This is a genomic window from Devosia sp. Z11_6, from assembly GCF_058133665.1.
Genome location: NZ_JBYUNQ010000001.1, coordinates 899543 through 956722 on the forward strand (window position 1 = coordinate 899543; position 57180 = coordinate 956722).

The 57180-nt window shown below is 62.9% G+C and carries 50 protein-coding genes (2 of these 50 only partly in view); 29 read left to right on the forward strand and 21 right to left on the reverse strand.

Translation table 11 applies throughout. From position 1 onward, the window contains the following. Positions 1 to 547, forward strand: partial view of a lipopolysaccharide biosynthesis protein gene (locus tag AC3YMN_RS04265; RefSeq protein ID WP_489889036.1) — the end only. Its footprint begins 779 nt before the window's first position; 547 of the gene's 1326 nt are visible here — the last part of the coding sequence; the start codon falls outside the window, past its left edge; its stop codon occupies positions 545 to 547. 11 nt (positions 548 to 558) lie between these two features. Here the strand turns inward: AC3YMN_RS04265 and AC3YMN_RS04270 are convergent, their stop codons facing one another. Further along, the gene (locus AC3YMN_RS04270; protein WP_489889037.1) at positions 559 to 1173 is read right to left on the reverse strand and encodes a GNAT family N-acetyltransferase; all 615 of its coding nucleotides are present in this window, start codon (positions 1171 to 1173) and stop codon (positions 559 to 561) included. A 147-nt stretch (positions 1174 to 1320) separates the two neighbouring features. On the opposite strand from AC3YMN_RS04270, the gene acs reads away from it, so the two are divergent. The 4 genes from acs (at position 1321) to AC3YMN_RS04290 (ending at position 6734) form a co-directional block, all read left to right on the forward strand. Beyond that, entirely contained in the window at positions 1321 to 3276 is a 1956-nt protein-coding gene (gene acs, locus AC3YMN_RS04275; protein WP_489889038.1) for an acetate--CoA ligase, read from the forward strand. Positions 3277 to 3461: 185 nt separating this feature from the next. Beyond that, positions 3462 to 4559: a glycoside hydrolase family 3 N-terminal domain-containing protein gene (locus tag AC3YMN_RS04280; RefSeq protein WP_489889039.1), complete on the forward strand. Its 1098-nt coding sequence runs from the start codon at positions 3462 to 3464 to the stop codon at positions 4557 to 4559. Between the two features lie 76 nt (positions 4560 to 4635). Next, entirely contained in the window at positions 4636 to 5430 is a 795-nt protein-coding gene (locus AC3YMN_RS04285; protein ID WP_127753496.1) for a UDP-2,3-diacylglucosamine diphosphatase, read from the forward strand. 113 nt (positions 5431 to 5543) lie between these two features. Next, on the forward strand, positions 5544 to 6734 hold the full coding sequence (locus AC3YMN_RS04290) for an MFS transporter (protein ID WP_172123608.1): 1191 nt from the start codon (positions 5544 to 5546) through the stop codon (positions 6732 to 6734). 232 nt (positions 6735 to 6966) lie between these two features. Here AC3YMN_RS04290 and AC3YMN_RS04295 read toward each other — a convergent pair whose 3' ends face one another. Next, entirely contained in the window at positions 6967 to 13737 is a 6771-nt protein-coding gene (locus AC3YMN_RS04295; RefSeq protein ID WP_489889040.1) for an apolipoprotein A-IV repeat region-like domain-containing protein, read from the reverse strand. A gap of 344 nt (positions 13738 to 14081) precedes the next feature. Here AC3YMN_RS04295 and AC3YMN_RS04300 point away from each other — a divergent pair, with 344 nt between their 5' ends. From AC3YMN_RS04300 to AC3YMN_RS04350, 11 genes are all read left to right on the forward strand, one after another. Beyond that, positions 14082 to 14474, forward strand: a complete 393-nt coding sequence (locus tag AC3YMN_RS04300) for an Hpt domain-containing protein (RefSeq protein WP_127753493.1) — start codon at positions 14082 to 14084, stop codon at positions 14472 to 14474. A gap of 188 nt (positions 14475 to 14662) precedes the next feature. After that, positions 14663 to 16264: a peptide chain release factor 3 gene (locus AC3YMN_RS04305; protein ID WP_489889198.1), complete on the forward strand. Its 1602-nt coding sequence runs from the start codon at positions 14663 to 14665 to the stop codon at positions 16262 to 16264. Beyond that, the gene (locus AC3YMN_RS04310) at positions 16261 to 17466 is read left to right on the forward strand and encodes a class I SAM-dependent methyltransferase (RefSeq protein ID WP_489889041.1); all 1206 of its coding nucleotides are present in this window, start codon (positions 16261 to 16263) and stop codon (positions 17464 to 17466) included. The genes AC3YMN_RS04305 and AC3YMN_RS04310 overlap by 4 nt, the downstream gene beginning before the upstream one ends. After that, positions 17463 to 17783 (forward strand): 2Fe-2S iron-sulfur cluster-binding protein, encoded by a 321-nt coding sequence (locus tag AC3YMN_RS04315; protein ID WP_127753490.1) that lies wholly within the window; start codon positions 17463 to 17465, stop codon positions 17781 to 17783. The genes AC3YMN_RS04310 and AC3YMN_RS04315 overlap by 4 nt, the downstream gene beginning before the upstream one ends. A 187-nt stretch (positions 17784 to 17970) precedes the next feature. Continuing rightward, positions 17971 to 19365 (forward strand): siroheme synthase CysG, encoded by a 1395-nt coding sequence (cysG, locus tag AC3YMN_RS04320; protein WP_489889042.1) that lies wholly within the window; start codon positions 17971 to 17973, stop codon positions 19363 to 19365. A gap of 2 nt (positions 19366 to 19367) precedes the next feature. Next, positions 19368 to 19691 carry a DUF2849 domain-containing protein gene (locus AC3YMN_RS04325; protein ID WP_489889043.1) on the forward strand — a complete coding sequence of 108 codons (324 nt, stop codon included), beginning with the start codon at positions 19368 to 19370 and terminating at the stop codon, positions 19689 to 19691. Further along, on the forward strand, positions 19678 to 21336 hold the full coding sequence (locus AC3YMN_RS04330; protein WP_489889044.1) for a nitrite/sulfite reductase: 1659 nt from the start codon (positions 19678 to 19680) through the stop codon (positions 21334 to 21336). Before AC3YMN_RS04325 ends, AC3YMN_RS04330 begins: the two co-directional genes overlap by 14 nt. Further along, the gene (locus AC3YMN_RS04335; protein WP_489889045.1) at positions 21323 to 22597 is read left to right on the forward strand and encodes a phosphoadenylyl-sulfate reductase; all 1275 of its coding nucleotides are present in this window, start codon (positions 21323 to 21325) and stop codon (positions 22595 to 22597) included. The genes AC3YMN_RS04330 and AC3YMN_RS04335 overlap by 14 nt, the downstream gene beginning before the upstream one ends. A 143-nt stretch (positions 22598 to 22740) precedes the next feature. After that, positions 22741 to 23769 (forward strand): NAD(P)/FAD-dependent oxidoreductase, encoded by a 1029-nt coding sequence (locus AC3YMN_RS04340; protein ID WP_489889046.1) that lies wholly within the window; start codon positions 22741 to 22743, stop codon positions 23767 to 23769. Then, positions 23769 to 24089: a 2Fe-2S iron-sulfur cluster-binding protein gene (locus AC3YMN_RS04345; protein WP_489889047.1), complete on the forward strand. Its 321-nt coding sequence runs from the start codon at positions 23769 to 23771 to the stop codon at positions 24087 to 24089. The genes AC3YMN_RS04340 and AC3YMN_RS04345 overlap by 1 nt, the downstream gene beginning before the upstream one ends. 84 nt (positions 24090 to 24173) lie before the next feature. Next, positions 24174 to 24938, forward strand: a complete 765-nt coding sequence (locus AC3YMN_RS04350) for an EAL domain-containing protein (protein WP_489889048.1) — start codon at positions 24174 to 24176, stop codon at positions 24936 to 24938. A gap of 1 nt (position 24939) precedes the next feature. Here the strand turns inward: AC3YMN_RS04350 and AC3YMN_RS04355 are convergent, their stop codons facing one another. Together AC3YMN_RS04355 and AC3YMN_RS04360 are read right to left on the reverse strand one after the other, a co-directional pair. Next, positions 24940 to 25950, reverse strand: a complete 1011-nt coding sequence (locus tag AC3YMN_RS04355) for a YcjF family protein (protein WP_489889049.1) — start codon at positions 25948 to 25950, stop codon at positions 24940 to 24942. Then, positions 25947 to 27395, reverse strand: coding sequence for a YcjX family GTP-binding protein (locus AC3YMN_RS04360; protein ID WP_489889050.1), 1449 nt, complete (start codon positions 27393 to 27395; stop codon positions 25947 to 25949). Before AC3YMN_RS04360 ends, AC3YMN_RS04355 begins: the two co-directional genes overlap by 4 nt. A 191-nt stretch (positions 27396 to 27586) precedes the next feature. Between AC3YMN_RS04360 and AC3YMN_RS04365 the strand changes: the two genes are divergently transcribed. Next, positions 27587 to 29566 carry a PhoX family protein gene (locus AC3YMN_RS04365; protein WP_489889051.1) on the forward strand — a complete coding sequence of 660 codons (1980 nt, stop codon included), beginning with the start codon at positions 27587 to 27589 and terminating at the stop codon, positions 29564 to 29566. Positions 29567 to 29607: 41 nt separating this feature from the next. Here the strand turns inward: AC3YMN_RS04365 and AC3YMN_RS04370 are convergent, their stop codons facing one another. Together AC3YMN_RS04370 and AC3YMN_RS04375 are read right to left on the reverse strand one after the other, a co-directional pair. Continuing rightward, complete coding sequence (locus AC3YMN_RS04370) at positions 29608 to 30528, reverse strand: homoserine O-succinyltransferase (protein ID WP_489889052.1); 921 nt, start codon at positions 30526 to 30528, stop codon at positions 29608 to 29610. Between the two features lie 66 nt (positions 30529 to 30594). Further along, on the reverse strand, positions 30595 to 31461 hold the full coding sequence (locus tag AC3YMN_RS04375; RefSeq protein WP_489889053.1) for an ATPase: 867 nt from the start codon (positions 31459 to 31461) through the stop codon (positions 30595 to 30597). A gap of 242 nt (positions 31462 to 31703) precedes the next feature. Here AC3YMN_RS04375 and AC3YMN_RS04380 point away from each other — a divergent pair, with 242 nt between their 5' ends. The 3 genes from AC3YMN_RS04380 (at position 31704) to AC3YMN_RS04390 (ending at position 36560) form a co-directional block, all read left to right on the forward strand. Continuing rightward, a complete protein-coding gene (locus AC3YMN_RS04380) occupies positions 31704 to 33041 on the forward strand; it encodes a flagellar hook protein FlgE (protein WP_489889054.1) in 1338 nt (445 codons plus the stop codon). A 63-nt stretch (positions 33042 to 33104) separates the two neighbouring features. After that, positions 33105 to 34937, forward strand: a complete 1833-nt coding sequence (gene flgK, locus AC3YMN_RS04385; RefSeq protein ID WP_489889055.1) for a flagellar hook-associated protein FlgK — start codon at positions 33105 to 33107, stop codon at positions 34935 to 34937. Between the two features lie 12 nt (positions 34938 to 34949). Further along, positions 34950 to 36560, forward strand: a complete 1611-nt coding sequence (locus AC3YMN_RS04390) for a flagellin (RefSeq protein ID WP_489889056.1) — start codon at positions 34950 to 34952, stop codon at positions 36558 to 36560. 68 nt (positions 36561 to 36628) lie between these two features. Here the strand turns inward: AC3YMN_RS04390 and flaF are convergent, their stop codons facing one another. The 7 genes from flaF to AC3YMN_RS04425 form a co-directional block, all read right to left on the reverse strand. Then, positions 36629 to 36994, reverse strand: a complete 366-nt coding sequence (flaF, locus tag AC3YMN_RS04395) for a flagellar biosynthesis regulator FlaF (protein ID WP_489889057.1) — start codon at positions 36992 to 36994, stop codon at positions 36629 to 36631. Next, positions 36945 to 37370 (reverse strand): flagellar biosynthesis repressor FlbT, encoded by a 426-nt coding sequence (gene flbT, locus AC3YMN_RS04400; protein WP_127753473.1) that lies wholly within the window; start codon positions 37368 to 37370, stop codon positions 36945 to 36947. Before flbT ends, flaF begins: the two co-directional genes overlap by 50 nt. 113 nt (positions 37371 to 37483) lie before the next feature. Continuing rightward, entirely contained in the window at positions 37484 to 38659 is a 1176-nt protein-coding gene (locus AC3YMN_RS04405; RefSeq protein WP_489889058.1) for a flagellin N-terminal helical domain-containing protein, read from the reverse strand. A 726-nt stretch (positions 38660 to 39385) separates the two neighbouring features. Next, on the reverse strand, positions 39386 to 40540 hold the full coding sequence (locus AC3YMN_RS04410; RefSeq protein ID WP_489889059.1) for a flagellin N-terminal helical domain-containing protein: 1155 nt from the start codon (positions 40538 to 40540) through the stop codon (positions 39386 to 39388). A gap of 246 nt (positions 40541 to 40786) precedes the next feature. Then, complete coding sequence (locus tag AC3YMN_RS04415) at positions 40787 to 41254, reverse strand: flagellar protein FlgN (protein WP_489889060.1); 468 nt, start codon at positions 41252 to 41254, stop codon at positions 40787 to 40789. Continuing rightward, entirely contained in the window at positions 41251 to 41571 is a 321-nt protein-coding gene (locus AC3YMN_RS04420) for a rod-binding protein (RefSeq protein ID WP_127753469.1), read from the reverse strand. The genes AC3YMN_RS04415 and AC3YMN_RS04420 overlap by 4 nt, the downstream gene beginning before the upstream one ends. Continuing rightward, complete coding sequence (locus tag AC3YMN_RS04425) at positions 41571 to 42647, reverse strand: flagellar basal body P-ring protein FlgI (protein ID WP_127755253.1); 1077 nt, start codon at positions 42645 to 42647, stop codon at positions 41571 to 41573. Before AC3YMN_RS04425 ends, AC3YMN_RS04420 begins: the two co-directional genes overlap by 1 nt. A gap of 268 nt (positions 42648 to 42915) precedes the next feature. Here AC3YMN_RS04425 and AC3YMN_RS04430 point away from each other — a divergent pair, with 268 nt between their 5' ends. Together AC3YMN_RS04430 and dksA are read left to right on the forward strand one after the other, a co-directional pair. Beyond that, positions 42916 to 43329: a flagellar assembly protein FliX gene (locus tag AC3YMN_RS04430; protein WP_127753468.1), complete on the forward strand. Its 414-nt coding sequence runs from the start codon at positions 42916 to 42918 to the stop codon at positions 43327 to 43329. A 159-nt stretch (positions 43330 to 43488) separates the two neighbouring features. Continuing rightward, on the forward strand, positions 43489 to 43908 hold the full coding sequence (gene dksA / locus AC3YMN_RS04435) for an RNA polymerase-binding protein DksA (protein ID WP_127753467.1): 420 nt from the start codon (positions 43489 to 43491) through the stop codon (positions 43906 to 43908). A gap of 72 nt (positions 43909 to 43980) precedes the next feature. On the opposite strand, the gene AC3YMN_RS04440 is transcribed toward dksA, so the two are convergent. Further along, positions 43981 to 45471 carry a carboxypeptidase M32 gene (locus tag AC3YMN_RS04440; RefSeq protein ID WP_489889061.1) on the reverse strand — a complete coding sequence of 497 codons (1491 nt, stop codon included), beginning with the start codon at positions 45469 to 45471 and terminating at the stop codon, positions 43981 to 43983. A gap of 196 nt (positions 45472 to 45667) precedes the next feature. Here AC3YMN_RS04440 and AC3YMN_RS04445 point away from each other — a divergent pair, with 196 nt between their 5' ends. Further along, a complete protein-coding gene (locus AC3YMN_RS04445; protein WP_127753465.1) occupies positions 45668 to 45970 on the forward strand; it encodes a hypothetical protein in 303 nt (100 codons plus the stop codon). A 143-nt stretch (positions 45971 to 46113) separates the two neighbouring features. Here AC3YMN_RS04445 and AC3YMN_RS04450 read toward each other — a convergent pair whose 3' ends face one another. Further along, complete coding sequence (locus AC3YMN_RS04450; RefSeq protein WP_172123586.1) at positions 46114 to 46593, reverse strand: VOC family protein; 480 nt, start codon at positions 46591 to 46593, stop codon at positions 46114 to 46116. Positions 46594 to 46885: 292 nt separating this feature from the next. Between AC3YMN_RS04450 and AC3YMN_RS04455 the strand changes: the two genes are divergently transcribed. Next, positions 46886 to 47506 (forward strand): class I SAM-dependent methyltransferase, encoded by a 621-nt coding sequence (locus AC3YMN_RS04455; protein WP_489889062.1) that lies wholly within the window; start codon positions 46886 to 46888, stop codon positions 47504 to 47506. A 100-nt stretch (positions 47507 to 47606) separates the two neighbouring features. On the opposite strand, the gene AC3YMN_RS04460 is transcribed toward AC3YMN_RS04455, so the two are convergent. The 6 genes from AC3YMN_RS04460 to flgF all read right to left on the reverse strand — a co-directional run bounded on the left by AC3YMN_RS04460 (position 47607) and on the right by flgF (position 53282). Next, the gene (locus AC3YMN_RS04460) at positions 47607 to 49091 is read right to left on the reverse strand and encodes a cation:proton antiporter (RefSeq protein ID WP_489889063.1); all 1485 of its coding nucleotides are present in this window, start codon (positions 49089 to 49091) and stop codon (positions 47607 to 47609) included. 32 nt (positions 49092 to 49123) lie between these two features. Then, positions 49124 to 49807, reverse strand: coding sequence for an HAD family hydrolase (locus AC3YMN_RS04465; protein WP_489889064.1), 684 nt, complete (start codon positions 49805 to 49807; stop codon positions 49124 to 49126). Positions 49808 to 50028: 221 nt separating this feature from the next. Further along, complete coding sequence (gene flgH, locus AC3YMN_RS04470; protein ID WP_489889065.1) at positions 50029 to 50766, reverse strand: flagellar basal body L-ring protein FlgH; 738 nt, start codon at positions 50764 to 50766, stop codon at positions 50029 to 50031. A gap of 23 nt (positions 50767 to 50789) precedes the next feature. Next, on the reverse strand, positions 50790 to 51731 hold the full coding sequence (gene flgA / locus AC3YMN_RS04475) for a flagellar basal body P-ring formation chaperone FlgA (RefSeq protein ID WP_489889066.1): 942 nt from the start codon (positions 51729 to 51731) through the stop codon (positions 50790 to 50792). A gap of 11 nt (positions 51732 to 51742) precedes the next feature. Further along, the gene (flgG, locus tag AC3YMN_RS04480; RefSeq protein WP_172123580.1) at positions 51743 to 52528 is read right to left on the reverse strand and encodes a flagellar basal-body rod protein FlgG; all 786 of its coding nucleotides are present in this window, start codon (positions 52526 to 52528) and stop codon (positions 51743 to 51745) included. Between the two features lie 16 nt (positions 52529 to 52544). Further along, positions 52545 to 53282, reverse strand: coding sequence for a flagellar basal-body rod protein FlgF (gene flgF, locus AC3YMN_RS04485; RefSeq protein WP_489889199.1), 738 nt, complete (start codon positions 53280 to 53282; stop codon positions 52545 to 52547). Between the two features lie 281 nt (positions 53283 to 53563). Between flgF and AC3YMN_RS04490 the strand changes: the two genes are divergently transcribed. The 5 genes from AC3YMN_RS04490 to AC3YMN_RS04510 all read left to right on the forward strand — a co-directional run. Continuing rightward, positions 53564 to 54058 carry a flagellar basal body-associated FliL family protein gene (locus tag AC3YMN_RS04490; protein WP_489889067.1) on the forward strand — a complete coding sequence of 165 codons (495 nt, stop codon included), beginning with the start codon at positions 53564 to 53566 and terminating at the stop codon, positions 54056 to 54058. After that, a complete protein-coding gene (gene fliM / locus AC3YMN_RS04495; RefSeq protein ID WP_489889068.1) occupies positions 54058 to 55146 on the forward strand; it encodes a flagellar motor switch protein FliM in 1089 nt (362 codons plus the stop codon). The genes AC3YMN_RS04490 and fliM overlap by 1 nt, the downstream gene beginning before the upstream one ends. Next, positions 55146 to 55592 (forward strand): DUF6468 domain-containing protein, encoded by a 447-nt coding sequence (locus tag AC3YMN_RS04500; RefSeq protein ID WP_489889069.1) that lies wholly within the window; start codon positions 55146 to 55148, stop codon positions 55590 to 55592. The genes fliM and AC3YMN_RS04500 overlap by 1 nt, the downstream gene beginning before the upstream one ends. Beyond that, positions 55589 to 56626 (forward strand): MotE family protein, encoded by a 1038-nt coding sequence (locus AC3YMN_RS04505; protein ID WP_489889070.1) that lies wholly within the window; start codon positions 55589 to 55591, stop codon positions 56624 to 56626. Before AC3YMN_RS04500 ends, AC3YMN_RS04505 begins: the two co-directional genes overlap by 4 nt. A gap of 139 nt (positions 56627 to 56765) precedes the next feature. Beyond that, positions 56766 to 57180, forward strand: the 5' portion of a protein-coding gene (locus tag AC3YMN_RS04510; RefSeq protein WP_489889071.1) for a hypothetical protein. 2918 nt of this gene lie beyond the right edge of the window; 415 of the gene's 3333 nt are visible here — the first part of the coding sequence; the start codon lies at positions 56766 to 56768; the stop codon falls past the right edge of the window.

The window sequence follows — 57180 nt, forward strand, 5'->3', positions numbered from 1 at the left end:
TGGCGTGTGCACGCGCATCTTTGCGCTGGCGGCCTTCGGGGTCGGCGCGGTGTATGCCGTGACCCTCCCCGAGATCTTTGAAAGCCAGGCCAATTCTGACCGCAGCGCCTTTTTGCGCAAGGTGGGCGAGGCCAATGTGGTCGCCAGTGGCTTATCGGTCCTGCTCTTCGTGGTGATGGCCGTAGGCGCGCCGTTCGGCCTGCTGCTGTTCGGGCCGGCCTTTACCGCCGGAGCATTGCCGCTTGCCGTGTTGTGCCTGTCCCTCGTGGTGCGCTCGGTTGCCGGACCGGCATCGCTGGTACTCTCGATCCATGATCGCCCCTATGCCAGCCTGCCTGCGGTAGGGCTGGGCATTGTCATGCTGGTGGCTGGCAATGCCCTGCTGGTGCCCCCATTCGGGCTGATGGGCGCGTCGCTGTCGGCGCTGATCGCCATTACCGTTTGGTCAGCGGGTTTGTGGCTGACGGCTTATAAGCTGGCCGGGCTCGATGTTTCCATTCTGCAATGGTTTCGCGCCCGGCGGGCCGCTATCCTGGCGGCTGGCTAGCCGCAGTCGCCTCACCGGGTCAGCGCCAGTCGGGCGGAACGGCGCAGCCGATTGACCATGCCGCCGCTGACCCCACGGTCATAGCCGGGGATCACCTTGGTCAGCGGGCGCTCATAAAGCAGGTAGTCTTCGCCAAAGATATGGTTCTCGAGCACCGCGATCTGCTTGAAGCCCATGCGGGTCATGATCGCCGCCGCGGGATCATTGCCGGTCTTGGTATAGGTGGCGATCTTGTGGAAGCGTCCATTGTCCCAGTGGTTGATAAAGGCGCGCATGCCCTGGACCCCAAGCGTGCTGCGCCGCTTGTCGGGGAACACATAGGACCAATAGAGCCAGAGCGTGCCCAGTTCAGGACCGGAGATCATGAAACCAGCGGGTTCGCCCTTGAGGATGAACATCATAACGTGGTGCGGATCGGCATCGATCAGCGAGGCGAGATAGGGCTTGGTCAGCCGGGCCGATTCGTAGGCCTTGAACTCGCTCGAGTAAAAGGGCGAGGTCACGATAGCTTCCTGCAGTCGGGCATGGACCAGCCCGATATCGGCGTAACTGGCGGCGCGGAACAGCGGTGCCTTGGGGGCGGCTGTGCTCACGGCACTCGCTGGCGTCGGTGCAATGTCGCTCATATGGTTCACCCGGCTTGACCCCTGCACAGTACCACCAGTTCATCCTGGGCCTAAGTGCGCTCGTTTGCTGGGGTTAATGGAGCACAGCCTTGCCCATGCGCAGCCCCGGCGGTACAACAGCGCAAGGCAATAAAGGGGAGAACCAGTGTGAGCCAAGAGCTCGTATTCCAGCCAGATGCAGCCGCAACCGCTCATACCCATGCGACCAAGGAGCAGTATGAGCAGATGTATGCCCGCTCGGTCAGCGACCCCGATGGGTTCTGGGCTGACGAGGCCGGGCGCATCTCCTGGATCAAGGCCCCCACCAAGATCAAGAACACGAGCTTTGCTTACCCCGATGTCTCGATCAAATGGTTCGAAGACGGGGTGCTGAACCTTGCCGCCAACTGCATCGACCGGCATCTGGAAGAACGTGGCGACCAGGTCGCGATCATCTGGGAGCCCGATGATCCCAACACCGAAGCCGAGCACATCACCTATCGCAAGCTGCACGAAAAGGTTTGCCGCTGCGCCAATGTGCTGCTTTCGCTCGGGGTCAAGAGGGGCGACCGCGTCACCATCTACCTGCCCATGATTCCCCAGGCCGCCTATGCCATGCTGGCTTGCGCGCGCATCGGGGCGGTCCATTCGGTCGTGTTCGGCGGCTTTTCGCCCGACGCCCTGGCCGGCCGCATTAACGATTGCGACAGCCGCATCGTCATCACCGCCGACGAAGGCCGCCGCGGGGGCAAGACCGTGCCGCTCAAGGCCAATGTCGACAAGGCCTTGGCTGACGCACCGGGCGTCGACAAGGTGCTGGTGGTGCACAATACCGGCGCACCGGTGAGCATGAAGGGCAGCCGCGATATCTGGTGGCACGAGGCTGCTGCCGGCGTTGAGCCCTTCCACGATCCCGTGCCGATGGGCGCCGAGGATCCGCTGTTCATCCTTTACACATCCGGCTCGACCGGCAAGCCCAAGGGCGTGCTGCACACCACGGGTGGCTATGCCGTCTGGGCTTCGATCACCCACCAATATGCCTTCGACTACCAGCCGGGCGAGGTGTACTGGTGCACCGCCGATATCGGTTGGGTCACCGGCCACAGCTATCTCGTCTATGGCCCGCTCGCCAATGGCGCGACCACGGTGATGTTCGAGGGTATTCCGAGCTATCCCAATCCCGCCCGCTTCTGGGAGGTGATCGACAAGCACAAGGTCAACATCTTCTATACCGCTCCCACCGCCATCCGCGCGCTGATGGGCGCGGGCGCGGAATGGGTTGATAAGGCCGATCTCTCCTCGCTGCGCCTCATCGGTTCGGTGGGCGAGCCCATCAATCCCGAAGCCTGGCTCTGGTACCACAAGCATGTGGGCCGCGAGCGTTGCGCCGTGATCGACACCTGGTGGCAGACCGAAACCGGGGGCATCATGATTACCCCGCTACCCGGCGCCGTTGCGGCCAAGCCCGGCTCGGCCACCTTGCCGTTCTTTGGGGTCCAGCCGGTGGTGCTCTCGCCCGAAGGGCGCGTGCAGGAAGAGACCAAGGCACAGGGCGTGCTCGCCATCAAGGACAGCTGGCCGGGGCAGGCGCGCACCATCCACGGCGATCACAGCCGGTTCGTTTCGACCTATTTCGAGACCTATAAGGGCTACTACTTCACCGGCGACGGCTGTCGGCGCGACGAGGACGGCTATTACTGGATCACTGGCCGGGTCGACGATGTGCTCAACATATCCGGCCATCGCCTCGGGACGGCCGAGATCGAAAGCGCGCTGGTTGCCCATCCCAAGGTTTCCGAAGCCGCTGTCGTGGGGTATCCGCATGATCTCAAGGGGCAGGGCATTTATTGCTATGTCACCCTTATGGAGGGCGAAACCAGCGACGACGCGCTGCGCACCGAACTTCGCAGCTGGGTGCGCAAGGAAATCGGCCCCATTGCCACGCCTGACCTCATCCAGTGGGCCCCCGGCCTGCCCAAGACACGTTCGGGCAAGATCATGCGGCGCATCCTGCGCAAGGTCGCCGAAAACGACTTCGCCTCGCTGGGCGACACCTCGACCCTGGCCGATCCCGCCGTGGTCGATGACCTCATCGCCAACCGGCAAAACCGGCCCGCGAGCTAGTCCGTAGGGGCGGAGGGCCAGCTCTCCGCCCGCTCCCACCTTAATCTGCACCGGACCCTTTGACGCAGTTTCCGCCGGCGGCGCCGCTATTTGGGCGCCGCGGCCTGTCGTTGTGCCCTTGGCCATCGTTTGGGCGGCTTTGGGCCGTCTAGGTCCGCTCGCTTCCTCAACTTCCGGACTATTCCTTGATCAAAGCTCTTCCTCGTTTCGCCGCCAGTGCGGTGTTTGCTCTAGCACTGAGCCTTCCTGCGGCCGCGGCAACGCTGGAAACCATGGCCGGACAGATGATCGTCGTCGGCTTTCAGGGCAATGATGCCGACGATGCTTCCGTCGTTGCCTTGCGCGAGGAGGTGGCCGCGGGCCACCTCGGTGGCGTCATGTTCCTCAAAAGCAATGTGAAGAGCCTTGCCGCCGTTACCGAAATGAACCGGCAGTTCCGGGCCGCTGCTCCCGATCTGCCCCCGCTGATCACGCTGGACCAGGAAGGCGGCTCCGTCGAGCGCCTCACCAAACAGGTCGGCTTTCGTGAGGTGCCTTCGGCGCGCTCGGTCGCGGCCCGCAACAGCCCGGCCGAAGCCAAGTCAATCTACGCCCGCATGGCCGCCTCCATTGCCGAGCTGGGTTTTACGCTCAATTTCGGCCCCGTGGCCGATATGGAGGTCAATCCCAAGAACCCGATCATCGCCAAGTTCGGCCGCGCCTATGGCGCTGATGCCGAGGACGTGGCCGCCTATGACGAGGCTTTCATCGCCGCCCATCGCGCCGCGGGCGTGTTGACCGCGATCAAGCACTTCCCGGGCCACGGCTCGTCCACCCGCGACAGCCATGCGGGCTTTGTCGATATCACCAAGACCTGGGACGCGAGCGAACTGGAGCCCTATCGCACCCTGATCGAGGCTGACGATGCCGACATGATCATGGTGGGCCATCTCTATCATGCCGCTTATTCTGGCGGCGACACGCGCTTGCCAGCTTCCCTTTCGCCCGACTGGATCGAAGGCGTGTTGCGGGGCGATTTGGGTTTTGATGGCGTCGTGATCAGCGACGATCTGGAGATGGGAGCGATTCGCGCTCATTTCGGGCTCGCCGACACCGTCACCCGCGCGGTGCGGGCCGGAATGGACGTGCTGTTGCTTTCCAACACGGCCAAATATCGGCCGGGCCTAGGGCGCGAAGTTCTCGAAATTCTCGTGTCAGAAGCCGAGAAAGACCCCGCTTTTGCTCGGCGCATCGAGCAAAGCTACAATCGTATTGCTCGCCTCAAGGCTCGCATTGCTCCGTGACGGCGCTTGCGCTTTCCTCCGGGCACGCTGGAGGTTAAAGTGCGCCTCCCCCATGGGGCAGAGGAGTCGTTAGCGCATGGCGGAAAGCCGCGAAACCAGACAGGTCCGGGCGATCTTTATCTCGGATGTCCACCTGGGCATGAAGCCCATCCGGGTGGGACAGCTGATCGAGTTCCTGCGCGCCCATGACGCCGAGACGATCTACCTCGTCGGCGACATCATCGATGGCTGGCGGCTCGCCAAGGGCTGGCACTGGCCCAGCGAATATAATGTCTTGGTGCAGGTGCTGCTGGACAAGGCTACGGCCGGTACACGCGTGGTTTATCTGCCCGGCAACCACGACGAATTCCTGCGCGAATATCTTGGCACCTATTTCGGCGAAATCGAATTTGTCGATCGTACGGTTCACACCAGTGCGCTGGGGAAAACCTATCTCGTCATCCATGGCGATCAGTTCGACGTCGTGGTGATGAATGCCAAGTGGCTCGCCCATGTGGGCGACTGGGCCTATAATGCTGCCCTGCGCGTCAACATCGCCATCAATTGGGTGCGCCGGCGCCTCGGGCTGCAATATTGGTCGCTGTCGGCCTGGGCCAAGCAAAAGGTCAAGAACGCCGTTTCCGTAATCGGGCGCTTCGAGGAGGCCCTCGTCTACGAAGCCAAGCAGTCGGGCGTCGATGGGGTGATCTGCGGTCACATCCACTTCGCCGATATGCATGACCGCCTCGGCATTCATTACATCAATACCGGCGACTGGGTGGAAAGCTGCACCGCCATCGTCGAAACGCCAGAGGGCGGCTTCGAGCTGATCAAGTGGACTGATATGTCAGCCACAGAGCCGCGCAAGTTCCGCTTGCGGCGCGCATCCTGAGGAACGTGCTGCATTCAGCACAATTTAGCCCGGCTCCAGCGAATCTGCTCTTGAACTCCACGGCATAGCCAGCAAAACTTGCTTCCGGGCGATTTGCCCGGAGTTTTTCTTTCATGCCGTCGGTATCTGCGCGCTGGGACAGTCCCAGCCTGCGCGCTTCCTTGTTTCACTTGACCGTCTTCGCCCCCATGGCGGTCAGTTCCGTGTATCTGGCCATTTGGCTCAGTGAAAAAGGCATTCAAGCCGACCAGATTGGCATTGTGGGTGCCGTGCCCGTGGCGGGCCTGCTGATCCTCAATCTCTTTATCGGGCGATTGGCCGATAAGGCCAAGGACTGGCGCACGGTGATCGTGATCCTGGCGCTGCTGGGCGGTGCCTTTCCGCTGGGGCTGTTTTTCGTCAGTGAGTTCTGGAGCATCGTCCTTGTCTGGGCCTTCTGCGCCATGTCCTCGGGTTCCATCGCCCCGGTAATCGACGCGGCCACGATGCGGCTGGTGCAACGCACGGGGGGCGATTTCGGCACCATCCGGGCCTGGGGCACGGTGGGCTATGTCGTTGCCGCTTCCGGAGTCGGTTTTGCCGTCACCGCCTTTGGCACGGCGGCCTTTGTGCCGCTGTTTTTCGCCGTCTCCCTGTTGCGCGCACTGGTGTCGCTGCAACTGCCGCGCTTCCGTGCCCCCGAGCCGGTGCCGACCCTGGCTGCGCTCAGCCCGGAACCCGCCAAGCTGAGCGCTGCCCTCAAGCCCTGGTTCGTGCTACCACTCGTCGCCTTTGCCCTCGTCAATGCCGGGCATGGCGTGCTGGGCAGCTTTGCGGCCCTGCTTTGGCATCAGCACGGCGTCCCCGATTATTACATCGGGCCGCTGATCGCCACTTCGGCGTTGGCCGAGGCGGTGATGATGTTCTTGTGGCAGCGCTTTGGCGGCCGGGTCACGGCGCGCAGCATGATCCTTGCTGCCTGTATTGCGGCGCTGATCCGGTTCACTGCCATGGCCTTCGATCCGCCGGTCGCGGTGTTGTTCGGCCTGCAGACGCTTCATGCCGTAACCTATGGCGTCGGCTATTTCGGCGTCGTGCATTTCATCGCCAATTGGACTGGCGAGGACATTGCCGCCGAAGCCCAAGGCTTTGCGACCATGCTGCAGCAGGCCACCTTGGTGATTACCCTAGCGGGGTTCGGCTGGCTTGTCGCCCATGTGGGCGTCGCCTCATATTTCGCCATTTCAGTGCTGTCGCTGCTCGGCATCGGCTGCGTGCTGCTGTCGTTGCGCCTGCGGCCACCCAAGGATGCGGTGCTGCCCTGAGCCTCGGCGCGCGTCGGCGGAGGGGCTGGTTTTCTCGAGATAGGTTGCCGTCAGCTTGCCTGGTCGCCTCAGCCGCATCCTCGTGAGCAGAGGGGAATGCCAGCGAGCACCGACCCGGGGCTGCTTGAGCCCCGCGTCTGGGCTCAGCCGTTGACGGGAATTCACAGTGGTCACGCCCAACAAAAAGGCCCCGGTTTTCACCGGGGCCTTTGTTCGTTTGTTGCAGTTCCGACTAGTTCAGGCGCCCGCTGGCATGGGCCAGCATGGTGTAGACCTTGCCGCGATCGGACAGCAGATATTCGCGCGTTTCGGCAGCGGCACGGGGACCGGCAGCCGCACGCTTCAGCAGCTGCTCGAACTCACCCATGTAAGCTTGGGCCGTACGGGCGAAATCGGCGTCGCGCTGCACGCGCTTGCGGACATCGTCATAGGTGCCCTGGCCGGTCAGCGTATAGATCCGGCGCGAGAACACGTTGGATTCCCCGGCTTGGTAGCGAGCCCAGGCTTCGCCCAGAGCGGCATCGTCGATGGCGCGGGCGATATCCTCGGTCAGCCCCGAAAGACCCTGCTGCGGCGCTTGCTGCTGGGTGCTGGCCTGCTTGGCCGATGCATTGCGCAGCACATCACGCAGCCAGCCACCGGTATCCTGCGCGGCCGGGCTTGCTTCAGCTTCCGCAGGTGCTGCGGGCTGAACCGGTGCAGCTGGCTGGACTGGCGCAGCTGGCTGGACTGGTGCGGCCGGCTGGACTGCCGCCGGACGAGCCGGCTCAGGGGCGCGGATCGGATCGACCAGCGGCTGACGAGCGGGCTCGGGCGCACGGATCGGATCCACCAGGGTTTGGCGGACCGGCTCGGGTGCCGGCTGGCGCTGTGGCTCTGGCTGGGTCGGACGGGGGGGCTCCACCCGGGCCTGACGCACAGGCTCGGGCGCAGCTTCGCGCGGCTGCGGATAGCTGGCTTCGGGGCGCGGTGCATCATAGCGGTTGGCGCGCTGGGCCGGACGGCGGTCGTGCAGGTCATGGGTGGCCGGCTGCGCGCGCACAATGGCGTTGAGCTCGCTCAGGGCCTCGATCTGCTCGGCAACCACGCGTCGCATGGCGGCTGCACTGGCCCGGGTTTCCTCGGGCAGTTCGGCTACGCCGCGGGCCAGCTCGGAACGGGTCGCTTCGAGCTCGGAGCCCACTTCGCGGGCAGTGTCGCGCATGGAGCGGGCGGTGTCGTTGAACCGGCGCGTTGCTTCTTCCAGAGCCCGCTGCATTTCGCCGATCATCTGCTGCTGGGCTTCCTGGAGCGCGGCGCTGGCGCGCCCGCTTTCGGTTTCTGCGGTGCTGCGGAAATCACCCAGGCGCGATGCCACATCGCCGCTGGTTTGCTCCAGAGCCTCACGGAACGTGCCCGTGCTCTGGTCGATTGCCTGGCGCAGCACTCCGGTATTGCTCGCAACCGCATTGCGCACCGAAACGGCGCTATCACTGATGGTTTCTGCCAGCGTGCTGGTGGTGGCGCTGAGCACATCGGTGACGCTGCCGGCGGCCGACGTCAGGATGTCGGCCACGCGGTTGGCATTTTCTTCCAGTGCCGAATTGACCTGCGCGGTTTGTTCGGAAAGGGCCGAGCGGATGGTGCTTGTGGTTTCGTTGAGCGCACCGGTGGCCGCGTCGCTGGCGCGGGAAAGGGCGCCATCGACCTGGGCGGCACTTGAATTCAGCGTCGCCGCGAAGCGTTCGGTGCTGGCATTGAGCGTCGAGTTCAGGCGCTCATTGGTCGCGTAGATCGCATCATTGACGCTGCTGGTATTGGCCTGGATCACCTCGGCAACCTGGGCCGAAGTCTGGCTGAGTGCTTCGGTCACCGCCGAAGTGGTGCTGGCCAGCGTATCGGCGACGGTATGGGTGGTTTCACCCAGGGCCTCATCCATGGCACGACGCGCACCGATCAGGCGGCGTTCGGTGTCGTTGACCGTTTCGGCAATCGACTGCGCGAACATGCGCATGCGGTTGTCGATGTCGTCGGCACGCGAGGTGAAGCTGGCCGCCAGAGCGTCCATGGCGTTGCGGCGTTCTTCCAGCGTTTCCACCGCGAAGTCGCCCGTAGTTGCGAGGGCTGAGGAGGCACGGTCCATATTGGCCGCTTCCGCGTCCAGCTTGCCGAGCATGGATGAGAACTCGTCCACCATGGTGCGGATGGTGTTCTGCAGCGCACCGACATGCTGGCTGACCATCTGGCCGGCTTCTTCGGTCTGGCCGATCGCTTCGCGAACGGTGGCCGAATAGGTCGCAGTCTGCTGGGCAACGCTGCTCTCGAGGCTGGCCAGATTGGCGGTCGAGGCATCGAGCACCCGCTGCAGCAGCAGGTTGGAGTCGTTGAGCTTGCCCAGTGCCGCGGTGACATCGGACAGGATGCGCGAGGTCGAGGCCGACATGATGGTTTCGGCTTCGCGGGCATTCTCGGCCAAGGCGTCGCGCAGCACATTGCCATGGCTGAGCAGGGCGCCCTGCAACTGGTCGGAGCGCTCGGTCACCAGCGCCGCAAAGGCATTGGTCTGCTCCTCCACCGAGCGGTTGAGATCGGCAATCTGGTTGCCGATCGCATCGACCGCACCAACGGCCTTGACCGAAACGACCTCGTCGATGCCAGCCGCAGCCGAGCGGATCTGGTTCATCGCCGCGCGAACCGCTGCGTCCATGCTATTGGCGGTGGCGCTGATATCCTCGGCAATATTGTGGGTTGCCGCGATGATGCGCGTCGAAATGGTTTCCTCGATGCGATCAGCGCCCGCTTCCAGATCCGCCATGGACTGGGTGATCGAGGTGTTGATCGAGGCGTTGAGCGCAGCCAGGCGCTCGGCCGTGATATCGGCGCGGGCGGTGATGGCTTCGGGCAGGGTGCCCAGGCGCTGGTCCACCATGTCGGTGATGGCGCGACGCGCCATGTTGACGCCGGTCTCGATGAGATCGGCGGCCTTGCGCGCGCTTTCGCCCACAGTGGCGCTGACCGCGTCGAGACGGGCGGCAACGCCATTTTCGGCATCCGAGATCTTGGCCACGGCGCTGTCGAGCCCAACGCCCAGATGGGTGTTCACCTCGGCAACCTTGCTGGCGATCACGTCCGACATGCCATTGACGCGTTCGGCCATGGTGTCGGTGACTTCGCGCAGCGAGGCATCGATGCGGGTGCGGGCGTCTTCGCTCTGCTGGGCGATGGTGTCGGCCAGCTCGGCCGTGCGCAGGCCCATGGTTTCGCCGATGGAGGTGGTGTGCGTCGCCAGCGTGTCGGACAGCGCCTGGGTGCGGGCACCCAGTGCGTCGTTGAGCTGGTGGGTGCGCATGCCGATCGTGCCGGCCAGCTCATTGGTGCGCGCATCAAGCGCACCGGTGAGTGCCGCAGCCTGCGTGGTGAGCTCGGTGCTGAGCTTTTCCGTGCCGGCAGCGATCTGGCCCGAAAGGTTCGCCGTGCGCTCGTCGAGCGCGGAAGCGAGCTCGTCAGTGCGCGCGCCAAGTGCTGCGTTGAGGCTATAGGCGCGGCCGTCGAGGGCCTCGGTAAAGTCGCTGACGCGGCCGTCAAGGGCCCCGGTCAGCTCCGTCAGGCGGGCATCGAGCGCGCCGGTAAGGCCCGAGCTGCGGCTGTCGAGCGCCTGGGTCAGTTCTGCGGTGCGGGTGTCGAGTGCTTCGGTGAGCTCGGCCGTGCGGCTATCCAGGGCTTCGGTGAACCCAGCGCGGCGGCTGTCAAGCGCACCGGTCAGGCGCGACACGCCCTGATCGAGGGTGACGGCAATGCCGCCGACGCGGCTGTCGAGGGCGCCAGCCAGCTGCGACACGCCCTGATCCAGCGTGCCAGCAATACCGCCAAGGCGGCTGTCGAGGGCCTCGCTGATCTGCGACACGCCCTGGTCGAGTGTGCCGGCAATGCCGCCGAGGCGGCTATCGAGGGTCTCGCCGAGCTGGGAAACGCCGTGATCAAGCGCACCGCTGATGCCTTCCAGACGACCTTCCAGCGCTTGCGTGATCTGCGATACGCCCTGGTCCAGGGCGCCAGTGATCCCGCCAACGCGGCTGTCGAACGCACCAGACAGTTCGGCAACGCTGCGATCCAGAGCCCCGGTGATGCCGCTCAAACGGGTGTCGAGCGCCCCGGTCAAATCGGTAACGCGGGTATCGAGGGCGCCGGTGATATCGGCGACGCGGCTGTCCATCGACCCGGTGATATCCGTCAGGCGGCTGTCCAGCGCGCCGGTGAGGTCGGCAGCACGCGTATCGAGCGCGTTGATGAGGGCACCGGTGCGGCTGTCGAGCGCTTCGGTCAGATCGGCGGTCTGGCTTTCGATTGTGCCGGTAAAGCCGGCCGCCCGTTCGTCGAGCATGGCGGCGAGGCCAGCTGCCCGCTGATCAACTTCGTTGGCGAAGCGGTTGGTGTGCTGATGGAAGCGGGCCGAAAGCGCGCCGGTATGCTGGTCGATGGATGCGGCGAGGCCCGTAGCGCTTTCCTCGATCTGCGTCGAAAGGGCCGCGGTGCGGTCCTGCAGTGTATCGGCAAGGCGCTGGGTGCGGCCGGCAATGGCCTGGTCGAAAGCCTCGGTGCCGGTGAGTAGGGTTTCGCCCAGTTCCTGCGAGCGCAGGCGGATGGCCTCGCTGAACTCGTTGCCACGGCCATCAAGCGTCGCGGTGAGCTCATCGGTGTGGATGGTTATGGCCGCGGTGATTTCGCTGGCGCGTGTACCGAGTACCTGATCGATCTGATCGGCGCGGGCGGTGAGTACCTGCTCAAGTTCCCCCGTGCGGGCGCTCAGCGTCTGGTCGATTTCGCCGGCGCGGCTGCCCAGGACCTGCTCGACGCGGGCGGCATGGGCACCCATGACGCGGTTGATCTCACCGGCGCGGGTGCTCAGCACCTGGTCGAGTTCGCCGGTGCGGGCGCCCAGCGCTTCATCGATTTCGGTGAAGCGATTTTCAAAGGCGCCGCGGATTTCGCCGCTGCGGGCGGTGAGGATTTCATCGAGACGTTGGGTGCGACCATCGATGGCTTCGGCGATGATGCCGGCATGGCCATCCAGCTTTTCACCGAGCTCACGCGAGGTGGTGGTGAGGCTATCGGTGATGGCCTGGGTGCGCGAACCCAGCACTTCGCCCAATTCCCGGGTGCGCTCGGCAACCACGGCGTTGAAGCGACCCGATTCTTCGTTCAGCGCCATTTCCAGAACATTGGCGCGCGCGGCAAAGCTGCTGCTTTGCGCTTCTAGGCGACGCAGCAGCTGCTCGCCCTTGTCGCCAATCACATCGTCAAGGCTGTGCAGGCGGCTATCGAGCGCACCGGTGACCTCGGCGAGTCGGGCATCGAACTGGCCCAGCGAATCCTGTCCGGCCGTGGAAAGGGTCAAACGGGCGCGTTCGGAGGAATCTTCCAAAGCGCCATTGAGCTCGATCAGCGCCGTTTGCAGGCGGCTCTCGATGCCATTGAGCTGGATGGAAACGGTTTCGTCGATCTGGCGGCTGGCCGAGTTCAGAATGCCCTCGGCTTCGCGCGAGCGGTTAGCGATCTCCTCGGCAATGCGGCTGCCGATGGTGTCGAGCGCTGTAGTGACGGAGTCGCCGCGTTCGCGCAGCTGTTCCAGAAGATTGTTGCCGCCGTCCGACAGCAGGGTCGCGATTTCGCTGGTGCGGTCTCCCAGGGCGCCCGACAGGTCACCGGCGCGCTGCTCCAGGACGGCCGAGAGCACGCTGGTGCGGTCTTCCAGGATGCCGGCCAGGGCGTTGCTACGCTGCTCAAGCGTGTCGGCCAGGGTAGCACTGCGGTCGGCAATCAGGCCGGCCAGATTGCCGGTGCGTTCTTCAAACGAGCCAGCCAGTTCGCGGCTGCGCTCATCGAGCCGGGCGGTGCGGTCGTCGATGGCACTGGCAATGTCGCCGACGCGGCTATCGAGCGCCTCCGTCAGCGCACGCATGCGGGTTTCGATGGTGGAGTCGAGCTCACCAGTGCGAGCCTCGAGCGTGCGCGCCATGGCGGCGGTTTGCTCGTCAAAGTTCTGCGACACCCGGCCAGCGCTGTTGTCGAGCGCGGAGATGAAGTCGGTGGTGCGGTTGTCGACCAGGGCAACGAAGTTTTCGGTGCGCTCGCCAAAGCTGCTGTTGAGCGTATTGCCGGCAGTCTCAAGGGCGCGGGTCAGAGTGCCGCCGCTTTCCACCAAGGTGCCGGCGATGCGCTGCGAGATGGCATCGAGATCAAAGACCAGCCCGGTATGGCTTTCGGTAATGGCTTCGCGCACCCGCTCGGTATTTGTCAGAACGCTTTCGCGCTGGCTGGCGAGTTCGGCGATCAGCGCGCGCATGCGCGACTCGTTGTCGGAATAGGTGCGCTCGAGTGCCGTGACCTCGTTGTGGATCATCACTTCGAGTTCGCCGGCGCGCGACAGGGCGCGCTCCAGCCCGTCACCCAGCGCATTGACCTCGCGGCGCACGGCCTGGCCCACCGAGGCAACCTTGTCGGCGGCGGTGACTTCGGGCTCAGCCAGGCGAATGGCGGCCTGGGTGATGGTGGAAGCCGCGTTACGCAGATCCTGCGCGCGACGGAACAAGGTAGCGACGGCAAAAAAGCCCAGCACGGGCAAGAGCATCAGCGCGGCAAGGAAGATGAAATCGATGGTGCCGACAAAGCTGCCGAAATCTGCGAACTGGTCGCGATAGCGCATGGCGCCGGCCGCGCCGGTGGCGCCCAGCCACAGAACCGACAGGATCACCGCCATCCAGACTGGCGTCGCTGACGAGCGGGTCTGCAGGCCGTAAAGGATTTTGGAAGTGCCGAACCGATCGTCATTGGCGACCGGTCCCGCCTGCGCCGCGATCTTGTCGGCCGCCAAAAGGCGCTCTGACTTGGCAGGATCGTTGCGCTTTTCGGCGGGCTTGTCGCCCGAGCTGTCGAGATTGAACACCGAGTCCTTCAGCGCGTCTTCCACCGCTGAAAACGCTAGGGCCGCAGGATCGTTTGCTGGGGGGGTCGGGTTTTTCGCCATACTCTTTACAACTCTCGCATCGGCCTGGCAGCGGGGGCGGTTTTAAGAGGGTGATCTAACGCCAAGCCGTTGCCGGGCTTGTCGCCAAATTGGTTCAATTCGATGCAAATGGCCCTGCATCGGTCCTCTACCATCGCCGCCGCGCGCTGGTTCATCGTTAAGTAGTACATGCAATTTAACTCAAACCGAACGGTTTCTTACCCAAAGGTTAATTTTTGCAGTGGGTAACACGGACCGCTCGATGCGCGCAAACTGCGCCGTCGATTTAATAGGGTATTCACGCCAGCCCCTTAGGCTTGGACGACCGGTCGCGTTCTTGGCCGTAGTTGTTCAAGTGGAAAACCATGGCCAATCCCTCAGCATCGCTCCCCCAGCAGTTCTCGCCTAGCGAGGCCAACAAAGGGGGCCCGATCGATCGCTTGCACCTGGCTCGCCAGTGCCTGGGTGACGAGGGACTGGAGCAAGAAGTGCTGCGGCTGTTCCACGACACGATCAAGAGCTATATGGCTCGGCTGCAGCGGGCCGAAGATGGGGCGGAAACGCGGATTGCCCTGCACACGCTGAAGGGCGCTGCGCGCGGGGTAGGGGCCTGGACGGTTGCCGATCAGGCGCAGGCTGCCGAGGAGGAACTGGCCGATGCTGCGGTGGTAGGGCCGGAGCGCTTTGCCGACCTCGCCATGGCTGTGGAAGAAGTCAGCGTCTTCATCGCCGGCATGCTGACCGACGACTTAAATTAGCAGGTGCGCCGCGCACCGCTGCCGGTGAGGCCTGCGAGGACCTCCCGGCCGCTTTGCGCTGTGCACAACGCAGGAATTTGACGGCTTGCCTTGCCAACGCCTATAGAGCGCCCGATATCTAATGCGCTTTCAGGTGCATCGCCGCCCATGGTTGATGGCCACCAAGACAAGGCCCCACCCCGATGACTATGCCGACCCTGGCGCCCGAGCTTTCGCCGCGCGCCGTCTCCACCGAACCTTACCGTACGCGCCGGACCTTTGCGATCATTTCGCACCCTGACGCCGGCAAGACAACGCTCACCGAGCGCCTGTTGGCGGCTGCCGGTGCCATTCAGCAGGCCGGTGCCGTGCGCGGCAAGGCGGGGCAGCGCTCCACCCGTTCGGACTGGATGGAAATGGAGCAGCAGCGCGGCATCTCCATCACCTCCTCGGTGATGACCTTTGAATATGACGGGCTGACGCTCAACCTGCTCGATACGCCAGGCCACTCCGACTTTTCGGAAGACACCTACCGCACCCTGACGGCGGTGGATGCCGCGATCATGGTGATCGACGCGGCGAAAGGTATCGAATCGCAGACGCTCAAGCTCTTTGAAGTGTGTCGCCTGCGCGATATTCCCATTATTACCTTCATCAACAAGGTGGACCGCGAAGGGCAAAGCCCGCTCGATCTTATCGATGAAATCCAGAGCAAGCTGGCGCTCGACCTTACCCCAGTGCTGTGGCCGATCGGGCAGGGGGTGGATTTCGGCGGCTATATCGACTTGGTCGAAAAGCGGGTGGTCAACCCGCAGGGCAAGACCATTGCCGAGTTTGACGAACTCGAAGACCTGCTCGACAACGATGCCCTGATCGACAATCCTGTGTTCATGGCGGCGCTGGAAACGCTGGAAATGGCGCGCGCCATGTTGCCCGCCTTCGATCTCGACACCTTCCACCAGGGCCACCTAAGCCCGGTCCTCTTTGGCTCGGCACTCAAGGGCGTCAGCGTTGCCGAACTGCTGCGCACGCTCGGTGACTGGGGCCCCGAGCCGCGGCCCCAGCCGGCTCTGCCCGCGCCCATCGCCCCGGCCGATAAAAAGGTCACCGGCTTTGTGTTCAAGGTGCAGGCGAATATGGACGCCAATCACCGCGACCGCATCGCCTTTGTGCGCCTGTGCTCGGGTAAGTTCGAGCGCGGCATGCGCCTCAAGAATGTTCGCTCGGGCAAGGACATGGCCGTTTCCAACCCGATGTTCTTTTTCGGCAACAATCGCGAGCTGGCCGAAGAAGCGGTGGCGGGCGACATCGTCGGCATCCCCAACCATGGCACCCTCTCGGTCGGCGATACGCTGACCGAAGGCGCGACGATCAACGTTACCGGCATACCAAATTTCGCGCCCGAAATCATCCGCCGCGTCCGCCTCACCGATCACATGAAGACCAAGCAGATGAGCAAGGCCCTGTCGGACCTTGCCGAAGAAGGCGTCACCCAGGTGTTCCGTCGCATGGTCGGCGCGGACTGGATCGTGGGTGTTGTCGGCCAGCTGCAGCTCGAAGTGCTGTCCGCGCGCGTGGCCAAGGAATATGGCGTGCCGATCACCTTTGAATCGCTGGGCTATGAAGTGGCGCGCTGGGTTGAAAGCGACGATCCCGAAGAGCTCAAGCGCTTCATCGCCGCCCAGAAGGTCAACATGGCCGAAGACCGCACCGGAGCCCCGGTGTTCCTCGCCCAAAACGCCTGGTGGGCCGACCGCGCCAAGCAGGATTGGTGCAAGATCCGCTTCCTCACTACCAAGGAACGGCATTGACCACTTCCGAGCGCATTGAAGAGTTTCTGGCTGCCGTTAAGAGCGCGTTCATAAGCGGTTCATTGTTGCGGCTGAAATTGGGCGGCTACCAGGGCGGCGAGCCTGAACTCAAATCCGTCGAGGTCAAGAAGATCGTTGCCAAAGGGGTGGAGAAGTTCAGCTTCACCTTCCACTACAAAACGCGTGACATCATCAAGAACCAGACCCAGCCCGAAGCACTCGCAACGCTGCGCGCGGGACTTAAGGCCGAATTCCGCAGCGCCCAGCTCGCCACCACCGAGTTCGACATGAGCTTTGAGCGCACTGGCGATAAGGTGCGTCTCAAGCGCACCGAGGTCGCGGGGCGGGAAGCGGCTCCAACCGAGCACAACCGCGCCAAGAACCGGCCGTTGACCCAGACCGACAAGCCTTATCTCAAGGCACTCGGCATTGCGGGAAAGGACGGGGTCGTGCGCAATGATGCGCAGGACAAGTTCAGGCAGATCAACAAGATGGTGGAGATTTTTGCTCCACTGATTCAGGGGATCAAGGCCGACACACCCCGCATCGTCGATATGGGCGCAGGCAAGGGCTATCTCGATTTTGCGCTCTACGACTTTCTAGCCGGGCAGGGGCGTTCGGCCGAGATCGTCGGCGTTGAAATGCGGCCCCAGCTGGTTGAAGACGGCAACGCGACCGCGGCGGAATCGGGTTTTACCGGCCTCAGCTTCGTGCCCGGAACGATCATGGACTATGACGCCGGCGGCGCCGATGCCGTGATCGCCCTTCATGCCTGCGACACCGCGACCGATGACGCAATCTACAAGGGCATCAAGGCGGGGGCCGCGCTGATCGCAGTGGCCCCTTGCTGCCACAAGCAGATCCGGCGCGAGATGGAGGCCGGGCAGGCGGACGATCGGCTGGGCGTGCTGCTGCGGCATGGCACGTTCCTCGAGCGGCAGGCCGAGATGGTCACCGATACGCTCAGGGCCCTGCTGCTGGAGCTCAGCGGATACCGCACCAAGGTCTTCGAGTTCGTTTCGGATGCCCACACGCCCAAGAACAATTTGATCGTGGCCGAAAAAGATGGGCGCGCCGGACGCGACCGCGACACGATCTTGCGCCAGATTGCCGACACCAAAGCCGTGTTCGGCATTCGCCAGCATTATCTCGAAACCCTGCTTCACTCCGACGCCCAAACACAACAGCCTGGATCGCCATGACCAAGATCACATTCGTTCAGAAGGACGGGGAACGCATCGAAACCGAAGCCCAGAACGGCGCGACGGTGATGGAGGCGGCCATCATGAATGGCGTGCCGGGGATTGTGGCCGAATGCGGGGGCGCCTGCACCTGCGCCACCTGCCATGTCTATGTCGATCCGGCCTGGGAAGAAACCGTTGGCGGGCCCTCGGCCATGGAAGAAGACATGCTGGACTTCGCCTTTGACGTGAAGCCCTCAAGTCGGCTGAGCTGCCAGATCAAGGTACGCGATGCCCTTGATGGCCTGGTCGTGCATGTTCCGAGCCGTCAGGGCTAGGATTTCCCGCCGCGCAATTTTCGCGCGAGAGCGTTTCGACGCATTATTTTGGCCCGGCTCTGGTCGGGCCTCTTTCCCTGTTCCAAGCGTAGGCGCCGCAGGGAAAAACCCGGCTTAACTGCACCCCGGGGCCTGTTGCCGCTGGGCGGGATGGGCTAATTTCCGGGCGTCTACAGTCAGGGTTGAAATGGGTCGCCTCAACACATTTCCGTTGAGCTTGAAAGTGCAGGGTCGTCGCATCGTCATTGTTGGCGGTGGCGAAGAAGCCCTTAACAAAGCCCGGCTCGCTGTTAAGACTACCGCGCAAGTCGTGATTGTCTCTCCTCATCTGAAAGCAGACTTTTCAGCGCTGCCGGTAGAGGTTCTTGAGCGCCGGTTCCAGCCGTCCGATCTCGATAACGCCGCGATGGTGTTTGTGGCCGACGATGGGCCTGACGCTTCGGTCGCACAGGATGCAGCTCGGGCTCGCAATATTCCGCTCAATGTCGTTGACGTTCCGGGCGAATGCGACTTCTTCACGCCGGCCATCATCGATCGTGCGCCGCTGACCATAGCCATCTCCAGCGAAGGGCGAGCGCCCGTGCTTGCACGTCTGGTGCGGGCGCGCATCGAGGCCGTGCTGTCGCCGCGGTTGGGCAATTTGGCGAGTCTTGCCGGTGGTTTACGGCACCGCGTTGAGAGCTTGATTCAGGATGGCGCCGCCCGGCGCCGGTTCTACCAGGCGCTGGTGACCTCTCCCGAGATCGAGCGCGCGGAGGCGTCCGGGCGAGGCCATGAAGCGGCCGAGAGCCTGCTGGCGGCGCATGTCGAGGGTGGCAGCGGGGCGGGCGTGGTTTGGCTGATCGGAGCCGGGCCCGGATCGGAAGATCTACTGACCTTGCGCGCCCAGCGGCTGCTGCAGGATGCCGATGTGATCGTGCATGACCAGCTCGTGCCCGATGTGGTGGTGCAGATGGCACGCCGCGATGCCGAGCAGATCGCCGTTGGCAAGGCCAAGGGGCATCATTCCTTTTCGCAGGCGCAGATCAATACGCTGCTGGTGCGGCTGGCCAGCGAAGGCAAGCGCGTGGCGCGCCTCAAGTCGGGCGACCCCATGGTGTTTGGCCGGGCTGGCGAAGAGATCGCCGCTCTCCGCAAGGCAGGGATCGCCTATCAGGTGGTGCCCGGCGTCAGCGCGGCGCTGGCGGCTGCGGCCGATACGGCAACGCCAGTGACCCTGCGCAAGGTGTCGAGCGGCTTCATCATGGCAACGGCACACGGCGCCGAGGATGACGAATTGCAGCATTGGGCGCTGCTGGCCGGGGCCGGCATGACGCTGGGCCTTTACATGGGCAAGTCGATTGCGGCGGAAGTCGCAGCCCGTCTGGTGGCGCATGGCGCGAGCGAGACGCTGCCGGTGGGTATTGTGGTCAATGCCGGTCGGGCGAACCGCACGCTTTATTCCGGCACGCTCGGCGCCCTGGCAGCCAACCAGCTCGATTTTGCAGATGGGCCGGCGGTTATTCTGGTGGGTGAGGCTGTGGCTGAAGGCGACTGGGCGGAAGCCGCCCAGATGGCCGCTTCAAGCTTCAAGGTGGCATGACAATGGAAATCATTACGGGCAACGAGCTGCTTTCGGGCGGCACGGTTTATCTGGACGCGCGAGGCCACTGGGTTGAGCATCTGCAAGCGGCGCGCCTCTTTGACAATAGCGAGCGCGAAGCGCGCGACGCAGCCATTGCCGCGAGCAAGGCAACGGGCCGGATCGTCAGCGTTGAAGTCGAGGACGTCAGCGTGGAAGCGGGGCAGATCGTGCCCAAGCGCCTGCGCGAGCGTATCCGTGCGGCGGGGCCGACGGCGCCGCTGACCTTGAAGGGCGAGATCTATGATCGCCAGCATCTGAGTGAGGACGGTCATGTATCGATATGACGAATTCGACGCGGCCTTTGTGCAGGGCCGTACCGCTCAGTTTGCCGATCAGGTGAAGCGCCGTATTTCTGGCGAACTCAGTGAAGACCAGTTCCGGCCGCTGCGGCTGATGAACGGGCTCTATCTGCAGCTGCACGCCTATATGCTGCGCGTCGCTGTGCCTTATGGCACGCTGTCATCGCGGCAGCTGCGCAAGCTCGCCCATATCGCGCGCACCTATGACCGCGGCTATGGGCACTTCACCACACGGCAGAACATCCAGTTCAACTGGCCCAAGCTCCGGGACATCCCGGAAATCCTGGCCGAGCTGGCCTCGGTCGAAATGCACGCGATCCAGACTTCGGGCAATTGCATCCGCAATGTCACCACGGACCAGTTCGCCGGCGCCGCCGCCGACGAGATCATCGATCCCCGGCCGGTGGCCGAAATCATCCGGCAATGGTCGAGCCTGCATCCGGAGTTTTCCTATCTCCCGCGCAAGTTCAAGATCGCGATCACCGGGGCGCGGGAAGACCGTGCCGCCATCCGCTTCCATGATATTGGCCTGCAGGCAGCGGCCAATGCTGCCGGCGAAACGGGCTGGGAAGTCTGGATCGGGGGCGGGCTCGGGCGCACGCCGATCACCGGCAAGCTGATCAACAGCTTCGTCCCCAACGAGCACTTGCTGGCCTATCTGGAATCCATCATGCGCGTCTACAACCGCTATGGCCGGCGGGACAACAAGTACAAGGCGCGCTTCAAGATCCTCGTTCATGAAGAGGGCCTTGAATCGATCAAGGGCCAGGTGGAAACCGAGTTCGCCGAAGTGCGCGGTGGCGTTCTGACCCTGCCGCGGGCGGAGCTCGATCGCATCACCGCTTACTTCTCGCCACCGGCCTTTCGCGAGCAGGGCGCCGTGCGCATCGATATCGAACGCGAAAAGATCCTCGATCCCGCTTTTGGCCGCTGGCTCGAAAACAACATTCATTCCCACAAACAGCCCGGCTATGCCTGCGTGACGGTGTCGCTCAAGCCCGTCGGCGGAGCGCCCGGCGACGCCACCGATGCGCAGATGGAAGCCGTTGCCGATCTGGCCGAGCGCTATTCCTTTGACGAATTGCGCGTGACCCATGAGCAGAACCTCGTTCTGCCCCATGTCGCGGTAGCCGATTTGCGCGCAGTCTATGATGGGCTGGTGGAGGCGGAGTTGGCCGACGGCAATATCGGGCTCATCACCGACATGATCTGCTGCCCGGGCCTTGATTTCTGCGCCTTGGCCAATGCGCGCTCCATCCCCATCGCACAGGCGGTCTCGCATCGCTTCGCCGCGCCCGAACGGCAGCGCGATATCGGCGAGCTCAAGATCAAGATTTCAGGCTGCATCAATGCCTGCGGGCACCACCATGTGGGCCATATCGGCATTCTCGGCGTCGAGAAAAAAGGCGGCGAACTCTACCAGATCACGCTAGGCGGCGACGCCACCGAGTCCGCGACCATCGGCAAGATCCTGGGCCCGGGCTTTGAGGCCGACGAGGTGCCAGGCGCCATCGAAACGCTGGTGGACACCTATCTCGCCAACCGCCAGGGCGCCGATGAAAGCTTCATCACTGCCGTGCGGCGGTTGGGGGAAGCCCCATTTAAGGAGGCCCTTTATGGCGCTGCCTAAGATCCTGGTTGAACCCAAGCCCGATAAGCTGCGCGCGCTTGGCATCGTCGCCCTTAACGGCATGTTCGATGACATGGATGCGCTCGGCGTGCTGCGCTATGCGGCGAGCGAAGTGCTGCCGGGGGACCTAGCCATCGTGTCCTCCTTTAGCGCAGATTCGGCCGTGCTGCTGCATGTGGCGGCGCAGGTTGATCCCTCCATCCCGGTGTTCTTTCTCGAAACCGGCAAGCACTTCGCCGAAACCCTCGAATATGTCGAGACGCTCAAGCGCCATCTCGGGCTGATCAATGTGTCGGCGGTGCTGCCTGACCCCAGCGATCTAGCCCGCTTTGATCCGGATGGCAGCTTGTGGGAGAGTGATCCGGACTCCTGCTGTCACATCCGCAAGACCGAGCCGCTCGAGCCCATCACCGCACGCTTCGGCGGCTGGGTTACGGGCCGCAAGCGCTTCCAAACGGTCGAGCGGGGCGTGCTGCCGCATTTCGAGCTCACCAGCGACAACCGCATCAAGGTCAATCCACTCGCCTATTTCAGCGATGCGGATGTGAACCAGTACAAGATCGAGCAGGGCTTGCCCGAGCACCCGCTGTTCGCTAAGGGCTACAAGTCGATCGGCTGCGCACCCTGCACCTCGGCGGTTGCCGAAGGGGAGGATCCGCGCGCAGGACGCTGGCGTGGCCTCAACAAGAAGGAATGCGGCATCCATTTCGACTTCAACGGAGCCATTGCCAATCCCATGACCCCTCCTGCTGCCCCGCTGACGCTGTTCAAGGATGGCGCGTTTATTGCGGATCCATTCAGGGCTTGGGGGGAGGGCGATGAGCCATCCACCGCCCGCTACAAGCATGTTCCGTTTGCCGCTTTTGTAGCGAACCGGGCCGCGTTCCTCGCCAACCCGCACCCCTTGGGGCTGCTGATTGTGCCAGGTGACAAGGTCGAAGATGTCGCCGGGGATTTGGGGCGCTTTGCTTCTGTTGCGGTGCAGTTCCCCGCCTTTACCGATGGGCGGGGCTATTCCACGGTGCGCCTCCTCACCGAGCGCTACCGTTTTGCCGGTGAGATCCGTGCGGTGGGCGATGTGCTGCAGGATCAAGTCCCGCTGATGCGCCGTTGCGGAGTCAATGCCCTCGTTGTAACCCATGAGCCGACCCGGCAGGCTCTGCTGGAGAACCGGCTGCCCGAGATGGATATCTTCTATCAGCCGGTGGGGCAGGCCGAAGTGCCGATTGGCACACGGCCCTATCTTCGCCGCGTCTCCTGAGGTAAGTCGAGCATGCTTATCAGGATTGGCGGCACAAGCGGCCGATCCTGATCCCATGCGTCATGACCTGTGAGCGCCCCTGTGCCCGCAGGCGACCCGAAATTTGAGAGCAGGCGCCAAGCCGAAGCGGACTTGAGAACAGTATGAGCGGAACTGAAATCACCACCGATGTTGTTGTGATCGGCGCGGGCCCTTGCGGGCTCTTTGCCGCCTTTGAGCTCGGTTTGCTGGATCTCAAATGCCACTTCATCGACATTCTGGATCGGCCTGGCGGGCAGTGCGCCGAGCTGTATCCGGAAAAGCCGATCTACGACATCCCGGGCTTCCCGGTGATCACGGGCCAGCAGCTCACTGATAATCTGATGGCGCAGATCGCGCCGTTCTCGCCTGAGTTCCACTTCAACCGCATGGTCACTTCCATCGACAAGCAGGCCGATGGCTCGTTCCGTCTGGTGACCGATGCTGACGAGGTCTTCAACACCAAGGTGGTGGTGATCGCCGCCGGCGGTGGCTCGTTCCAGCCCAAGCGCCCGCCCGTCGAAGGTATCGAAGCGTTCGAGAACAAGTCGGTGTTCTATTCCGTGCGTCGCATGGACGATTTCCGCGGCCAGGATGTGGTGATCGTCGGGGGCGGAGACTCCGCACTCGATTGGACGCTTAATCTGCAGCCCATCGTCAATTCCCTGACCCTGGTGCACCGCCGCCCGGTGTTCAAGGCAGCGCCTGCTTCGGTCAACAAGATGCAGGAGCTGGTCGCGGAGGGTAAGATCAATTTCCTGACCGGCCAGATCGCGAAGCTCGATGGCGAGAACGGGCAGATCAACCATGTGCATCTGACCACCAGTGCCGGCGACCTCTCGGTACCCGCGACCCGCCTGCTGCCGTTCTTCGGGCTGACCATGAAGCTGGGCCCGGTGGCCGACTGGGGGCTCGAGCTCAACGACAACACCATCGTGGTCGATACCGAAAAGTTCGAAACCTCCGTGCCGGGCATCTTCGCCATTGGCGACATCAATTCCTATCCCGGAAAGCTCAAGCTGATCCTGTCGGGCTTCCATGAGGCCGCTTTGATGGCGCAGGCGGCGAAGGCGGTCGTTTCGCCCGGCGAGCGCGTGATCTTCCAATACACCACCAGCTCCACCAAGCTGCAAAAAAAGCTGGGCGTCGCCTGATGGAAATTCACGTCACGGACCAGGCCGGGGAAACCCATACGCTCGAAGGGCTCGAAGGCTGGCGGGTGATGGAAGTCATTCGCGACTGGGGCCTCAACATCAAGGCCGAGTGCGGGGGCGCGCTCAGCTGCGCCACCTGCCATGTCTATGTTGACGCCGATTGGCTCGAAACTGTCGGGCCGCCGAGCGATGAAGAAGAAGATATGCTCGACAGCGTCGGGGATGTTCGTCCCAATTCGCGCCTGTCGTGCCAGATCCTGATGGACGAGGGCCTCGACGGGCTCAAGGTTACGCTGGCCCAGAGCGCCTCCAAGGAATAACTCTGTTGCTGTTGGCGGTTGTTTAACTTCTGGCGCAGAACAGTAGTGGTGCGTCGTTACAGTCCTGCACCACGAGTTTCCCAAATGAGCGCCACATCATGCGAGGGCTGTCGCAATGCCGACGCCAATGCATTTTCGATCCCCTTCACCATGGCGTTCCAGCCCATCGTCGATGTTCCTGCCGGCAAGATCTGGGGCTATGAAGCCCTGGTGCGCGGCGTGGGCGGGGAAGGGGCGTTCCAGGTCCTGAGCCAAGTAAATGAGAAGAACCGCTACGCCTTCGATCAGGCCTGCCGGGTCAAGGCAATCGAATTGGCTGGCCCGAAGCTGCGCGACAGCGACGCCAAGCTGAGCATCAACTTCATGCCAAATGCGGTCTATGAGCCCAAGGCCTGCATCCGCGCTACCCTGGCAGCGGCCGCAAGGACGCAGTTCGATCCTTCCCGGCTGATGTTCGAATTCACCGAAAACGAGCGCATGGATGATGTCGCTCATGTCAGCCACATCGTGGCCGAATACCATCGCATGGGCTTCACCACGGCACTGGACGATTTCGGGGCCGGCTATGCCGGACTGTCGCTACTGGCGCAGTTCCAGACCGATCTGATCAAGCTCGACATGGAATTGCTGCGCGGCATTGGCAGCTCGAAGGTCAAGCAGGCGATCGTGCGCGGTCTTGCCGGCATTGCAGCCGAACTCGATATTACCTTGCTGGCTGAGGGCGTCGAGAGCGCCGAGGAACTTGCCGTGTTGCGCGGCATGGGGATCCGGCTGTTCCAAGGGTATTATTTCGCTCGCCCACAGGTGGAAAGCTTCCAGAGCTTCAACGAGTTGGCCAAGGCCACTTAAGCTATTTGGCGGCGTCGCCGGCAAGCTTGGTGAGTTCGGGGATGAAGTCGCGCACCATGGGCTGAGCCTGGGTCTTGAAGGGCAGGGGGCGGACCACGCGGATGGCTGCAATGCCGACGCGAACCGTCATCAAGCCATTCACCACGCCCTCACCCAGCCGGGCGGAGAGTTTGGCGGCTAGGCCCTGGCCGATCAGTTGCTCAACTAGCCCGTCGGTCAGCACCAGGCCACCCGTCACTGCCAGATGGGTGAGAACGGCGCCTAGCAGGCGCCAGGAGCCAAAGAAGCCCGGGCGAGCGCCGTAGAGCCGGGCGATCGCCCCGGCCAGCCGGAAGCTCTCGTAGACAACGAAGGCGACATCGACCAGCGCCCGGGGCGATACGGCGGTGACCAGCGCAACCCGTCGCGCGGAGGCCGCAGTGAGTGCTTTGGCGCGCGCATCGAGCGGCGCCATCAAGCTGCGCTCGCCAAGCGCGATCATCTCGTGGCCATCAAACAGATGCGGCAGGTTTTCCGCCACGGTTTGACGGGAGCGCGCAAGATCGGCTCGGTCGGCATAAACGGCTTCGAGCCGCTGCAATGTGCGCTTGGCCTCATCGGCATCATTGCTGGTAAAGGCGCTGTCGGCGTCATGCCGGAGGGCATCGAGGACGCGCAGGCGGCGCAGGGCGAAGACTTCGCGGGCCGCAAGGGCGATGACGGCCATAACGAAAATCGCGAGGGCAACCAGGCCCGCATAGCCCAGCCAGAGATTGCTGGCGAAGAGATCACGGATCAACCGATCTGCGGCCAGGCCCAGCCCCGCTGACACCAGGATGCTGCCGGCGCCCCAGGCGAGCTTGCCCCAAAAACCCATCTTCTTGATCGGTGGAGCAACAAGGTCTTCCTCAAGGCTCGGATCGAACTGGGGCTCGGCGACGACAACGTCGGCCGGAGCAAAGGCGCGCGGCGCGCGGCTGAGTTCGGGCGTCTCACTGGGTTGATTGGTGGGATAAGCGACGGGGCGTTTCATGCCAGACGGTCTCCCAGCAGGAAGTCGAGAGCCCGGTCGAACCGGATATGGGGGAGCACCACGTCGCCGCTCGAATTATGCTCGAGGTTGCGCGGCGGGGTGAAGCGCAGGAAGTTCAGTGACACCGGCACGCCATCGGCAAAGAGGGAATCCGGACGGGCGGGCAGATCGCCCGGGAACAGCGCGATCTCGGTCATGCCATCATAGCGGGTGCCATCGAGCTCCTCGCCGGCCATGGGGGTGCCGATGATGGTCGGCAGGGTTTCACCGCCTTCGGTTATCGTGCCTTCGCGGGTGGCGCGGATGGCTGCGAGGGCAATCGAGCGCGATTGCGCCCCGGCAAAGCGCGCCCGCTTGCTGGCATCGGCGACCAGGCGGTTGAGGATGGCTTCGAGCCGATCGTGGCTGGTGTGATGGACGTGATCGGCTTTGGTGGCTGCAAACAGGATGCGATCGATCTTGCGGGTAAAGGGACGCAGCAGCGGGTTGGTTTCGCCCTGCCGGAAGCAGGAAAGCACAGCCGTCAGTGCCGTCTCGAGATCGGCAACGGCAGCGGGTCCCGCATTGAGGGCGCGCAAGGTGTCGACGAGGACGATCTGGCGATCGAGCCGGGCAAAGTGCTCGCGAAAGAACGGGCGTACCACCTGGTCCTTATAGGCCTCATAGCGGCCCGCCAGCATGGCATAAAGGCTCGAGCTGCGCGCCCCAGCAGTCAGCGGTAGCGGCGCAAAGGTCAGGGCGGGCGAGCCTTCGAGGTCGCCGGGCAGCAGGAACCGGCCTGGCGGCAAGGTCGATAGCGCATCGTCCTCGCGGCTGCGGCGCAGATACTCAGTGAAGGCGGCGGCCAGCCGTTCGGCCTCCAGGTCGTTAGCCGCCGACATAGGGTCAGTGGCGGCCAGTAGTTCCAGGAACGGGCCGGCCTGGCGGAGCGAAACAGGCCGCTGTGCGCGCTCGAGCGCTTCCCGGCTCCAGTCCTCAAAGCTGAGCGCCAGCAGCGGCAGGTCCAGCAGCCACTCGCCGGGGTAATCGACAATGTCGAGGTTGAGCGTGCGCGCGCCTCGCATTCCCGACAGCCAGCCGGCCGACTGGTATTTCAGCACTAGCCGCAGTTGCGAGATGCGCCGCGTCCCTTCGGGCCAGAAAGGTTCGCGGCTGGTGAGGGATTCCAGATGCTGCTCATAGGCAAAGCGCGGGATGGTGGCTTCAGGATATTCGGCCAGCCGCGCGCCGATGAAGCGCCCCTCGGCCATAACCGCAAAACCGGGAAGGCGCCCGCCGGTGAGCAGGTTATGTACGAGGGCGGTGATGAAGATGGTCTTGCCGGCGCGGCTGAGGCCTGTCACCCCCAGCCGCAGCGTTGGAGTGAAGGCCCCCGTCGCGGAATCCGCCAGATTGGCGAGAGCGATGCCCAGTTCGTCGACAAGGGTAGTGGGCGATCCTGCCACGCGGCTTTTCTCCGGTTCGGCTGCGAACATAGGGTGTTGTGCGGCCCGTTCAAGCCGCTGGGCAGATCACCTGGCGAGCCGCAGCTGTCACCGAACTGTCGTTCGGCCGTCGCGCAACTTTCAGGATGGCTGCTTACAGCTTGGAATGGTTCAAATCTATCCGCGTTCCAGGCTTGTTGAGGAGCTCATCCATGAACGATCAATCCCCCTTCCGAACTTCGCAGCTTGAGGCCGTCGACACAACGCCACGCAACCCGACAACCAACCCCACTATGGGGGAGTTGATCAGCGCCCGTTTCTCGCGTCGTGGCTTCCTGCAGGGCTCGCTGGCGGTGTCCGCTATTGCCGCAACCATCAGCCCCCTTGCCTTGATGACGGCGGGGAAGGCGAAGGCCGCGGGAGGGTCAGCATTCAACTTCACCGAGGTTGAAGCTGGTATCGACGAGACACACCACGTAGCCGAGGGCTACGACGCCGATATTCTGCTGCGCTGGGGCGACGCCTTGTTCGCGGACGCGCCCGAGTTCAATCCCGCCGCCCAGACGGCGGACGCTCAGAGCCGCCAATTCGGCTACAACAACGACTATGTCGGTTATATCCCATTCGACGACTCATCCGAGCACGGTTTGCTTGTGGTCAATCACGAGTACACCAACCCGCACTTGATGTTTCCCGGCATCGTGGAAATCGTGGAGGGCGAGATCACGACCAAGCCGCTCACCAAGGATCAGGTCGACATCGAGCTGATGGCGCATGGCGGCACAGTGGTGGAAATCCGCAAAACGGATGGCAAGTGGGCCGTGGTTAAGGACGGAGCACTCAATCGTCGCATCACCGTCAACACGGAAATGGAAGTCACTGGTCCCGCCGCTGGCCACTATCGCCTCAAGACCAATGCGGACCCCACAGGCACTAAAGTCTTTGGCACCATCAACAACTGTGCCGGCGGCGTAACCCCCTGGGGCACCTACATCATGGCCGAGGAGAACATCCACGGCTACTTTGCCGGAGAACTCGCTCCCGACCACCCGGAAGCGGCGAACTACAAGCGCCTCGGCATCCCCGAAGGCTCTTATGAGTGGGCCAACTATTATGACCGGTTCGATCTGTCCAAGGAGCCCAACGAGCCCAATCGCTTTGGCTATGTTGTTGAAGTCGACGTCATGGATCCCAGCTCCATTCCCAAGAAGCGTACCGCGCTGGGCCGCTTCAAGCACGAGGGTGCAGAGTCCATCATAGCCAGGGATGGCCGGGTAGTGTTTTACCTCGGCGACGACGAGCGCTTCGACTACGTTTACAAGTTCGTAACCGCTGGAAAATTCAATCCGGATGACCGAACGGCAAATATGGACCTGCTCAACGAGGGCACGCTTTATGTCGCCAAGTTCGCTGAAGATGGCACTCTGGTCTGGATGCCGCTCGTGCAGGGCGAAGGCCCCCTCACGCCCGAGAATGGCTTTGCCAGCCAAGCGGATGTGGTGATCGCAACGCGGCTTGCTGCCGATCTGCTCGGGGCTACCAAGATGGATCGTCCTGAGGACATTCAGCCCAATGGCATCAATGGCAAAGTGTACGTGATGTTGACCAACAACACGAGGCGTGAGGCTGGACAGGAAGACGCCGCCAATCCGCGAGCCAAGAACGCTTTCGGCCACATCATCGAGATTGGCGAGACAGACGGCGACTTTGCGGCGACTACCGGGACCTGGGATGTCATGCTCAAGTGCGGCGACCCCTCAGTCGCCGAAGTTGGCGCTACATTCTCGACTGCGACCACGGCAAATGGCTGGTTTGGCATGCCCGACAACTGTGCGGTCGATGCTGCGGGGCGCCTCTGGGTTTCCACCGACGGCAATAATCCGTCGGACACCGGTCGCACCGACGGCTTGTGGGCCGTAGACACCGAAGGCGATGCACGGGCGACCTCCAAGCTGTTCTTCCGCGTCCCGGTAGGCGCCGAGATGTGCGGGCCATTGTTCACCCCGGATGACGAAACCGCCTTTGTCGCCGTGCAGCACCCCGCAGATGGTGGTGAGGACTGGGAGGGCTTTGGCCGCGTCTCGTACTACGAGGATCTGTCCACGCGCTGGCCGGACTTTGACGGCGCCATGCCCGTGCGCCCATCTGTGGTGGTGATCACCAAGCAGGGTGGCGGCAAGATCGCCGTATAGGCTAAGTGCGGGGAAGGCGCCTTAGCCTTCCCCGCACTTATTTAGTCCTCCGGCGTGTTGATGTTGCTGAGATCATATGGGGTAGTCTGGTAAATCTCGTTGATCCAGTTCTGGAACAACAGATGGGCGTGACTGCGCCAACGGTTTTCGGGTTCGGCAGATGTGTCGCCGTTAGGGAACAAGTTGGCCGGAGGCGGGGTGTCGAGGCCGGCCTTGCGGTCGCGCTCGAACTCGTCGGCCAGCGAGCGGTTGTCGTATTCCAGATGATTGAGGAAATAGACCGCGCGGTGCTGCCGGTCGCCCAGCATGCTGACCCCGATCTCGCGATTGTCGATCAGGATCTCGAGATTGCTGCCAAGGGTGGTGCGATCGATGTCATTGTAGCGCGACACCGGGATCATCGGACTATCGGAGAAGCCGCGCAGGAACGGCGAGCGCGGGTTGACCACCCGGTGCCGGAACACGCCGAATGCCTTGCTGTCCATGCGATAGCGCCGGGCGCCATGGAAATGGTGCAGCGCCGCCTGCGCGCCCCAGCAGATGAACATGGTGTGGTGGACGTTGGTCTGCGTCCAGTTCATGATCTCGACCATCTCACGCCAATAACGCACCTCTTCGAACGGGATATTGGCGATCGGCGCCCCCGTGACGATGAAGCCGTCGAACTTGCGTTCGCGCACCTCTTCCCAGGTCTGGTAGAAGCTATTGAGATATTCTTCGGAGGTGTTCTTGGAGCGGTGATCGGTGATCCGCACCAGCGACAGGTTGACTTGGAGCGGGGTCGAGCCGATCAGCCGGGTGAACTGGGTTTCGGTGCGCTCCTTGTTGGGCATCAGGTTGAGGAGGCCGATTTCGAGCGGTCGGATATCCTGGCGCGCGGCGCGTGAGGAATCCATGACGTTGACGCCCTCGTCTTCGAGCGTCTTGCGGGCGGGTAGATTGTCGGGAATGCGAATAGGCATAGCGAGCCTCGTAGGGGCAGGAGATCATGGCGATGTCGGCAATGCGCGTCTCCCGGGGGAGGCGCGCTAGCGCATTCGCTGCTCGATCGCCGCGGCCATCAGATCCACAAACCCCTGGCCGTCGCGCACCATGGCGAGGTCAGACGCCTCAACGACATAGCCGTGATTGTCGGCCAGCTGCTGGTAACGCGGCAGCCGGTCATGCAACAGGGCCTCAAAGCCCCAGGCGCCAAAGCCGGCGGGGTCCACGTCACGATCCTCGGTGATGCCGTTCAAGGCTTTGTACTCGGCCCATTTCTCAACCAGAAAGTGCGGACGGTAATACATTGGCTTGGGGTTCTGCTTGAAGCGACGCACCAGTTCGGCTGCGTCCTTGTCGGTGCCTCTGATATAGAGCAGCGCGGTGCTCGCTGCCAGGGTGCTGACCACCGGATCGGCCGGGTCGGTGGGATCGATCACCTCGATCAGCGAGCCGCCGGTATCGGCGATGAAGTCGTTGTAGCCATAAAGGGCATGTGCGCGCTCGATGAAATGGGGCACATCGAGGAGCGCGGCAATCTCGGCCACGCGATGCTGCTCCTGCCGACGCTGGTATTCGTGCAGCGGCAGCCCGCCCGCCTCGGGATTGCCGGGCGTGCCCAGATAGGTCGAGAGCGGATCGAGATTGTCGAAGGTGATGTTGGACGAGATATAGATCGAGTCCGAGCGCAGCAGTTCCGCCAGGAACGGCACCTTCATGGCCTCACGCTTGAAGTTGTCGACGATGGCCTCGCCCATATAGCGGGTGCCGATGCGATAATCGGCTGAATAATGAAACCAGTTCGAGGCGCGCAGCATCGAGGCCAGCCGGGTCTTGCCGACCCCTGCCATGCCAAACACGGTGACCGCACGGTGCGGTGCCCGGATAAAATCGTCGGCGGATTTGAACAGCATGGGTACCGGCAGTCCGAAAGAATTGGGGCGATGGTGGTGGTTGCCCGCGTTTACTGCAACGGCGTCCGCTCCACAAGCACGCGGCAATTCTTGCCGGGTCGTGGGTTGATCATGCCGGGCCTGGCGCCCGAAAGCCGCGCATCTTGAGCAAATCTCCTTGCTTTCCAAGCTTCTGTGTTTTGGCACTCTGCTTGCATTACCAAGGGTGAAGCGCGCAGGCGCAAGGTGTGTTGGAGTTTAGAATGGGAATTTACGGGGCTCTTTCCAGCGCGGTCACCGGGCTGCGGGCACAAGCGCACGCGCTGGAGAATATCTCGGGGAATATCGCGAACTCGCAGACCACGGCGTATAAGCGCATCGAGACCGATTTCGTGGATCTGATCCCGGATGCTCCCACCAAACGGCAGGTTCCGGGTGCGGTACTGGCGCAGTCGCGCGGCACCAACGAGGTTCGCGGCGATATCAAGACGGTTTCGAGTGAGACCTTCGTGGCGCTGAACAGCAATGGCTTTTTCGTTGTCGAGCCCAAGGTTGGGCAGTCCGACGGCAATGCCGTGTTCTCGGGGACCAATTTCTATACTCGACGGGGCGACTTCGAACTTGACAAGGATGGGCGTCTCGTCAATGGCGCGGGCTATTATCTCAAGGGTCTGCCGGTTGATCGGGCGACGGGGAACGTCTCGGGCTCCGTGCCGGCTCCAATCCAGATCTCCAATGGCTTCCTTGGTGCGCGGCAGTCCAGTGTGATCAATTACGAGGCCAATCTGCCGCAGATGCCGCGCCCGGCGGCTTATGATGGGACTGATCCCGCCACCTCACTGTTGCAGCCTGCTCCCCGGACTCCGGAGCAGTTCCTCGCCCAGTCAATTGAGGGTGGGTCTGTGACGCTATATGCCAAGAACGGCGCGCCTGCCGATGTTCAGTTGCGTTGGGCGAAAACGGCGCATGCCGATCCCGCCGCCGCGCCTCCTGTAGCTGAGGACAAGTGGACGCTGTTTTACTATGGTAACGACGGCACTGAAAACGTCTGGACGGAAGCCGGCGAGTTTGCCTTCGGTCCCGATGGAACTATGACGGAGCCGACCGGATCGGAAATCACTATCCCCGGCGTCAACGTCAATGGCACCGCCATCGGTGACGTGAAGCTGCAGTTCGGCAAGGGCGGCTTGACCCAGTTCGATGACGTGAACGGTACTGCTGACGTGTCGACGCTTAGCCAGGATGGCTATGCCGCGGGTGAGTTCGTGTCGGTGGCGATCAGCGACAGCGGTCGGGTCGTTGCCACGTACTCGAACGGCAAGCGCATCGACGTGGCGCAGGTGGTGACGGCGGAGTTCAACGCCATCAACAAGCTCAAGCGCCTGGATGGCGGGGTTTATGCCACCACTTCTGAATCGGGCGAGGCCATTCTCGATCTTTCCGGCGGCGGCATCATCGGCGGGGCCCTCGAGGCGTCCAACACCGATATCTCGGACGAGTTCACCAAGCTGATCGTGACCCAGCAGGCCTATGCCGCCGGTACGCGCATCGTCAGCACCGCTGACGAGATGCTGCAAGAAGCCTTGAACATGATCCGATAGCCGAGGATCGGGGCGGCGAGGACGATGGATTCGACCTCGCCTGTTTGAACAGGAGCATGCGCCATGGGTCTGACCACCTCCTTGAACAACGCGGTTTCCGGACTGCGGGTGAACCAGGATTCCCTGGCCATTCTGAGCCGCAATGTGGCCAACCAGGGCACGCCAGGCTATCACCGGCAGTCGCTCTCCGTTGGCGACTACAACAACGAGAACAGCAGTTATGCGCGCACGCTCGGGACTACCCGGGCGTTCAACACCAGTCTGCAGACCTATTACACCCGCCAGGTCTCTGACACCGCGAACGCCGGGGTTCAGGCAAGCTACCTGGAGCGGCTGGGGGGCTTTCTCGACAAGCCGGGTAGCGCGGGTTCGCTCGATACGCTTTACGGCCAGCTGCAGAACGCCATGCAGGGTCTCGCCACCAGCCCCGACGACTATACGGTGCGGGCGCAGGCGCTTAGCCAAGCCCAGGCCGTGGCTGAAGCACTGAACCGGCTTTCTGGCGATGTCCAGGCGATGCGTTCTCAGACAGAAGTCCAGATCGGGGCCAATGTTCAGAACCTCAACGGCATTTTGGCTTCCCTGAAAGAGGTCAATACCCGCTTGCTCGATCGCGGCGGCGATGATGCGGCCCGGGCTTCGTTGCTGGACCAGCGCGATCGCCTGGTTTCCTCGGTGGCCGAACTCATCGACGTGAAGGCGGATTACAAGGCCGACGGGACTGTTGCCCTGATGACCGGCTCCGGGGTGGGGTTGGTTGATGGCCGGGCCGCAAGCTTCAGGTTCGATACACCCGGAAGGCTCACGGCTTCCTCGGAGTTCAACAGCGACTCCGCGTTGTCTGGCGTGGGCAAGTTGACCCTCGTGACCGCGTCGGGATTGGAAATCGACGTGCAACGGTCGGGCGGAATCCGGGGGGGAGAGCTTGGCGGGTTGCTGACTCTCCGCGACAAGACCCTCCCGGAGGCGCAAAGTCAGCTGGACGAGATTGCGGCCGGGCTCGCCCAGGCATTTTCGACGGTGCAGACGCCGGGGACAGCGGTGGCGGGAGGCTTTGTTATCGATGTCAGCGGGTTGCAGCCAGGCAACGACCTGCTGCTGAAACTCGAGACCGGTAGCACTTCGCAGTCGATCAAGATCGTCAACACGACAAAGGCTGATGTCGATTACCGCGACGCCTCCGGTGCACGCGTCATTGGCATCGACTTCGCGGCCGGAAGCACTGCTGCCGCGGCGCAGCTGCAGGCGAAATTTGACAGCTTTGCTCCAGGTCCGCTCGTCGCGGTTGCAGTAAGCGGCGCCGGCAATGAAATGACATTCACTGCCACTGGACCGTCCACCACAGTTGCGAGTGTAACCAAGAGGGCAACCTCCACTGATCTTCAGAATGGTGGGCTCGGGCTGTCCTTGTTCACCGACGGAGCGCGGGCGTCCTTCACCAACAGCATTGACGGCACGCCGCCCCAGAAGGCCGGGTTTGCCGCCCGCATCTCGATCAATGCCGCCGTGCTCGCGGACAATCGCTTGCTGGTGCAAAGCACGCCGGGCCAGTCGCTGGGGAACGCCGATCGTGCCCACCATATCCTGGGGCAACTGGGTAGCATGGATTTTGTGTCCGGCACTAGCAATGGTCGCTTCCCGCTCAACGGCAATGTGGGCGAGCTGATCGCCCAGACCATTGGCTTTCAGGGCAGCAATATCGCCGCGACCATGACGCGCAGCAGCGACAAGCAACTCACCCTCGACACCGTGATGGACCAGATGCAGAGCGAATATGGCGTCAATGTCGACGAAGAGATGTCGCGCTTGCTCGAGCTGCAGAACGCCTACGCCGCCAATGCTAGGGTTGTGTCGGTGGTCAAGGAACTGCTCGACCAACTCTTCGCATCGACCTGAAGGAGACAATAGATGATCGTCAACAAGTCGATGTATCCGGTGCAGACGGGCTTTTCGGTAATCTCCAAGATGCAGAGCAAGATGGGGAACCTGCAGACCCAGCTTGGCACCGGGATGAAGGCGGGCAGCCTGGCTGAAATGGGGCGCGACTTGCCGATGTCCTTGTCCGTGCGCTCCCGCTTGGACAAGATCGAAGGCTATGCCGCCAATATCCAGACCGTGAACCTGCGCCTGAGCTTTCTCGACAAGACCATGTCCCGCTTCGACACTATGGAAGGGGAGGCACGAAATTCCGCAATCCAAGGGCAATACGGCACCAACGATATCAGCATGGCCACGCTTCCGGGCCAGGCAGCGGCGCGGTTCGACGAGATCGTCACCATGCTCAACCAGGACATTGCCGGCCGGTATCTGTTTGGCGGCAATGTGACGGACACTCCTCCACTGCCTGACGCAAAGGTGCTGCTGGAGGGGGAAGGCGGCAGGCTGGGCTTCAAGCAGATGCTTGCCGAGCGCCAGAGTGCAGATCTTGGAGACGGACTTGGCCGCCTCGACTTGCCCGCCGTTGCCGCCGGCAGCGGGGAGGTCGTGGTCGCGCAAGACGGTACGCATCCCTTTGGTTTCAAGCTCTCGACGACATCCACAACGGGTGCTCCCGCTATTGCTGTCACTCAACCCGGAGCGACGGGGCAGGTGAGCGTCAGCTTCACTGCCCAGCCGACCCCGGGGCAGAGCGTAACCATGGGCCTGACGCTGCCTGACGGTACGGAAACGCAGGTTACACTGGTTGCCAGCGCTGAGGATAACCCAGGGCGGGGTGCCTTCAGCATTGATGCCGATCCCGAGGTGATGGCGCAAAACTTTCGATCGGCGCTGCAGGGTGCACTCGCGGAGGCGGCTGGTTCGACGCTCAAGGCAGCATCGACCTTTGCAGCGGCGGCGGATTTTTTCAGCGAAAGCGGCGTGCCCCGGCGTCCAGCTGGCGGACCGCCGGCTACGACGCTGGTGGACGCGGATCCCGCTGAAGTGGTGTTCTGGTACCGGGGTGAAAAGGAGGGAGACGCCAGATCCGGCGTTGCCGCTAAGGTGGATGATTCCACCACAATCCAGTATGGGTTGCGGGCGACGGAAAGCGGGATCCTCAAGCTGGTGCAGTCCCAGGCGGCGCTGACCGTAACGAAGTATTCGTCGGAAGCCGATATCCGCGCCAAGCCCGAAAACGAACAATTGCGGGTTGATGCGCACGCGCTGCCGGCGGGCTCGGCGCGCGATGCAGCGCTGGCTGAATATGAACGGGTCGTGGGCTCGCAGTATCAGCAATCGCGCGGTTTGTTCGACGGCATGGCGGATCGTCAGCAGAGCGCGCTGTCGGAAAGCCACAACTCATCGCCCGGCTCGGTCGAGCGGATCACCATGGATTTAGCGATTGCCCGCAACGCGGCCAACAATGCTTCCAAGCGCCACACGGACTACAAAGCCCAGTTGGAGAACATCCTGAGCGATGTGGAAACCGTTTCCAAGGAAGACGTCGCCATGGAGATCCTCGCGCTGCAGACGCGGTTGCAGGCGAGCTACCAGGTGACCTCCATGGTGAGCCAGCTCAGCCTCGTCAACTTCGTCTAGCTAGGCTTCTCAATATAAAACCCCCGCTGCGAGGCGGGGGTTTATTTTTACGCCCAGTGTCAGGTGGGTCAGGCGCCGCGCAGCCCGGCTGCGATCTGGCGGTTGAGGCGCACCAGCGTATCGAGCTTTTGCGGTTGGGGCTGCATCATCATCTCGCGCGTTTCGTTGAGGATGTAGAGACCAAGATTGGCGATGTTCTGGCGCACGTCCTGGGGCAGCGGATTGTCGGGCCGGGTCACCGAGCTCATGAAGATGGTCCAGAGCTTGCGGTTGAAGGTCAGGGCGGGCGCGAGGTCGTCAAAGCTTGCCGGCCACTCGTCTTTGACGCGCTGCAGATTGCCTGCAGCCTTCATCAGGAGTGCTGATTCACGCTCGCGTGGGTTCTCAACGACTTTCGCCGTCTGCTGGTAGGCCCGGGCGCCTTGCTGATACATGGGAAAGAAGGTCCTGTTCGTAGTCGATCAGCCTTTGAGCGGCCTTCAGAGCTTTATATAAAGCCCCAGTTAATATCTCGTTGTTGATTTCGCCGATCAGTTCGGCCGCCGAGGGAACCGCTTCAAGGAACTCATCGACCAGAGCGAAGTAAGCTTCGCGCGGGGTTTCAATATCCTCGGCGATATACATGAGCTGTACCGCCAGATAGATGCGCTTGGCGGGAGTGTTGGCCGTTTCAGCGGTCAAAATGTCCTTTTCCCGGAGGATCGGGACGTGGCCATCAATAAAGAGGCGGGTGCGCTGGTCGGAATTGGTGATGATGCATTGGCCCACCAGGAGCTTTTCGCCGGGTTTCAGTTCGACTTTGAGCGCCATGGTGCTGGTTCCGATCAGGGCAGAGCAGGGGCTGTTCTAGCCCGCAGTGAGCGCAAAAACAACGAAGGCGGGCCGCGGCCCGCCTTGGCGATCTGAAGTTGCCTGTCGGCCCCTTACTGGAGCAGCTGCAGGACCGACTGGTCGGCCTGCGAAGCGAGGGACAGCGAGGAGGAGGACAGCGACTGGCGGGTCTGGAGCGCGAGGAGGTTGGCGGCTTCTTCGTTCATGTCAGCAAGGGTCAGGTTAGACGCGCCGGTTTCCAGGGTATTTATCATGTTCTTGGTGAAGTCCTGGCGGTTCTGCACGATGGACAGCGAGGAGCCAAAGGAGGACGCCTGAGACCGCACGGTTGCCAGCGCGGCCTTTACTCCCGCCAAGTATTCATCGATGTCACCATCTGCGTCGAGTTCAGACGCTGTCATGCTGGTGTCGAGCTTGAGCGTGGCTGTGTTGATCGTGGCGCCCTTGGTCCCGTTGATGTTGGACTGGAGCTCCATTTCGGAGGTGCCGGTCTCGTTGAAGGTGATCTTCAGCTTATCGCCGCGTAGCAAGTTAATGCCGTTGAATGAGGCGTCATCGGAGAATTTGTCGAGTTGATCGCGCAGTTCATTGTACTGCGTGGCCAAGTCGGCACGGACTGCATTGCCCTTGATCACGGCATTGCTGATCGAGGAGCCAGCGCCGCTCTCCATCGCCAAAGGCTGGGTCGAGATGTTCTCGATTCGCAGCTTGCCGTTATCGTTGGTTGCGCGGACCGCGCCTGCGAGGGCACCGCCGGATTCCGCCGCCTTGTTGATCGCTGCCACGGTTTCGTCCAGGCTCAGGCCGCCCACATTCACGGTGACAGGCGCGGCCAATGCGCCAAGCCCATCAGTTGTGTCGCCGAAGACCAGGGTTGTGGTGGCGTCGCCAGCTCCAGCAGTGGCTGTGCCGGCGAACTTGCCGTCGGTGGTCGAGACCGCAAAGGACTCAGTATGGAACGACTTGTCCTGTCGCGCCTGGCGCAGGGTGGACTGCATCGACTCCAGGGTCTTTGTGATGGAGGTCAGGCCATTATTGGCCGCTTCGATGGTCTGGATTCCATTGGCCATGGAGTCCATCAGCTGGTTCAGATCGCCCGCGCGGCTGTTGAGCGACGAGGCCGTGAAGAAGTTGGTGGGGTTATCGAGAGCAGTGTTGACCTTGTTGCCGGTCGACAGGCGCCCTTGGGTGGTCGCCATGAGGTCCGCGGTGTTCTGGAGCGAAAGCAGGTTTGACCGCACAGCTTTCGAAAGAGAGATATCGGACATGATGCTTCCTTCAGTACGCGCCGAGACTCGGCAGATCCTCTCCTTGAGGTTGAATCACCTATAGCGCGCCGACTCCTAAAAGGGCGTTAACCATGCTTGTTGGCGCGGCGGTAAGCATGTTTGTCAAAGGCGAGCAGCTTCGTGCCGCGGGCTTGTGACCCTCGGCTGATGAAAGTGGAGCGGACCCCGAGGCGGCAGCCGCCCCTGAAGTTTGATTTGATGAGACGGCGCCGCCTCGGGGTTGCCGGGATTTGCCGGACCAGCCCGTGTTGCGATCTCCAAAGCAGGCAGGAGATAACTGTCCAACACCGCTCGGACCCACTTCGGGGGCGATCTCCCCGAAGTCCCGTGGTTCACACCCGCCCTCTGGTCGCTGCAGCGCCGCTCCTGCGGGGGAATGAGAGGGAGTATAGCGGAGCTTTTGAGAGCGGGGATAAGATTCGTGGTGCTAAGGTGGGACGCGATCGCCTTCCGAAGCCGCTGCGCGGCACCTCAGGATGCGGCTGAGGAAGCATTGTGGTGCGGTGAGCCCGGGATGAGGTGGTGGGGCATAATTGCGAGCTGGCGGCGTGGGGAAAGATGTCGAGATGGGCCCCGGCTCAAGGCCGGGGTGACATCGTGCGCCCGGGGGCTCCGGTGCTCAGGTTTGCACCGGAAGGCTGCGGTGCTCAGCTGACAAAAAAGGCGGGCCGGAGCCCGCCTTCTGATTGGTGCAGCTGCTGCCGATTAACGGATCAGCTGGAGAACCGACTGGTCGGCCTGCGAAGCCAGCGAGAGCGAGTTTGAGGAGAGCGACTGGCGGGTCTGCAGGGCCAGAAGGTTGGCGGCTTCCTCGTTCATGTCAGCCAGGGTCAGATTGGCAGCGCCAGTCTGAAGCGTGTTGATCATGCTCTTGGAGAAGTCCTGGCGGTTCTGCACGATGGACAAGGACGAGCCGAAGGCCGAAGCCTGCGAGCGGACCGTGTTCAAAGCCGTTTTGACGTTGGCGATGAAGCCATCGATGTCTGAATCGGTATCAAGGTTCTGCTTCTGAAGCTGCGTCTCGATACCGAGGGTCGCAGCGTTTACCGTCGCGCCGTCTGTGCCGCCAATTCGGGACTGGATGTCCAGTTCGGAAGTGCCGGTTTCGTTAAAGGTGAGCTTCAGCTTGTCGCCACGCAGCAAGTTGATGCCGTTGAACGAAGCATCGTCTGCCAGCTTGTCCAGTTGATCGCGCAGATCGTTGTACTGTTGAGCTAGGTCAGCCCGAACGGCATTGCCGCCAATTTTCTCACTACCTGTGGGGACGGTGACGGAGGCGGTAGTCCCTATCGTCAGCTCAGAGGTCGAAAGGTTCTCAATCCGAAGCTTGCCGTTGTCATTCGAGGCGCGAACGCCGGACACCACGTCGCCCTTGTTGATATTGGCGACGACCTTATCAAGCGTATCACCGGCAGCGATGGTGAGGGTCTTCTTGGCGGCGGACGTTCCACCAGTTGCTCCGCCCTCGAAAGTGATCGAGCCCGCTGCAATGTCGCCTGGTTTCGCGGTGGTGCCGGTGTCCTGCACTACCTCAAAGGAGGCAGTCTGGAATGACTTGTCCTGGCGGGCTTGGCGCAGCGTCGACTGCATCGATTCCAGGGTCTTCGTGATTGAGGTCAGGCCGTTGTTGGCCGCTTCGATGGTCTGGATACCATTGGCCATGGAGTCCATGAGCTGGTTCAGGTCGCCGGCGCGGCTGTTCAGCGAGGAAGCGGTGAAGAAGTTGGTGGGGTTGTCGAGCGCCGAGTTCACCTTGTTGCCGGTCGCCAGGCGGTCCTGGGTCTTGCCCATCATGGCGGAGGTGTTCTGGAGGGAAAGCAGGTTCGAGCGAACGGCTTTCGAGAGGGAGATATCACCCAAAGTAGTAGTCCTTTTCTAGGATACGCATTACTAAAGCGCCTCTTCCTGAGGCACGGTCGATCCTGGCGCAGGAGCGCATAAAGAACAGTTAAGTGAGGGCCTTAAGGCTTCGTTGCTTGGGGTGGCGCAGTGATGCGGCCTTGGCGCGAAAGGCCCGCGCTGCGGGCCTTTGCGGGTGTTTAGCTGTTTTCGCAGCGAAAGCTTTGGTTAACCAAGCGGGGCAATTCTGCCGGGGCAGTGGAACCGTCACAGGGCCCGGTTTACCGCGATGCCGCGGGCGGCGTGGGTTGGGTCGGTGGCGAGGGTGCCGGCACGGCCGTAGGTTTGAGCGCGGTTCTGCTTGCCCACGACCGTGGCGACGTCGGAGAGGAGGTCCTCGGTGACGGTGCGCGCCGTGGCGAGGACGCGCAGGTTTTCGGCCATCTGGGTGGCAAGTTGCTCGTGGCCGAGGCGGAGCCGATCGAGGGCATCAGGTGCTTCGGCTTTGAGGCGCAGGTTTTCGCGCTGGATGGAGCGGGCAAATTCCACATAATCCTGCGCCAGGCGGGCCTTGTCAGCAGTGAGGGTTCCAGCGTCGCGCAAGCGGCCGGCGCGCAGGAGCGTGGTTTCCTGGTTCATCACATCAACCAGCGCCGTCAGGGCCGCTTCGGCATTTCGGCACAGCTCGTGGGCGGAAAGGGCATCACGGGCGGCGAGGCGGGCGGCAGCGGTCATCGGGTGGAAACTCCCATAAGGACGGGTTGGTTGATCTGGTTGTTGGCGGCTTCCTGCATGGCTAGCAGGTCGCCCAACATCTGGTCGGCAATGCCAAGTCCGCCATTGCCGGCCATGCTGGCGGCGAGCTGCTCGGACTGCATGGAGCGCCAGGTTTCCTCGCCAAAGCCGCCGTCGCCTTTGAGGGTGGCAAACATTTCCTTGACGAGGGTATTGAGGAACACGCCTTCGAATTCCTCGGCCTGGCTGCGCACCTTGGCCACCTGGGCAGGGGTGAGACTGGCGCCAGGCTTGGCTTGAAGCTGGTGAGCGAGCATCACAGAACCTCGATTTCGGCCTGGAGGGCGCCGGTGGCCTTGATGGCCTGGAGAATGGCGATGAGATCGCGCGGGGCGATGCCCAGGGCATTGAGGCCATCGACGAGCTCCTGCAGCGTGACGGACTCGTTGACCACGGCGAGGGCGGTATCGGACTGCATCACATCAAGGTCAGTGTTTGGCTCCACCGCGGTGACGCCATTGCTGAAGGGCTCGGGTTGAACCACTTCGGGGGTTTCGGCGATGGTGACAGTGAGATTGGATTGGGCAACGGCGACGCTCGAGACTCGGACATCCTTGCCCATGACAATGATGCCGGAATTCTCGTCGATGACGATCTTGGCGGTCTGATCGGTTTGGACCATCAACTGCTCGATATCGGTCAGGAGATCGACGATGTTGCCGTTAAAGCCCTTGGGCAGGGTGATGCGGACAGTGGCGGGATTTTCCGGCGTGGCGGTGGGCACGCCGATGAAGTCGTTGATGGCCAGCGCAATGCGGCGCGAGGTGGTGAGATCGGGGTTGCGCAAGGCGAGGCGCAGCGAGTGCTGGGCCCCTAGGGCGAACTCGATCTCGCGTTCAATAAGGGCGCCCGAGGAAATGCGGCCGGTGGTGGGCACGCCCGAGATGATTGTGGCGGCGTCGCCCTCGGCCTTGAAGCCATTGATGGAAACCGAGCCCTGGGCGATGGCATAGACTTCGCCATCGGCGCCGAGCAGGGGGGTGACGAGGAGGGTGCCGCCCTGGAGGCTGTCGGCATCGCCCAGCGCCGACACGGTGACATCCATGCGCGAGCCCTGGGTAGCAAACGGGGGCAAATTGGCGGTGACCATGACGGCGGCCACATTGGCGGTGCGCACATTCTCGCCGGCCGTGTTGACGCCGAGGCGCTCCAGCATGGATTGCAGCGATTGCTTGGTGAAGGGCGCGTTGTTGAGGCTGTCGCCGGTGCCATTGAGGCCGACCACGAGGCCGTAACCCACGAGCTGGTTTTCACGCACGCCTTCGATGTCGACGACATCCTTAATGCGGGCAGAGGCGGCGACGGCGGGCAGCGTAGGGGCGAGCAAAAGCATGGGCGTCAGCAGCGATGCGAAGATGGTTCGGACGAAACTGTGCACTGATGGGCTCCCGCGGGATGATCTGCCCAGTGCATTGCCAGAAGCGTGCCAAGCTCGGGTCGAGGGGCTAGTGCGCTGTTCTTGCAGCCTTATTGAGCATGGTGGGCCTCTCTTGTTTTCTCGCCGGAATGGGGGTGAGCAATTCTTGCCGGGCGCGTTAAGCCGCCGTTAACCAAAGCGGGCAGATTTTGCCGAGGTGTTCCTTTCCCAGCTGAGTCCGCCCATGCGCATCGACAGCAATTCTCGCGCCGCCGGCCTCGCCGGGCGCGGTTCGGCCCAGCGCGCGGCGGGCGGACCCGCTTTTGTTCCGGCCGGTACAGAGGCGCCGCGGCAGGCCGGACAAGTTGCCGGCACGGCGCCAACGGCGAGCCTGAGTGCGTTGCTGGCGTTGCAGGCGGTGGAAGATCCGACCCAGGGACGACGCAAGGCGGTGCGGCGCGGTGCTTCCATGCTGGACCAGATGGAGGCGATCAAGGCCGATCTCCTCGTCGGGCAAGTGAGCGCCAACCGGCTGGACCAATTGATGAGCATGATCGCGGAAGAGCGTGGCCAGTCCGAGCCGGGGCTGGAGGGGGTGCTGGACGACATCGAACTTCGAGTGCGGGTGGAATTGGCCAAGTTCGGCCGCTTCCCTTGATCGCAAGCTGAGATCAGTAAAACCCCGTGCGGCATTGATGAAAGCGGCGGTTCAACAATCATTGCCCCAGTCAATCACTGCGCCGTGTCCATCTTGCAGGGTTTAAATAGCTGCACTATAGAGGCGCAAATAAAGGGCGCATTGGAGTTGAGTCTGCTGATGAACTCGGGGGTTGACGTAATCGCATACCGGCCCAGTGACGATGAGCCGTTCATGAACCCACGCCAGCGGGATTACTTTCGGGCCAAGCTCAATGCCTGGAAGGAAGATATCCTCCGCGAAAGCCGCGAAACCCTGGAGAACCTCCAGGAGGAAAGCCAGAACCATCCCGACATGGCCGATCGCGCTTCTTCGGAAAGCGATCGTTCGCTGGAGCTGCGCACGCGGGACCGCCAGCGCAAGCTGATCGCCAAGATCGATGCGGCGCTCAAGCGGATCGATGATGGCACTTACGGCTATTGTGAGGAAACCGGGGATCCGATCGGGCTCGCCCGACTTGACGCGCGCCCGATCGCGACGCTGAGCCTGGAAGCCCAGGAAATGCATGAGCGGCGCGAAAAGGTTTATCGCGACGAGTAAGCAAAGAGCCAAGAGACAACAAGAAGCCCGCAGCGATGCGGGCTTTGTTGTTTCTGTCCTTGGGGAAGACGATCAGTCGCCGTAGCGGCGGCGCAGATGGGCCTTGAAATAAGCCGGGTTCAGGGGCTCCCCGGTGGCGCGGGTAATCAGGTCGGGCGTGGACCAGCGCGAGCCCTGACTCCAGATCTGCTCGGCGCGCCAGGCATTGATGTCGCTGAAGTCGCCCTTGCGGACATTGTCGCGCAGATTGGGCTGGGCCCGCTCAAGGGCGGCCCATTGCTGGGCGGCGATCATGGCCCCCAAGGTATAACTGGGGAAATAGCCAAAGGCGCCGCCTGGCCAATGCACATCCTGCATGGGGCCGTCCTTGGGATCGTTGATGGTGGAGATGCCGAGATATTCGGTCATCTTGGCGTCCCAGGCCTCGGGGACCTGGCTGACCTCGAGTTTGCCCGCCACAAGATCCTGCTCCAACTCGTAGCGGAGGATGACGTGGAGGGGGTAGGTCACCTCGTCGGCATCGACGCGGATATAGCCGCGCTCGACATGGTTGACCTCGCTCAGCACGTCCTCGATGTCCCAGCCGGGCAGCGCATTCCGCCCCAAATGCAATTGCACGAGGGGCAGCATGAAATGCCAGAACTCGGGACTACGGGCCAGTTGCATCTCCACAAAGAGCGACTGGCTTTCGTGGATGCCCATGCCGCGCGCCTTGCCAAGGGGCCAATGCGACCATTCCTTTGGCAGGCCCTGTTCGTAAAGGGCGTGGCCGGTTTCGTGCAGCACGCCCATTAAGGAGGACAGGAAATCGTCGGTGCGGTAGCGGGTGGTCATGCGCACATCGGTGGGTACGCCGCCGCAGAAGGGGTGGTGCGAAACGGCAAGCGAGCCATGGGTGAAATCAAAGCCGACCGCACGCATGGCGGCGAGGCCAAGTTCGCGCTGATGCTCGATGGGGTAGGGGCCGTTCAGGTCCCTGCGTGGGCGGCGCTGGTGGCGCCGCTCCTGCACTTCCAGGGCTTCGGGCACGAATTCCTTGAGGAAGGTCTTGAGGTCGGCAAAGACCGGATCGAGAGTTGCGGTGCGGTTGCCCGGGTCATATTGTTCCATCAGGGCGTCATAGGGGGCCAGCTTCAGGGCATCGGCACGCAGCCGGGCTTCTTCGCGCAACAGTTCCACAACGCCTTCCAGGGCTGGCAGGTAGCTGTCCCAGTCCCCCACCGCGCGCAGTTCGCGCCAGAGCTGTTCGGAGCGCATGGTCGCGGCAGTCTTGCGCTCAACAAACTCGGTGGGCAGGCAGGTGGCGTTGAGATATTGCCGCTTGAATTCGGCCAGGGCGAGTTGCTGGTCCTCGGTTTGGGGCTGCGCGGCCTCGATCCAGTCGGCGATCTCCGGAGCGGTGGATTGGGCGTGGTACATGCCGGCAAGATTTGCCATGGCTTCGGCGCGTTTTTCGCCGCCGCCGACCGCCATGTGCGTCGCTTCATCGGCGCCAAGAATGGACAGGGCATGCTCAAGCGCTTCCAGACGGCGGCCGAGTTGATCGAGTTTTTCAAAGGACATGATGGCTCCCAAAGGTCGCAACCAGATGTTTCACAAGCCAGAAGCGCGGGCAAGCGCCTGTGCTGGAACACAGAATAGGATCGAGCCGAGCCGTGCCATTGCATGGTTGGCGCCCGGGGCTGTGCTAGCCTAGATTCACTTCACCGGCGTCCCAGTTCGACTGCCAGCGGCGCCACGCGATCTGAAAGGAAAAGCCATGCGGATGTGGATCAGCTTGCTTCTGGTTCTCGCGATGAATTCGGCTGCGGCCGCCCAGTCCAGCAAAACCAATTGCCGGGCGATGCAGGAGCCGCTGGCCGCGATGACCACGCAAATGGGCGTGCTGCTGGAGGGGCTGCAGCGGACAGAGAATCTCAACGTGCTGACCCGGTTCAGGGGCGTAGAGCGGCAGGCGATGGTGGAACTGGACGCGGCACGGGCGGAGCTTGAAAAATCGCTGGAGGCTTATGTGACGGCTGCGGGAAATGCCACTCGCGCCATGCGACGATGCGCGAGGTAGGGGCATAGGGTCAGCCTCGGAGCACCAGACTTGCGTATGTCAGGGTCCGGTGACGAGGTGAGGGAGCCCACCCCTTGCCCCTCCCCCGAGGGGGAGGGGAAGCAGAACTGCGCGGCGGGCGCGAGGTGGCGACTATCCGTTGCTTAGCCGCGGATGGCGGCTTCGATCTTGGCGACATCGATCTTGCGCATCGGCATCATCGCCTCGAAGGCGCGCTTGGCTTCGCCACCGCCGCGCGCCATTGCGTCGGTGAGGACGCGCGGGGTGATCTGCCAGGAGAGGCCCCATTTGTCCCTGCACCAGCCGCATTGGCTTTCCTCGCCGCCATTGCCGACGATGGCGTTCCAGTAACGATCGGTTTCCTCCTGATCGTCGGTGGCGATCTGGAAAGAGAAGGCTTCGCTGTGGGTGAAGATGTCCCCGCCATTGAGCCCGATGCAGGGGATGCCACAGACGGTGAATTGCACGGTGAGCACGTCCCCGGCTTTGCCTGAAGGATAGTCGCTGGGGGCGCGGTGGACAGCGGTGACCTCGCTATCGGGGAAGGTCGCTGCATAAAAGCGCGCGGCGTCTTCCGCGTCGTTGTTGTACCAAAGGCAAAGAGTGTTCTTGGCCGTGGCCATGGCAGTTCCTCCTGACGTTCAGCTTTTGTTGGTTGGTCTGCTCAAGAGCATGAGCTTGCAGCCCTAAGGCTCAAGGCGCAACCGGGTGGCTGTCACTTGACGGCCGACCCGCGGCCCTGCCGACATCCGCTGCGCCATTTTGTGCCCCGATCCGGGCAGGCGCAGCTTTACCCAGTCTGCAACTTTCATTGTTGCGAGAATTATGCAACCAGTGTAGTTGCGTGAGCTGCAGCTGCGAACGAGCTTGTGGCTAGCTGCCGAGCACCGCCTGGGTCAACCGAGGACATGAACCATGACAAACCAAACTTCCGAACAGTTCTGGGAACAGCGCTATCAGAACATGACCGGGACACCGAACGGGCGGCCAACAGCCAAGCTCGTGGAATATGCCGCCGATCTGCCGGCCGGGCGAGCACTGGACCTGGGTTGCTCACGCGGGGATGACGTGATCTGGCTTGCCAGTCGAGGCTGGCAGGCCACGGGAGTGGATATTTCGGCCACAGCCTTGGGCGTTGCGGCGGAGCGGGCCAAGGCTGCCGGGGTGAGCGACCGAGTGCGCTGGGAGCGGCATGACTTGGCCGAGAGCTTTCCGGCCGGGGAGTTCGAGCTGGTGACGGCGCTTTACTTCCAGTCGCCGATCGCCTTTCCGCGCGCCCAGGTGCTGCGGCGAGCGGCCGCGGCCGTCGCGTCGGGAGGAGTGTTCCTCCTTGTCGAGCATTCCACCGCCGCGCCGTGGTCGTTCAAAAGCACCACACCCTTCAGCACGGTTGAGGAAACGCTCGCGTCACTCGAACTGGATGAGAGCTGGGAGCCGATTTTTGTTGGTGCGCCGGCGCGTCAGGCGAAGGGCCCGCATGGGGAAACCGCTGAGGTGCTCGACAATGTGGTGGTGATGCGCAAGCGGGCTGCGTAGGGGACGCGCTAGGGCGTTCGGGCGCAGGGTTCCGAGATTGTTCCCCCGCCGAGCGCCCCAAGAAAGCTGGCGCATGCGCCGGGTTGGTGGCTCGCCCCTATCAGGGGTTCGGCGGGCCTGCGCCGGGGAGAACGTTTTCTTCGGAAGCGCGAGCGTCGAGATCGGTTTCACGCAGCATGCGGGTGAGAACCTCGTCGCCGATGCGGTTGTCAACGCGCAGGGCCAGAAGCGCCTGGCGGGCCGGTCGGTGCGGCTCGTCGGGATCGCCAGATTCTGCAGCCCGGCGGATGGTGGCGCGAGCGAGGTCTACCTCGCCTTCTTCCTCGCCCTCATCCACGAGGTCGGCACGCACCACGACCGGCTTGAGGGTGAGGCCCTGAAGGACAAGGGAGCCGATCACAAGGAAGGCGGCGATCACGACGATCAGGTTGCGCTCGGGGAACGGGGCGCCTGCTTCGGTTTGAGCGGGGATGGAGAGTGCAATGATCAGGGCGATCACCGAGCGCGTCGAGGCCCAGGCCATGACGCCGGCGGTCTGCAGCCCCAGTGCGGGCCGGCCTTTGCGGGCCTGCAAGGCCCCAGAGATGGGTTCGATCAGCACGGCGGGGAGCGATGCGGCGAACTGAACGGCGAGGGTAATCGCGAGAAGGACGCTGGTGACCAGAACCAGCATGGAGATGGACCAGCTTTCCAGGCTTGCAAGCGCTTCGGGCAGGGCTCTGCCGGCGAGAAAGAACAGGACGCTCGAAACCATCAGGCTCGCCTGTTCCCAAAAGGCGACCGAACTGATGCGCGACTCCGCCGATGATACCGTCGCGCCGGTGTGGCGGTTGATCCGTTCGGCCGAGATCACGAGGGCCGTAGCGGTGATTGCCGCGACCCCGGAGATGCCGAGGAGTTCGGCCAAGAGAGCGGCGATGTATGGGGCGGCGATGGAAACCGCAATTTCCACCGGGGCAGGGTCGACGCGGCGGCGGAGCCAGACAATGGCGTAGCCAATTACGCAGCCGAGCACAATGCCGGCGGGGATGTCGAAGAGATAGTTGAAGGCGATGCTCGAAGCCGTGATCTCCCCGGCGTTCAACGCTTCTCCGGCCAGCGCGAGGGTGCCGAGGATGAAGACGCGCGAAACGAGTTCGCGCGCCTTGAGGACATCGGCGATGGCGCGCGGCACGCGAGGACGCCCCTTGGCTTCGTGAAACAGCTGGGTATCGAATATCGAGGCAATGACCCCCAAGAACAGCGCGGCGGGCCAGGACAGGCCGGGCAGAAGCAGCTTGGCGGCGCCGACCACCAGCACAACTGTGACCAGGATCTGCGCGCCGCCGAGCAGGACGCCTGGCACGAAGGTGAAGCGCAGCAAATGCCAGGAAACACGCAGGGTAGAGGCGTAAACCAGCAGCGGCAGGAATAAGGTCAGCGCCAGATCGGCATCGAGATTGACCTGGGGTAGGCCGGGCAGAAAGGCGGAAGCAACACCAAGAGCGAAGAGAACCACCGAGGCGGGCGCCTTGAGATAACCGCTCAACGCCAGCACCGGGCCGATTGCGGCGAGGATGAGAGCGGCGAATTGATAGACGTTCAACGGCACCCCCTTGCTGGTTATTGGTGGTCAGGTCAGGCGTAGGCAGGAGCGAGCTTGGCGAGGGGCGAAGTGTCGTAGTTGGCGAGCAGATGTTCGGGGCTCTCGAAGATAGCGAGGCATCCGGCGTCGCGGAGGACGGTTTCGGGAAAACCGCCGCATAACAGACCGATGGTGCGCAACCCGGCCTTGCCAGCGGCCTGCGCATCATAGGGCGTGTCACCGACCACCCAGACGTCATTGCGGGCGTTCGCCCGGAGACGCTTGAGCGCTGCCTCAAAGATGTCGGGCGCGGGCTTGGAGCTTTGGGCATCATCGGCGGTGGTGGCGGAAGAAATGAGGGCGCCGATGCCGAGCATCTCGACATGCTGGTCCACCTCGACCTTGAGGCCGGAGGATGCGAGCACGATCACCGCGCCGTCCCCGTGAATGCGCTCGAACAGCGCCTTGACGCCGGGAAATGGACGGACCTGCGCCAGGTAGTTGCGCTTGAACAGGTCGTTTCGAAACTCGGAGATGGCCTCCTCTTGTTGTTGAAAGGTTTGGGGCGGGAGCAGGGCTGGCAGGAGCTGGTCGCCCCCTTTGCCGATCTGGCCGCGGACCTGGTCGAAGGTGAAATGGAGACCGAAATGCCGGAAGGCTTCAAGCCAGCATTCGGTATGCAGGTCGTTGGAGTCGATCAAAGTGCCATCGACGTCGAAGATCACGGCTTTGGGCATTGGGGTGCTCCAGGGGGAGACATCCAACGGAGGCTGGCCGCTAAGGTTGCCCCTTTATTAACGCCGGCAACCCAGGTGATGTGATGGGGGCGGCTGAGCCGGCGGGCAAGCGAAAGGCGCAGCCTGGGGAGGGCTGCGCCTTGGGGAAGCCCCGGCCGCACAAAAAGGGGGATTGCGGCAGGGGTTTGCTGGTCCGGGCGGTGCTTGGCCGCGGAGTGGCTTTAGAAGGGCAGGATGGCGTCCATCACTTGCTGGCCGTAGCGGGGCTGCTGGACGTCGGTGATCTGGCCGCGGCCGCCGTAGGCGATGCGTGCTTCGGCGATTTTGGTGGAGGGGATGGTGTTGTTGGCCTGGATATCGGAGGGGCGCACGATGCCGGCGACGACGAGGTCACGCACTTCGAAATTGACGCGCACTTCCTGGCGACCCTCGATCACCAGATTGCCGTTGGGGAGCACCTGCGTGACCACAGCCGCGACCGAGGTTTCGAGCGATTCCGAGCGGTTCACCGAGCCATTGCCGGCATCCTTGAGGCCCGAGGTGAAGTCCACCGCGGCCGATGGGTCGATGGCGCCGCCCGTGGCAGAGGTGACGGCCGTGCCGAAGATGCCGCCCATGCCCGCGGTGTTGGTGGAATTGCGGCTGCGCTGGGTGTTGTTGGCGATCTTGGCGCTGTCATCGATGGTGACGATGACGGTGAGGATGTCGCCGATACGATGGGCGCGCTCATCCTTGAAAAAGCCCTTGGCCGAGGTGCGGTAGAGCGAATTGGCCTGGTAGGTGTCGGCGATGGCCGCGGGCATGGGCATGCGCACGGGTTGGTACCCAGCGACGGTGGTGGGGTCTTCGATGGCGGTCAGCGGCGGGGGATTGCCGATATTGGCGAGGCGGTCGGTGGTGTTGCAGCCGGCAAGGGCGGCAGCCAGCATCAGGACGGCGGTGAGTTTGAAGCGGTTCATGGCAGGGTTCCTGAAGCGGCGGATTAAAGGCCGGCAAGGGTAAGGGGGTCGGCGCTCACTTCCACCGCGCCGGGGGACAGCACGGTGGCGCTCAGCACGCGGTTGGACATAAGGTTGAGCACCTGGAGGGGTGCGCCGGCCGCGGCACCGGTGACGGCCTGGCCCTTGACGGTCAGGGTCATGGCGCCGCGGCGGAAATAGATGGTGACGAGATCGTTGCGCGCGACGGTCAGTGGCCTGGTAACATCGGCAGGCTTGAGGATCATGCCCTGGCGGCTTTGGCGATTGAGCTGCATACCCACCAGTTGATCGGGCTGCGCCACCCCGAGGCTTTCGGCGTACTGGGCGGGGATCGGGCGCATCACGATATCGGCTGGGGTGAGGACCGTGCCGGCGGCAAGATTAGCTGCGAGGTGGGGAGCCTCGACCAGAAGTTCGATCGAGCCGGCCAGATCGAGGGGAGCCGGATGGCCGGCAATGGCGAAGCGGGCGGTAAAGGCGCCGCTTGCGGGCAGGTAGCGCAGGTTTTCGATGCGGGCGGGCTGATCCACCGCTTCAGCAGCGACGGTGGGGACGGGGGTGCTGAAGAGGATTTCGGCTGAGGTGCCCGCAGCGGCGATGCCGCGGGTCTGCAGTTCGCGGGTAAGGAGGTCGGTCAAGACGGCTTCGTCGACCGTGGCGGCGGCGCGGCTGACGCGGACAGAGAGGGCGCCATTGTTCTGGAAGGCGACAAGGCCGGCGCGGGTGGCGGCGGCGGTGACTTCGGCTAGGGAAACCTGGCCGCTGGTGCCGGGCTGGGGGGCGCGGAACAGAGGCTGTTCGGCAACTGAACCGGCATCGGCGAACATGTCGCCCACGGTGACGATGGGGGCCGCGACCACAACCTCGTTGCGCAGCACCGGGGCGGCAATAGCCGTAGTGGCAAGGAGGGCGGTAGCCATGAGGGCGAAGATGGGACGGATCATGGGGCGGCTCCTTAACGCAGCTGGCTCGTGGCCTGCATCATCTCGTCGGCCCCAGAGATGACGCGAGCGTTCATCTCATAGGCGCGCTGAGCGGCGATCAGGTCGGCAATTTCGGTGACGGAATTAACGTTGGCCATTTCCAGATTGCCCTGGAGCAGATTGCCCATGCCTTCGCTGTTGGCGGTACCGATTTGGGCAGGGCCGCTGGCGGCGGTTTCGGTGAACAGGTTGTCACCGGCTGATTCCAGGCCCGACTTGTTGACGAAGCGGGCGAGCTGGAGTTGGCCCAGCTGGGTGGGGGTGGCGGCGGTGCCGATAAAGGCTTCGACCGTACCATCGGCAGAGATGGACACCGAATTGGCGTTGTCGGGAATGGCGATGCCCGGCTCGAGCTGGTAGCCGCTCGAGTTGACCAGGGTGCCATCGGGGCTGCGCTCAAACGAGCCGTCGCGGGTATAGCCCATGCGGCCATCGGGCATCTGAACCATGAAGAAGCCCTCGCCGCGGACGGCCAGATCCAACTCGCGGTCGGTGGGGGTAACGGTGCCCTGGCTCATGACGCGGGGTGTGGCGACAGTCCGCACACCAGAGCCAATCTCGAGGCCGGCCGGGATCATGGTGCCCTGAGCCGAGGTCTGCGAGCCGGCGCGGTTATATTGCTGGTAGAGCAGATCCTGGAACTCGGCACGCGCGCGCTTGTAGCCGGTGGTGCGCATATTAGCGATGTTGTTGGAGATGACTTCGACGTTGCGTTCCTGGGCACTCATGCCGGTGGATGCGATATAAAGCGCTTTCATGGCGGGTTCCTCAGGTTCAAGCGTTGGTATCGCCCAGGCGCTGGATGGCGGAGCGGCGCAGCTCATCCTGCTTCTGGGTCAAGGACACGACGGATTCATAGGCGCGGGTGACGCGGATCATTTCGGCCATTTCGGCTACGCCCGAAACATTGGAGCGTTCGATAAAGCCTTGCATCACCCTGGTGCCGGTGGCGGGAACGGGTGTGCCACCGTTGAACAGATTGGCGCCGTCCCGCGTCAGCTGCTGGGCATTGGCGAACTCGATGAGACGGAGCTGACCCTTGGCGCCAGCGCTGGAGGTGACCGAGCCATCGGTCGCAACCGAGACGCCGGTTTCCTCGGGGCCGAACTGGATGGGACCGCCTTCACCGAGGACGGGGTTGCCGTTCAGATCAACGAGAGTGCCGGTGTTGTCGATGGCAAAGGAGCCCGAGCGGGTCCAGCGTTCGCCGGCCGGGGTTTGCACGGCAAAAAAGCCGTCGCCACTAAGGGCGAGATCGAGTTCGTTGCCGGTCTGCACCGTGGCACCGGCGGACAGATCGTGCATGGTGGCCCAATCCTGCACATAGGAGAGGGTCTGGTCGCCCCGCGGAAAGTCGCGGTTGCTGGCCACCGGCATCTTGTATTGCTCGAACAGGATGTTCTCGGCCTTGAAGCCTGTGGTGTTGATGTTGGCCATGTTGTTGGCCACCACATTCATCTGCCGCTGCAAGGCGATCTGCCGTGACAGGCTGATCAGTTGCGCATTCTCGATCATTCCGATCCCCATCGGTTACGAGACCGCCGCTTCCCCAAGCCTTGGTCTCGTTGTTTACCTTGCGAGAACCATGCCATTCCAGTTTGTCGTTAGAATTCAAAAAGGTAGAAGAACGGATGTCCGGCAATGCTTGCGGGAAGCGCAGGGCGTGCGGCAAAAGCTGCCCGGCAAAATCTGCCGCCCGAGCGCTAATGGTAACGGCTCGTTAACCATCTCGCCCTTAGCTGGAGCGGAGCCGGATTCCTCCGGTTTTTTCCGAGTCCGAGCACAGAACAAGCATGGCCGCAGAAGCAGAAGCCGGTGAGGCCGTGGCCCCCAAGAAATCGCGCAAGCTGATGATTATTGGCGCAGCAGCAGCCGTGGTGCTGCTCGCAGGCGCCGGGCTCTACGTGTTCCTGTCGGCTGGCAGCGCGAGCGCCAGTGCCGAGGGGCACGGCGAGACCGCGCATGCCGAAGCGGCTGCCCCGAGTTTCATCTTCAACTTGCCCCCTATGACGGTGAACCTCAATTCCGAAGGCGAGGCTGCTCCCGCCTTCATGAAGCTGAGCGTGGCGCTGGAAGTGGCGAGCGAGGCGGTGATGGTCGAGATCCAGCCTCGCATGGCCAAGGTGGTCGATGCCTTCCAAGTTTATCTGCGTGAGTTGCGGCGCAGCGATCTTGAAGGATCGGCGGGAATTTACCGGCTGAAGGAAGAATTGCTGCGGCGGGTCAATGTTGCGATCTATCCCGCCCAGGTGGACAGCGTGCTGTTCAAAGAGATCCTGGTGCAGTGATGGCGGAGAGCGACGACGACAAACTCGCCGAAGAATGGCCGCTCGATGAACTCGAAACTGCGGTGATGGCGAACGGGGTTAGGGAAGCATCTCGAAACGGGGGCTCTGCCGCAGCGGGCCGCGGCTTTGAGCCAGCCGCCAAGGGTGACGTGGAAGTCACGGGCGTTCAGGCGCTGATCAATTCGGCGCTGGTGAGCTATGAACGCTTGCCGATGCTGGAAATCGTGTTCGACCGCCTCGTGCGGTTGATGACTACGTCGCTGCGCAATTTCACCTCCGATAATGTGGAGGTGACGCTGGACGCCATTTCCTCGGTGCGGTTCGGGGACTACATCAATTCCATTCCACTGCCCGCGATCCTGTCGGTGATCAAGGCCGAGGAATGGGAGAATTACGGCCTGCTGACGGTGGACTCAGGCCTGATCTATTCCATGATCGATGTGCTGCTGGGTGGCCGCCGCGTGACCAGCCCGGTACGGGTTGACGGGCGACCCTATACGACAATTGAGCTGGCGCTGGCGCGGCGCATGATCGAGGTGATCCTTGATGATACCCACCGCGCGTTTGAGCCGCTGACCCAGGTCAATTTCAAGCTGGAGCGGATGGAAACCAATCCGCGCTTTGCTGCAATCTCGCGCCCCGCCAATGCGGCGATCCTGATCGAGCTCAGCATCGAAATGGAGGAGAGGGGCGGCAAGATCGAGATCCTGTTGCCCTATGCCACGATCGAGCCCATCCGCGAGCAATTGCTGCAGATGTTCATGGGCGAAAAATTCGGCCGCGACCCGATCTGGGAAGGGCATCTGGCGACGGAAATCTATGCCGCCGAAGTCGAGATCGATGCCGTTCTGCATGAGCAGCAGCTGCCGCTGTCGCGCATGCTGGCGCTCAAGGCGGGGGACACGGTGATGTTCGAGCGTGCGCCTACCGATCCCATTTTGCTGCGGTGCGGCGGGGTGGAGCTGACCGAAGCGATCATGGGCCATATCGGCAGCCATGTTTCGGTGCGGGTGACCCGGCCGCTCAACCCGCCCAAGGTGACGATGGCAGAATTCGAAGCGCTGGGCGAAGTGGGGGAAGGGCGATGATGGCTGGATTTTCTTTGGGGCTGGTGATCGAAGGCGCCGTGGCGGTGCTGCTGGCGCTGACCATTGGTTATTGCGTCGTGCTGAACGGCCGCCTGAAGCGGCTCCATGCCGATCGCGATGTATTGCGGCAGATGATTTCGGACCTGGTGGGGGCGACCAATCTGGCCAACCAGGCCATCAAGGAGCTCAAAGCCACCGCGGTCGAGGCCGATGTGACGCTGAACACCCGGCTCGAGGAAGCCGAGCGCTTCGGGATCGAACTCGCCAATCATGTAACTGCCGGCACGGCGCTGATGGAGCGCATCGTCAAGATCACCACGGCGGCCCGTCAGGCTGGCCCTGCAGAGCCGGCGGCTCCCGTGCAGCTGGCCGAGCAGCCAAGCAAGCTGCAATCAGCATTGGCGCAGTTGCAAGCGCGGCAGCGCGAGCGGGAGAACGCGGCGTGAAATCGATCCGCCTGCTGCCGGTTCTCGTGGTGGCGATTTCCTCGCTGCTGGTGCTCAAGACCGCTGGACTGGTGTTCAACGGTTCATATGTGCTTGGGCCAATGCCGGCGCTTGCTGCCGGTGGTGGCAGTTCGGGCGGGCATGGCGCTCCTGCAGAGACCTCCGGAGCGGGCGAGGCCGGCGCAATGCTGAGCGAACCCACAATGAGCGATGCCAGCCCCACCATGGCTGATCCCGCACCCGTGCTTGGATCTTCGGGCGCAGCCGGCGTCCACGGTGCGCCAGCGGCACCTGCGGCCGAGCATGGTGCGCCTGCCGAGCACGCTGCCGAAGCTGAGCATGCAGTTGAAGCCGAGCATGGTGCCACAGTCGCGGCGGAAACCAGTTGCGCAGAAGCGGTGACCGAAGCGACGCATGGAGAAAGTGAGCCGGCGGAAACTGCTGGTGACGGGCATGGCACTGCCAATCCGCTCGCCGAGAGCCTGCTCAGCACCGAATGCGACACGGGCGGGGACGCTGTTCCCATGCAGTTCGACGCGCAGGGCAACAAGGTGCCTCTCACGGGCCCCGATGGCGCATCTGCCGCTCAAGCCGCGCTGCTGGAACGCCTTTCGGGGCGGCGCGGCGAGCTTGATGCCTATGCCGAAGAGCTGGCGATGCGGCAGGCGCTGGTGGATGCCGCCGAAAAGCGACTTGAAGAGCGCCAGGGAACGCTCCAGGCCATGGAAGCGCAGATCACGGCTCTGGTCGACCAGCGCGAGAAGCTGGAAACCGGGCAGTTTGCCGGGATCGTGGCGATGTATGAGGCCATGAAGCCCAAGGACGCCGCCAAGATCTTCAATACGCTCGAGATGGAAGTGCTGCTGCGGGTCGCCAAGATCATGAGCCCCCGCAAGATGGCGCCCATCCTGGCGGCAATGGAGCCGGCGCGCGCGCAGGAGCTCACCGTGCGCATGGCCGATCTGGCGGACCAGCCTGCCGGGCAGATGACAGCCAATGACCTGTCGCAACTGCCGCAGATTGTGGGGCAGTAGCGCCTGCACACTGCGCGGCGGTTGCGTAAGCGGGTGTTAAGCCGAAGGAGCTAGGGTGGCGCTCTGATGTGTCGCCTGCGTGGGTTCGGTGGTTGCAAGCCTTGCCCGGAACCGCGCGGCTGGGTGCGGTAGGCAGTTGGTGAAGAGCGGCAAACAGAAGATTTTGTGCGGGTTGGGCGGCGTGTTGTGGCTGGCCACGCTGGCCATCCCCGCGGCGGCCCAGGAGCAGGGGCAGCTCTTTGCAACCGCCGAAGAGGGCTATGCCCGGCTGGTGCTGAGCTTTCCTGGCCGTGACGATCTGCCAGGGCACAAGCTGCGCGTTGAAAATGGCGTTCTGTCGGTTGAGTTCGATGAAGCGGTGCAACTCGTGCTGCCCGATGTAGGCACGACGCTGCCGCAATATCTGTCCATCGCCCGGCTCGATGCCAATGGGCGCGGCTTGCGCGTCGGGTTGAGATCGAGCTTCAATTTCAATCGCACTGAAGCGGGCGAAAAGCTGTTTATCGATCTGTTGCCGGCCGATTGGCAGGGCATGCCGCCGGCGCTGCCGCAGG

Coding starts and splice junctions, on each gene's coding strand:
- AC3YMN_RS04425 (WP_127755253.1), bottom strand. CDS start 42,647: ATGCTTTTGCTCGCCCCTACGCTGCCCGCCGTCGCCGCCTCTGCCCGC.
- AC3YMN_RS04345 (WP_489889047.1), top strand. CDS start 23,769: ATGGAAATTCACGTCACGGACCAGGCCGGGGAAACCCATACGCTCGAA.
- AC3YMN_RS04490 (WP_489889067.1), top strand. CDS start 53,564: ATGGCCGCAGAAGCAGAAGCCGGTGAGGCCGTGGCCCCCAAGAAATCG.
- flgK (WP_489889055.1), top strand. CDS start 33,105: ATGGGTCTGACCACCTCCTTGAACAACGCGGTTTCCGGACTGCGGGTG.
- AC3YMN_RS04440 (WP_489889061.1), bottom strand. CDS start 45,471: ATGTCCTTTGAAAAACTCGATCAACTCGGCCGCCGTCTGGAAGCGCTT.
- fliM (WP_489889068.1), top strand. CDS start 54,058: ATGGCGGAGAGCGACGACGACAAACTCGCCGAAGAATGGCCGCTCGAT.
- AC3YMN_RS04370 (WP_489889052.1), bottom strand. CDS start 30,528: ATGCCTATTCGCATTCCCGACAATCTACCCGCCCGCAAGACGCTCGAA.
- dksA (WP_127753467.1), top strand. CDS start 43,489: ATGAACTCGGGGGTTGACGTAATCGCATACCGGCCCAGTGACGATGAG.
- cysG (WP_489889042.1), top strand. CDS start 17,971: ATGGGTCGCCTCAACACATTTCCGTTGAGCTTGAAAGTGCAGGGTCGT.
- AC3YMN_RS04285 (WP_127753496.1), top strand. CDS start 4,636: ATGGCGGAAAGCCGCGAAACCAGACAGGTCCGGGCGATCTTTATCTCG.
- AC3YMN_RS04295 (WP_489889040.1), bottom strand. CDS start 13,737: ATGGCGAAAAACCCGACCCCCCCAGCAAACGATCCTGCGGCCCTAGCG.
- AC3YMN_RS04350 (WP_489889048.1), top strand. CDS start 24,174: ATGAGCGCCACATCATGCGAGGGCTGTCGCAATGCCGACGCCAATGCA.
- AC3YMN_RS04380 (WP_489889054.1), top strand. CDS start 31,704: ATGGGAATTTACGGGGCTCTTTCCAGCGCGGTCACCGGGCTGCGGGCA.
- AC3YMN_RS04335 (WP_489889045.1), top strand. CDS start 21,323: ATGGCGCTGCCTAAGATCCTGGTTGAACCCAAGCCCGATAAGCTGCGC.
- AC3YMN_RS04305 (WP_489889198.1), top strand. CDS start 14,663: ATGCCGACCCTGGCGCCCGAGCTTTCGCCGCGCGCCGTCTCCACCGAA.
- AC3YMN_RS04340 (WP_489889046.1), top strand. CDS start 22,741: ATGAGCGGAACTGAAATCACCACCGATGTTGTTGTGATCGGCGCGGGC.
- AC3YMN_RS04465 (WP_489889064.1), bottom strand. CDS start 49,807: ATGCCCAAAGCCGTGATCTTCGACGTCGATGGCACTTTGATCGACTCC.
- AC3YMN_RS04405 (WP_489889058.1), bottom strand. CDS start 38,659: ATGTCCGATATCTCTCTTTCGAAAGCTGTGCGGTCAAACCTGCTTTCG.
- flgH (WP_489889065.1), bottom strand. CDS start 50,766: ATGAACCGCTTCAAACTCACCGCCGTCCTGATGCTGGCTGCCGCCCTT.
- flgG (WP_172123580.1), bottom strand. CDS start 52,528: ATGAAAGCGCTTTATATCGCATCCACCGGCATGAGTGCCCAGGAACGC.
- AC3YMN_RS04375 (WP_489889053.1), bottom strand. CDS start 31,461: ATGCTGTTCAAATCCGCCGACGATTTTATCCGGGCACCGCACCGTGCG.
- AC3YMN_RS04450 (WP_172123586.1), bottom strand. CDS start 46,593: ATGGCCACGGCCAAGAACACTCTTTGCCTTTGGTACAACAACGACGCG.
- AC3YMN_RS04355 (WP_489889049.1), bottom strand. CDS start 25,950: ATGAAACGCCCCGTCGCTTATCCCACCAATCAACCCAGTGAGACGCCC.
- AC3YMN_RS04300 (WP_127753493.1), top strand. CDS start 14,082: ATGGCCAATCCCTCAGCATCGCTCCCCCAGCAGTTCTCGCCTAGCGAG.
- AC3YMN_RS04445 (WP_127753465.1), top strand. CDS start 45,668: ATGCGGATGTGGATCAGCTTGCTTCTGGTTCTCGCGATGAATTCGGCT.
- flgA (WP_489889066.1), bottom strand. CDS start 51,731: ATGATCCGTCCCATCTTCGCCCTCATGGCTACCGCCCTCCTTGCCACT.
- AC3YMN_RS04455 (WP_489889062.1), top strand. CDS start 46,886: ATGACAAACCAAACTTCCGAACAGTTCTGGGAACAGCGCTATCAGAAC.
- AC3YMN_RS04270 (WP_489889037.1), bottom strand. CDS start 1,173: ATGAGCGACATTGCACCGACGCCAGCGAGTGCCGTGAGCACAGCCGCC.
- AC3YMN_RS04330 (WP_489889044.1), top strand. CDS start 19,678: ATGTATCGATATGACGAATTCGACGCGGCCTTTGTGCAGGGCCGTACC.
- AC3YMN_RS04500 (WP_489889069.1), top strand. CDS start 55,146: ATGGCTGGATTTTCTTTGGGGCTGGTGATCGAAGGCGCCGTGGCGGTG.
- AC3YMN_RS04415 (WP_489889060.1), bottom strand. CDS start 41,254: ATGACCGCTGCCGCCCGCCTCGCCGCCCGTGATGCCCTTTCCGCCCAC.
- AC3YMN_RS04365 (WP_489889051.1), top strand. CDS start 27,587: ATGAACGATCAATCCCCCTTCCGAACTTCGCAGCTTGAGGCCGTCGAC.
- flaF (WP_489889057.1), bottom strand. CDS start 36,994: ATGTATCAGCAAGGCGCCCGGGCCTACCAGCAGACGGCGAAAGTCGTT.
- AC3YMN_RS04430 (WP_127753468.1), top strand. CDS start 42,916: ATGCGCATCGACAGCAATTCTCGCGCCGCCGGCCTCGCCGGGCGCGGT.
- AC3YMN_RS04390 (WP_489889056.1), top strand. CDS start 34,950: ATGATCGTCAACAAGTCGATGTATCCGGTGCAGACGGGCTTTTCGGTA.
- AC3YMN_RS04290 (WP_172123608.1), top strand. CDS start 5,544: ATGCCGTCGGTATCTGCGCGCTGGGACAGTCCCAGCCTGCGCGCTTCC.
- flbT (WP_127753473.1), bottom strand. CDS start 37,370: ATGGCGCTCAAAGTCGAACTGAAACCCGGCGAAAAGCTCCTGGTGGGC.
- AC3YMN_RS04420 (WP_127753469.1), bottom strand. CDS start 41,571: ATGCTCGCTCACCAGCTTCAAGCCAAGCCTGGCGCCAGTCTCACCCCT.
- AC3YMN_RS04315 (WP_127753490.1), top strand. CDS start 17,463: ATGACCAAGATCACATTCGTTCAGAAGGACGGGGAACGCATCGAAACC.
- AC3YMN_RS04325 (WP_489889043.1), top strand. CDS start 19,368: ATGGAAATCATTACGGGCAACGAGCTGCTTTCGGGCGGCACGGTTTAT.